The organism is Verrucosispora sp. WMMA2044, assembly GCF_027497155.1.
GTDB lineage: Bacteria > Actinomycetota > Actinomycetes > Mycobacteriales > Micromonosporaceae > Micromonospora > Micromonospora palythoicola.
On record NZ_CP114913.1, the window covers coordinates 5,051,490 to 5,109,160 of the forward strand.

A 57,671-nucleotide genomic window follows, 5' to 3' on the forward strand; every position below is an offset into this window, starting at 1 on the left:
GAGGCCCGCGAGCGGCGCCGTGCGCCCTGTGCGGGCGCGGGTGCAGGCACCGGAGACGACGTGGGTGGACGTCACCAGCCGACCCGGGTCGTCCGGCCGCCCGGCGGACCACCGCCGCTGTCCGGTCGGAACCGCGCGCCCCCCGGTCGCCACGGAGACTCGGCCAGGCTCGGTGACCACTGTCGCAACAGCGTCTCGACACCGTCGTACGCCACGCAGAGCACCGCCAGCACCCGGGCACCGATCTCGGCGGCGGCGACCGCACCCGCTCCGGACCTTCCGGTCTGCGCCGTCGCCCGGCCGTCCGACGTGGCGGCGACGACGGCAACCGCCTCGGCCGAGCCGATCGCCTCGGCCAGTGCCCGAGCGGCGGCGAGCCGGCTGCCCTCCACCCAGTCGGCGAGCGCGTCGGCATAGCCGGCGGTGGCTTCCAGCCGCCCGACCAGGCTCTCGGGCCCCTCGTCCAGGTGTCGCAGCAGCGTCGCCCGCGACTGGCCGTACGCCGTGGCGGCCGAACCGGACCAGAGCACCGCATCGGTCAGCGCGGCGCAGGCGTGGTCGTAACCGTGCACGTGCCGACGCACGGCGTGCCCGGCGGTGGCCAGCGGCCCCGGCCGCAGGTCGAGGAAGCCGCGCAGCGCGTCACCGGGCAGCACCTGCATGCGGCGCAACAACGGCCACACCCGGTGCCCCTCGGGAGCGCCGGTCGCGAGCAGCGTGTCGACCCGCTCCAGCAGATCGAGGCCAGGCTCGGCGAGCCGGTCGAGGAAATCCATCACGCCTCACCGGCGAGCCGACGGGAGATGGCGGAGTCGGTGTCGGAGTAGCGGTCGGCGGCCTCGCGCAGTGCGGCGGCCACGGTTGCCAGCTGGATGGCGGCGTTGTGCGCCTCCCGGGCCCGATCGCCGGTGGCGGCCACCCACTGCCGATGCAACGCCCGCCCGACCTCGCCCGGCCGACCGGGCGCGTCGGCACCGAACGCCACCTGTGCCGGGTCCCCGGCGGTGACCGACCGGGAGAGCGCGGTAAGCGTGGCGCTCGCCTCGTCGAGGCGGCCGGCCAGGGTGCGAAGGCTGTCCATCTCAGGCCCCCGTCAGCGGTCGGTACGCGGTGAAGGTCTCGTTGTGCAGCTTTTCCCTCGCCCATTCCGCGGCGTCGGCGGCGGCGGTGACGGCGGCTCGTACCGAGTCGGCCACGTCGCGCGGTGCCCGGGTGTGCAGGGGGCCGAGGAACCGTACGTCGGTGATCCGGCCGCCGGCGGTGACCACCACCTCGACCAGGCCGTCCGGTGAGCGGACGGTGACCTCGACCGTCGCCACGGCCTGGTCGAACTCGGCCTGGAGAGACTCGATGCGGCGGTAGCGCCGGACCGCCTCCTCAATCCACGCCTCGTCGATCTCACCCCGCGGCATCGCCGGACTCCTCCCGGTTTCATCACTGTGCGTGCCGCTACCGTCACCACGGCACACCGGACCGTACCGCACGCGAATTGCGCCTGTCGATGGCTGTGGGCAACGGTCCGGCTACAGGGCGGCCGGAGGCGCGACAACCAGGCCCGGAGCCGGCCGTTCGTCGAGGTGTCGCGCCGGAACGACGGCGGTCAGCCCTTCCAGAGGGCGAGCATCATCGCCTCGACGGCGATCCGGGGCTTGACGTTGGCCTCGATCGCGGCGCGACAGGTGAGCACCGCCTCCAGCCGCCGCAGCGCCCCCTCCGCCTGCCAGCTACGGGCACCGGCCTCGGCCAGTTCGGCGGTGTCGGAGTGGACCGGCGAGACCGGTGCCCCCAGTGCCATGGTCAACGCGTCCCGGTAGAAGGCGGCGAGGTCCACCAGGGCCCGGTCCAGCGCGTCCCGCTGGGCCCGGGTCGCCCGTGACTTCTGGCGTCGTTCCAGGTCCTTCAGTTGACCGGCGGCTCCCCGGGCGGCGCCGGCCGCACCCCGGCCGGTACCGCCGGCACCGAGTGCCGTCTCCAGCGCCGCGCGCTCCGTGGCGTCGATCTCCGCGACCGACGCCTCGGCCTCCGCCTCGGCGGCCTCGATCAGCGCGGACGCGGCGTCGAAGGCGGCGCCCACCCCGGTGAGCCGACGCGGCACCGCGAGCACCGCCTCCCGCCGGGCCCGGGCCTGCGGATCACGGGCCAGTCGCCGAGCCCGCCCCACATGGCCCTGCGTGGCGGCGGCCGTCCAGCGGGCCACGTCAGGGGCGATCCCGTCCCGGCGGACCAGCACCTCGGCCACCGCCTCGGCCGCCGGCTGCCGCAGCGGCACCACCCGGCACCGCGACCGGATGGTCACCGAGATGTCGTCCGGGTGGGTGGACGGCGTGCAGAGCAGGAACACCGTACGCGGCGGGGGTTCCTCCACCGCCTTCAGCAGTGCGTTGCCGGCCGCCTCGGTCAACCGGTCGGCGTCTTCGATGATGACGACCTGCCAGCGCCCACCGGACGGGGTGCTGGCCGCCCGGAGCACCAGCGCCCGCATCTCGTTCACCCCGATGGAGAGCCCCTCGGGCACCACCAGACGGACGTCGGCGTGGGTGCCGGCGAGGGTGGTGTGGCACCCGGGGCACTCGCCACAGCCGGTGCCGTGCACGCACTGCAGCGCGGCGGCGAAGGCCCGCGCCGCGACCGACCGGCCCGAGCCGGGTGGGCCGGTGAAGATCCAGGCGTGGGTCATCCCCCCGCCCGGATCAGCGCCGACGGCCGCCTCGGGTTCGCCGGTGGCGCGCAGCACGGCGGCGGCAGCCGCGGCGGCCCGCCGCAGCGTCTGCACCGCCTCGTCCTGCCCCACCAGGTCGGCGAAGGCCTCCGGCATCAGGTCCGCTCCGTCGTCACCAGCTCCGATGGGGATAACTCGGGCTGCACCGAGGTGTCCGGACCGTGCGCCGGGCCCGGGTGCTCGATCCCGTCGGCGTTGCCGAGCAGCTCCTCCACCCGGCGGGCGACCCGCTCGGCGATGTCCTCGGCCGAGCGGGCACCGTCGAGCACCAGGTAACGCTTCGGGTCGGCGGCGGCGAGATCGAGGAAGGCGTAGCGGACCCGGTCGTGGAAGGCGATCGACTCGGCCTCCAGGCGGTCGGCGCTCTCCGCACGCGCGGCGACCCGGGACAGCCCGGTGCGCGGATCGACGTCGAGCAGCACCACCAGATCGGGCTTGAGCCCACCGGTGGCCCAGGAGGAGAGCCAGGACACCTCGTCGACCGGCAACGTCCGGCCGGCTCCCTGGTAGGCCAGGGACGAGTCGACGTACCGGTCGCTGATCACCACCGCGCCCCGGGTCAGCGCGGGCCGGACCACGGTGGCCACATGATGCGCCCGGTCGGCGGCGTAGAGCAACGCCTCGGCACGCGGTGAGGGTGCCTCGTCGGGTGTGGTGTCCAGCACCAGCGATCTGATCCGGGTACCGACGCCGGTGGCGCCCGGCTCCCGGGTGACCACCACGTCCCGTCCCTGGCCACGGAGCAACTCGGCCAGCTTGCCGAGCTGGGTCGACTTGCCGGCGCCCTCGCCGCCCTCGAAGACCACGAAGAGTCCGGCCGAGACGAACGGCTCGGCCGGCATCAGCGGACGGCCGCGGATCGACCCCCACAGGTCGGCCAGGACCGGCACGCCCTTCTTGTCGTCCATCTGCCCGAAGGCACTGATCCCGGCGAAGATGCCGGCCGCACCGGCGGCGAGCAGCAGCAGGCGGGTGGAGGAGACGGAGATGCCGAGGTCGGCGATGGTCAGCGTGCGGGAGCCACCGACACCGGCCAGCAGGCTGCCGAGCGCGATCGCCAGGATCAGCACGAGCCGGGTACCGATCTGCACCACGGCGAAGACCCGGCCGCGTACCTCGTCGGCGACCTCACCGCCGAGCAGGGTGGTGCCGGAGAGGAAGGCCATCCCGGCGCCGGCCCCGACGAAGACCGCGCCGACGAGCGCCATGGACAGGTGGATGGCGAAGGCCAGGGTCATCACCGAGGCGCTGGCCAGCACGATGCTCATGCCGAACCAGCGACGCCGGGACATCTCCCGCACGATCATCGGCCCGAGCCCGATGCCGATCGCCAGGCCGATGAAGATCGCGCCGAACAGCAGGTAGAACGCGGCGTCACCGGCACCGAGCGAGTCGGCGAAGAACCGGGCGGTGCCGATGACGATGCCGCCGCCGGCGAAGGCGCCGAGGATGCCGAGAACCAGCCCGCGCACCAGTGGGGTCTGCCCGATGAACCGCCAGCCCTCGGTGAACTGGCGCATCATGCTCTGCTCGGTGCGGTCCCGTTCGTCGGTCTGCCCCTGACTGATCTCCTTGATACCGAAGGCCACCACGAGGGCGGTGGCGAGCCGGGAGAACGCGTTGAACCAGAGCGCGAGTTGGGCCGGCTGGGCCCAGCCCGGCATCTCGCCGCCGGTGGCGCCCCGGATGATGCCGTCGAGCGCGGAGAGCACGATCGCGGCGAAGACCGGGGTCAGGCCGTACGTGGTGATCAGGGTGAGCTGGTTGGCCGTCTCCAGCCGGGCCCGGGGGATGAGGTTCGGTACCGCGGCTTCCTTGGCCGGGATCCAGAGCAGGGTGACCGTCTCGATCAGGAAGGTGGCGATCGCCGCCCAACTGACCACTCGCGCGCCGCTGGCACCGGTCAGCGCGTAGAGCGGGATGGAGGCGAAGAGCACGAACCGCAGCAGGTCGCAGATGACCATCGTCCAGCGCCTGTCGAACCGGTCGGCGAGCACTCCGGCAACCGGGCCGAGCAACAGTGCGGGCAACAGCCGGATGGCGATCACGCCACCGAAGGCCGCGCCCTTGGCGGTGCTTCCCTCCACCTGGGCGGCGGCGAAGACACTGGTGGCGAGCAGGCCGAGCCAGTCACCGAAGGAGGCCGCGCCGAGCACGATCCAGAGCCGACGGAACGGTCGGATGCGCAGCACCGAGCGGATCGCTCCGTACCCGGTCAGGTCGGGTTGCCCGCCGGAACCTCCCGACGGACCCTGCGTCCCCGCCTTGCCTGGCTGGTCGGTGGCACCGGACTGGCCGGCCGCGTCCCGTCCGGCGGTGCCGGCGGGCTGGTCGGCTGTGCCGGCGGGCTGGTCCGCCGGCGACACGCCGGACGACTCGCCGTTCAACTCGCTTTCGATGGCCGTACCTCCACGTGCCGGCCCATCGCTGGGCACCCCCGGTGGAACACTCTAGACCCGGTAGGGACGTCCTCCCGTCCTGCACCGCCTGCTCGCCGAGCCTAGGCCGCCGTGGCCAGCCCGACCCAGGCAACCCGGACACGAGGGTATTTCGCATTAACCGTTTCACAGTTAGCGTGCACACGTGGCCACCGACAGCGAGAATCTGCGCAACCGGCTGGACCGGGCGACCGCGCACCTCGACCCGCCGTACGCGGTGGTCGACCTCGGCGCCTTCGACGCCAACGCCGCCGCCCTCGTCGGCCTGGCCGGCGACAAGCCGTTGCGGGTCGCCAGCAAGTCGGTACGCAGCCGCGAGTTGATCGCCCGCACGCTGGCCCGACCGGGCTGGCACTCGGTGATGGCGTTCACCCTGCCCGAGGCGATCTGGCTGGTCCGCAGCGGGATCAGCGCCGACGTGCTGGTGGCGTACCCCACCGTCGACCGGGGAGCGCTCGCCGAACTCGGCGCCGATCCGGTGCTGGCCGCCGCGATCACCCTGATGGTCGACGACCCGGACCAGCTGGACTTCTGCGACGCGGTGTCACCCTCCGGCCGCCGGGCCGAGCTACGGATCTGCCTGGACCTGGACGCCTCGTGGCGGCTGTTGAACGGGCGCTTGCACGTCGGTGTCCGCCGCTCACCGGTGCACAGCGCCCGGGCGGCCGGCCGGCTGGCCGCCACCGTCGCCCGTCGACCTGGTTTCCGGCTGGTCGGGCTGATGTCGTACGAGGCGCAGATCGCCGGCCTGGGCGACGCACCGCCCGGGCGGGCGGCGCTCGGCACTGCGATCCGGCTGGCCCAGCGCGGTTCGTACCGCGAGTTGCTGGTCCGCCGCAGTGCGGCGGTGGCCGCCGTACGCGAGCACGCCGACCTGGAGTTCGTCAACGGCGGTGGCACCGGCAGCGTGGCCGCGACCCGGGCTGATCCCGCGGTGACCGAGATCACCGCGGGATCGGGCCTCTACGGGCCGACGCTGTTCGACGCCTACCGTGCCTGGCGGCCCACCCCGGCGGCCTTCTTCGCCTGCGGGGTGGTCCGGCGTCCGACGCCCGACCTGGCCACCGTGCTGGGCGGTGGCTGGATCGCCTCGGGGTCGGCCGACCGCAGCCGACTGCCCCGTCCGTGGTTGCCCGCCGGGCTCAGCCTGCTCGGTTCCGAAGGCGCCGGCGAGGTGCAGACCCCGCTGACCGGCGCACCCGCCGCCCACCTGCGCATCGGCGACCGGGTCTGGTTCCGGCACGCGAAGTCGGGGGAGTTGTGTGAACGGGTGAACGAGCTGCACCTGGTGGACGGCGACCAGGTGGTGGCCACCGTGCCGACCTATCGGGGCGAGGGTCGAGCCTTCCTCTGACCGGCGCGCCGGCTGGCCGCGTCGGCGGTGGGTGAGGTCGGCGTCAGGCGGGTTGGGCCGCCGGCTGGGCGGGTTCCGCCTCGGCGACGATCTGGTCGTCGGCCGGCTTCGCCGGCTGCACCACCGGCCGGCGGCCGGCGTCACCCCGGGCGTCGACCTGCCGGTGCAGGTATTCCCGGATCAGCGCCTTCGCCTCGGTGAGCACCCGGTCGTCCCCGTCCGGCTTCCGCCGGAACGCCAGCTTGATCAGGGCGTCGGCCGCCTCCACCGCGATCTCCAGATGGAAACGCAGGTCCGGCACGTCGGCCAGCCCGAACCGCTCGGTGAGCACCCGAGCCAGCTGGTCGGCGATCACCCCGTTGTTGTCCCGCTGCTCATCGAGCAGGTGCAGGTCGACCACGTCGCCGAAGTGCAGGGTACGGAACCCGGGAACGGTGCGGTGCATCGTGATGTATTCATCGATCCCCGCGTCGACCCCGTCCCACCAGTGGGTCAGGTCGTCCGAGGCGAAGCGTTCATCGAGCCGCTGCAGGTAGGACTCCATCGTGCGCAGCGTCAGCGCCTGCACGATCGCCCGCTTGTCCGGAAAGAACTGGTAGACCGACCCGATCGCCACCTCGGCCCGCTCGGCGAGCAGGGTGGTGGTCAGTCCCTCGTACCCCACCTCGTCGACGAGTTCGGCGCAGGCGTCCAGCATCCGCTGGACCCGCGCGACACTACGACCCTGCACTGGTACTCGACGCAGCGGCCCGGTCGTGGCGGCTGAAGTGGACACGCGCCACCCCCTCTCGACGGATGAACATATCTGCACGTCACGAGTCCGTGACTACCGGTACAACGAGCGGGCCTCGATTGCGGTGTTTACCAGGGACAACGTTCCTGATATGAATTCGGTTCATATTCATCTTTAGGAGCGGGCCGATGGTCGAGAGCACCGCCACCGAGACCGCCGCCTGGTCGAACTGGGCGGGTAACCAACGCGGCGCGGCCACCGTAGTACTGCGGCCGTCCTCGGTCGACGAGGTCGCCGAGCAGGTCCGACTTGCCGCCGAAGCCGGCGAGCGGATCCGCCCGGTCGGCAGCGGCCACTCCTTCACCCCGGTCGCGGTCAGCGACGGGCAACGGATGGACCTGACCCGACTTGCCATCGACGTACGCGTGGACGTCGATCGACGCCTCGTCACCGTACCGGCCGCGACGACGCTGCGGGAGGTGAACGCCCTACTCGCCGCGCACCGACTGGCCCTGCCCAACCTCGGCGACATCGACGCGCAGACCGTCGCCGGGGCCATCTCCACCGGCACCCACGGCACCGGTGCGGCCCACGGCGGCCTGGCCACCTTCGTCGAGGCGCTGACCCTGGTCACCGGCGCCGGCGAGGTGCTGCGTTGCTCCGCCGAGGAACATCCGGAGGTTTTCGACGCCGCCCGCGTCTCGCTCGGCGCGCTCGGCGTACTCGTCGAGGTGACGCTGCGCTGTGTGGACGCCTTCGTCCTACTGGCCCACGAACGTCCGGCGACACTGGACGCCGTGCTGGCGCGGGTGCCCGACCTGGTCGCCGCGCACGACCACCTGGAGTTCTTCTGGTTCCCGTACACCGACCGGGTGCACCTCAAGACGAACGACCGGGTACCGGTCGACGACCGTCCGCTGTCCCGCTGGCGCGGTTGGCTGGACGACGACTTCCTGGCCAACACCGTCTTCGCCGGAGTCTGCCGGCTCGGCCGGGCCCTGCCGGGCCTGGCACCGGGCATCAGCGCGCTCTCCGCACGCGCGCTCGGCGAGCGCCGCTACACCGGTCGCTCCGACGCGGTCTTCTGTAGTCCCCGCCGGGTCCGCTTCCTGGAGATGGAGTACGCCCTGCCGCGCGCGGCGCTGCCCGAGGCGCTGTCGGCGGTGCGTCGCATCATCGACGGGTTGCCGTTCAAGGTGCTCTTCCCGGTCGAGGTTCGCTTCAGCGCAGGGGACGACATCTGGTTGTCGCACGCCTACGGCCGGGATTCGGTGTACCTCGCCCTGCACCAGTACGTCGGCATGCCGTACGAGCCGTACTTCCGGGCCTTCGAGGCGGTGGCCACCGGGCTCGGGGGCCGGCCGCACTGGGGCAAGCTGCACTGGCGCGACGCCGCCTCGCTCGCCACCGCCTACCCCCGCTGGCCCGACTTCCAACGCATCCGCGCCCACCTCGACCCCCACCGCACCCTCACCACCCCTTACCTGACCACCCTCCTCGGCTGAACCCACCCCGAATCTTGGTGCGCGAGCGCCCCTCCGGGGGCGTTTTCGGACCAAGATCCGGCAGAGTCACGGGCGCCAACCCGCCGCCGTCAGGGCGGCGTGGAGTTGGGTGATGACCTGGGTGGGGGCGTGGCGGATGGCCCACGCCGGGAAGCGGAGCACCCGGTCACCGCGCTGCCACAGGTCGTTCTGTCGGCGCATGTCCGCCCAGGCGGCGGCCGGGTCTAGGTGCTGGCCGCCGTCGATTTCCACCAGCACCCGCCACTCCTCGAACAACGCGTCCAGGTAGCGGCGGCGACCGGCGGAATCCCGCCGAACCACCTGCCGAGTCGGCTCGGGCAGCCCGGCGCGCCGGACGAGGGCGAGGAACTCCAGCTCCGGCAGGGAGTGTGCGCCACCCGCCGCGTCGACGGCCGTCCGGCGGATCAGGTCACGCCGCCGGGCCCGGGGCAGGCGATCGAGTACCCGCTGCACATCGTCGCCGCCGACGAGACGCTGCTGAAAGCCGGCCGCGATGATGGCACACGCCTCATGGTCACCGGCCGCCCACTGCGCCGCGTCCACGATGGACCGGGCCGGCATCGTCCGACGCGGCTGCCCGACGTCGAGGACGTCCTCGTCGGCCAGGATGGTGGTGCGGTGGACCCGGACGCTGGGCGGTAAGGAACGCGGCCGGTGCTCCGCCGGCATCAGCAGGTGCACGATTCCGTCGCCGTGTCTGCGCAGGCCCCAGGCCTGCGCGGCGCTCAGCCCGCCGAGCACCGCCGCCGGGCCGACCGACAGGACGGCGATCCACGGCAGTTGCTCTCGTGTCAGCGGCCCGTTGTGCGTCACATAGACAGCCCGGTGCACCTGCCGCCAACGACCGGAAGTCACCCGGTGCCGAATGGCCTTCGGCGACAGGTGTAGCCGGGCCTGATCGAGGCTGAGCACCTGCGCCTGGTGGAACAGCAACCAGGTCAGCTCGTCCGCGTCGTCCCTCGGAAGCCCCGACCCCCGGCCCCGGAACGCCGCCCTCGGGTCACGCCCCCCAGTGCTCCGCCGACCTGCCCTCGGATCATCCGGACCAGCTCGCCAACCCGCCCTCGGGCCCGGTCCGCCTTCGCTTCGTTTCCCCCGTCCACCAGGCGGCCGCAATTGACCCCTGCGCCCCGCGGATCCATCCACCCCGGACCCACACCCCACCCACCCCGCATCTTGTCCCGAATCTCGATTCCCCACACCCCACCCTCCCCCGCCGCCGTCCCCCACGCTGCCCCTGTGGACAGCCGAGAGATCTTGGTCCCTGCGAGCCCTCCTGGGGGCGGTTCGGGACCAAGATTGGCGAGGTCAGTCGGTGGTGCGGGCCTTTGCCGGGGTGGACTTGGTGGCGGGGGTGTTCTTGGCCGTCGTCTTGGTGGCGGTGGCCTTCTTCGCGGTCGCCTTGGTGGCGGTGGCCTTCTTGGCCGTCGCCTTCTTGGCCGGGGCCTTCTTGGCGGCGGCCTTCTTCTTCGGGGCCGGACCCTTCGCCCGCTTCTCGGCGAGCATCTCGGAGGCCTCCTCCAGGCTCAACGCCTCGGGGGTCTGGCCACGCCGCAGCGAGGCGTTGGTCTCCCCGTCGGTGACGTAGGGACCGAACCGGCCGTCCTTGATGACCAGAGGCTTCTCGGTGAGCGGGTCGTTGCCCATCTCCCGCAGCGGCGGGGCGGCGGCCCGGCGCTGGCGGGTCTTCGGTGCGGCCAGCAACGCCAGGGCCTCGTCCAGCGTGACGGTGAACATCTTGTCTTCCGAGTCCAGCGAGCGGAACTCGTCACCACGCTTGACGTACGGGCCGTAGCGGCCGTTGTTGGCGAAGACCTCCGCGCCGTCCGGGCCGACCCCGACCAGCCGGGGCAGGCTGAGCAGCTTGAGCGCCTCATCGAAGGTGAGCGAGTCGGGCGACTGGGAGCGCAGCAGCGACGACTTGCGCTCGCCGCTGGCCACGTACGGGCCGAACCGACCGGACTTGAGCAGGATCGGTTCCCCGGTGGCCGGGTCGTCGCCCAGCTTGCGCTCGCCACCCCCGCCGAGGAACAGCTCGTGCACCTTCTCCGGGGTCAGCTCGTCCGGCGCGAGCCCTTCCGGGATCGGCGCCCGGTCGCCCGGGCTGGTGCCCTCCTCGCCCTCCGCGGCGGGTGCCTGCTCCTCGCCGGGCACCCGGCGTTGCAGGTACGGCCCGTACCGGCCGACCCGCACCACCACCTCACGCCCGTCGTCGTCGGTGAACAGCGGGATCGAGTTGACGCTGCGCGCGTCGATCTCGCTGAGGTTCTCGGTCACCAGCTTCTTCAGCCCACCCGCGTGCGCGATGGCCTGGTCACCGGTGCCGTTGCTGCTGCCGAAGTAGAAGGCGGTGAGGAAGTCGACGGCGGCGTGGTCGCCACCGGCGATCTCGTCCAGCTCGTTCTCCATGCTGGCGGTGAAGTCGTAGTCGATCAGCCGCGGGTAGTGCCGTTCCATCAGCCCGATCACCGCGAAGGCCAGGAAGGACGGGATCATCGCCTGGCCGCGCTTGACGACGTACCCCCGGTCCTGGATCGTCTGCATGATCGACGCGTACGTCGAGGGGCGGCCGATGCCCAGCTCCTCCAGTGCCTTCACCAGCGACGCCTCGGTGTAGCGGGCCGGCGGCTGGGTGTGGTGGCCCTGCGCGGCCAGTTCGTCGGCGGTCAGCGGCTGGTCCTTGACCAGGTTCGGCAGCCGCCGCTCGGCGTCCTCGGCCTCGGCGTTCTCGTCGTCACTGGACTCGACGTACGCCCGCAGGAAGCCCGGGTCGGTGATGGTCTTGCCGGTGGCGCCGAAGTCGGCCTCCTCGCCGCCGGCGGTGGTCGCCCGGATCCGCACCGAGACGCTGGAGCCGACCGCGTCGGTCATCTGCGAGGCGATGGTGCGCCGCCAGATCAGCTCGTAGAGCTTGAACTCCTCGGCCGACAACTCCTTGGCCACGTCGCCCGGGGTGCGGAAGTTGTCCCCCGCCGGGCGGATCGCCTCGTGCGCCTCCTGCGCGTTCTTCACCTTGCCGGTGTAGCGGCGCGGCTCCGGCGGCACGCTGCGCTCGCCGTACAGCTCGACGATCTGCCGGCGGGCCGCGGCGATGGCGGTCTCCGACAGGTTCACCGAGTCGGTACGCATGTAGGTGATGTAGCCGTTCTCGTAGAGCCGCTGCGCGGTGCGCATCGTCTGCTGCGACGAGAACCGTAGCTTCCGGGCCGCCTCCTGCTGGAGGGTCGAGGTGATGAAGGGGGCGTACGGGCGACGCCGGTACGGCTTCTCCTCGACCCGGGTGACGGTGAACGGCCGATCCGCCAGGCGGGCGGCGAGCCCTCGGGCCCCACCCTCGTCGAGGTGGACCACGCCGGCGCCGGGCCGGACCCGGCCGGTGGTGGGCTCGAAGTCCTTGCCGGTGGCGATCCGGTCGCCGTTCAACGCGACCAACGTGGCGTTGAAGCTGCGCGGCCCCTCGCCCGGGTTGGTCACGGCGAGGGTGGCCAGGATGTCCCAGTACTCGGCGGTGCGGAAGGCCATCCGCTGCCGTTCCCGCTCGACCACGATCCGGGTGGCCACGGACTGCACCCGGCCCGCCGAGAGCTTCGGCATGACCTTCTTCCACAGCACCGGGGAGACCTCGTAGCCGTAGAGCCGGTCGAGGATGCGCCGGGCCTCCTGGGCGTCGACGAGATCCCGGTCGATCTCCCGGGGGTTGGCCACCGCCGCCTGGATCGCCGGCTTGGTGATCTCGTGGAAGACCATCCGCCGGACCGGCACCTTGGGCTTGAGCGTCTCCACCAGGTGCCAGGCGATCGCCTCGCCCTCGCGGTCCTCGTCCGTGGCCAGGAAGATCTCGTCGACCTCCTTGGCCAGCTTGGTCAGCTTGCTGATCTGCTGCCTGCGGTCGGCGGAGACGACGTAGAGGGCGTGGAAGCCGTTGTCGACGTCGACGCCGAGCCGCGCCCACGCCTCGCCCTTGTACTTCGCCGGCACGTCGGCGGCGTTACGTGGCAGGTCACGGACATGCCCGAAGCTGGCCTCCACGACGTACCCCGGGCCCAGGTAGCCCGAGATCGTCTTGGCCTTCGCCGGAGACTCGACGATGACCAGACGGGTGGTTCCAGCGTTGCTCGGCACGTCTGTTTCGACCTCATTCCCACTCAATGGCCGCGCCTGGCCGGCTTGGGGCGCACTCGTCCCACCGGTACCCGGCGGTCCGGATGTCCAACGTAACGCGCCGTCCGTGTTTCGGGTTTCGCGGGCGAGGATCCGCCCCGGACGATCTGTGGTCACGCCGGACGGCGTCACCGTACACCCTGGGTAGGGTGTCGAGCGGGCCGCTGTGACCATGGCAGCCCCTCGGTGGAGGTCAAACCCGGCCGATTCTCCCTGTGTTCCCCGACACCCGGCTGTCTCCGATCGGACAGCCGCGCCGACCGTCAGACCCGGCTCGGCCAGGCCGAGGGCGGGCTCGCGGGCGGGCGTTCACCGACAAGTTCGGCCAGCCGCCGGGTCCGGTGGCGGCCCGCGATCCGGTACGCGGGACCGCCGGGTCCGGTCGCGACCAGCTCACCGGCCAGCCCGGCGGTGGCCAGAGCGGCACCGACCGCGGCCCACCGGGCCGGGTCGTCACCGCCGAGGTGGAGCAGGAAGTCGGGCGGATCGGCCACTCCGGCGGCGGCGAGCCAGAGGCGCAGCCGCCGGCCGTCGAGCTGGAAATTCGGCGGCGGATGCTGCGTCGGGCCGTGCAGCCAGGCCGCCGCGAGCGGCACGATCGTCCGGGTGTACGCGGTCCGCACCGCGTAGCGCTGGTCCTCGGTGGGCGCCCAGTTGCTGCGGACACCCCGCTGGGCCAGCTCGGTGACGAGCACGTGCACCCGCCAGGCGGCCGCCACCACCACCGACAACCGGGCCGTGCCGCCCATCCGGTGCACCTCGCCCGGTCCGGCGAGCAGCCCGGCGAGATCGGCCACGGAGGGCTCACCGGTCTCCGCGCCGAAGAAGACCAGTTGCCGGTCGCGGCCGGTCGCGTCGGCCGGCACCAGTGACGGGTCATCCGGGGAGTCGTCGTGAGCCGGCGCATCGACGGGGGCGGGCCGGCGGCCGCTCGGCCGCCGACGGCGCGCCGGTGGTGTTCCGGCGGGCGGCGGGAAGGACACCGGCAGCGGTTGCGCCGCTGGTGTCTCGCCGGAACCGCTCAACGGCATTCGGGTACCTCGTCGAAGGCGCGCTTCAACTCCTCGGAGTCGAGCCGGCTGGTGTCCAGCGCGCTGGCGTCGTACTCCTGCTGGAGGGTTTCCACCGCGTCGCGGACACCGTCGTAGAAGGCGCTGGCCTCGCCGGTGCCCAGGCCGTCGATGGTGGTCCGGGCCCGGCCGTAGGCGTCCCGCATCGACGCGAGCGAGGCGCGGAAGCCGGCGGAGACCTCCTCGCCGTGCTCCACCTCGGGCACGCCGGCCTGCTCCACCTTGCGCCGGGCGGTCTCGCTGGCCTGCTCGGCGCCGCCGAAGAGCCGGACCAGGTTCTCCTTGGCCTGCGCCGGGGTGGTCTGCGCGGTCATCTGCTGGTCGGTGCTGTTGGTCAACTTGCTGATCTCGGCCCGCCAGGGGGTCAGCGCCGAACAGACCGAGGCGGCCCAGGCGCGCGGGCTCGGGCCGCTGGAGCCGCAGGCGGCCACCAGCATCAGCGTGGCCAGGACCACCGTGAACTTTCCGGCGGCTGCCGCCCGGCACGTACGCATGCGTTGCAGCGTACGGCTTCTCCTTCCGGTCGGCACCGGTCATCGGTACCGGGGTCCGTGGAGGCGACCGGTCCCCGGCCGGCAGACGTCGCCGACCGGGGACCGGTGTGCCCGACGCGTCAGGCCTTGATCTCCTCCGGACGCGGGTCCGCGCTGCCGGAACCGCTGTCGGCGTCGTCACCCATCGCGATGCTCTTGCGCTTGCTGAACACCACCGCCGCGACGACGATCAACGTCGCCACGAGCGCGATGGTGACCCGCAGGCCGACGTTACGGTCGTCGCCCACGCTCCACGCCACCACGGCCGGCGCGATCAGCAGCGCCACCAGGTTCATCACCTTGATCAGCGGGTTGATCGCCGGGCCGGCGGTGTCCTTGAACGGGTCACCGACGGTGTCGCCGATGACGGTCGCGGCGTGCGCCTCGGAACCCTTGCCGCCGTACGCGCCGTCCTCGACCATCTTCTTCGCGTTGTCCCAGGCACCGCCGGAGTTGGCCAGGAAGACCGCCATCAGCGTGCCGGCACCGATCGCACCGGCCAGGTACGACGCCAGCGCACCGGGCCCGAGGCCGAAGCCGACCGCGATCGGCGCCAGGATGGCCAGCAGACCCGGGGTGAGCAGCTCTCGCTGCGCGTCGCGGGTGCAGATGTCGACGACCTTGCCGTACTCCGGACGCTGGGTGCGGTCCATGATTCCGGGCAGCTCGCGGAACTGCCGGCGGACCTCCATCACCACGGCACCCGCCGAACGGGAAACCGCGTTGATGGCCAGACCGGAGAAGAGGAACACCACCGCCGCGCCGATGATCAGGCCGACCAGGTTCTGCGGGTTCGACACGTTCAACGCGTTGAGGATCTCGGCACCGACGTCGGTCACCCCCGCGTCGGCGTACGCGGTGCGCAGCGTGTCGGTGTAGGAGCCGAACAGCGCGGTCGCGGCCAGCACCGCGGTGGCGATCGCGATGCCCTTGGTGATCGCCTTGGTGGTGTTGCCGACCGCGTCCAGCTCGGTGAGCGTACGAGCGCCGTGCTCGTCGATGTCGCCGGACATCTCGGCCACACCCTGGGCGTTGTCGGAGATCGGGCCGAAGGTGTCCATCGCGACGATCACGCCGACGGTGGTGAGCAGGCCGGTACCGGCCAGCGCCACGGCGAACAGCGAAAGGGTGATGGACCCGCCGCCCAGCAGGAAGGCGCCGAAGACACCACCGGCGATGAGCAACGCCGAGTAGACCGCCGACTCCAGGCCGACGCTGATGCCGGCGAGGATGACGGTCGCCGGACCGGTCTGCGAACTCTTGCCGATGTCCTGCACCGGACGCTTGTTGGTCTCGGTGAAGTAGCCGGTCAACGCCTGGATGGCGGCGGCCAGCACGATACCGATGATCACCGCGCCGATGACCACGCCGCGCGGGCCGAAGAGCGGGTCGCCGCCGTTCACACCGAGGGTGGTCCGCCAGTCGTCACCGAGTTGCGCCGCCCACGTCGGCTGAAGGTAGGCGAAGGTGGCCACCGCGACCAGCACCGCCGAGATCAGCGCGGAGAGGTAGAAGGCCCGGTTGATCGCGGTCAGGCCGTTGCGGTCGGAGGCGCGCAGCCGGGTGATGAAGACGCCGATGATGGCGACCAGCACCCCGATCGTGGAGATGATCAGCGGCAGCACCAGGCCGTCGGTGCCGAACGCGGCCCGGCCCAGGATCAGCGCGGCGACCAGGGTGACCGCGTACGACTCGAACAGGTCGGCGGCCATGCCGGCGCAGTCGCCGACGTTGTCGCCCACGTTGTCGGCGATGGTGGCGGCGTTGCGCGGGTCGTCCTCCGGGATGCCCTGCTCGACCTTGCCGACCAGGTCGGCGCCGACGTCGGCGGCCTTGGTGAAGATGCCACCACCGACCCGCATGAACATGGCCAGCAGTGCGGCGCCGAAGCCGAAGCCCTCCAGCACCGTCGGCGCGTCACCCCGGAAGATCAGGACAACCAGCGCGGCACCGAAGAGACCGAGACCGACGGTGAGGAAGCCGACCACGCCACCGGTCCGGAAGGCGATCTTCATGGCCGACTCCCGGCCACCTTCACGCTCCCGGGCGGCGGCGGCCACCCGCAGGTTGGCCCGGGTCGCCAGCCACATGCCCGCGCCGCCGATGAAGGCGCTGAACAGGGCACCGACCACGAAGAAGAGCGAGCGACCGATCTTCACCGCGACTTCGCTGCCGTCGGTGTTGTGCACCGGTAGCAGGAACAGCAGAACCACGGCGATCACCACGAAGATCGCCAGGGTCCGGAACTGCCGGAGCAGGTAGGCCGAGGCGCCCTCCTGCACGGCCCCGGAGATCTCCTGCATGTTGGTGGTGCCCTTGCCGGCGGCCAGCACCGTCTTCGTCAACGCGGCGGCGAAGGCGAGCGCGACCAGCGCGATCACCGCGGCGATGACGACGTACGTGACATTGGCTCCGGTGAGGGAGATCCCGCCGCCCTCGGCGGCCAAGGTGTCGGACATCTGTGTCCTCCTGTGCCGAACAACGCGCCGGCCGGTGGAGACGCACCGTCCGGCGCCTGGATGCGAATTCGCAAGCGCGCGCCGATCCACCCGGCGAACCAGCGACTCCACGCCCATCTGTGCTGGCTGCCGGGTGGATCACTTGCTGACAACCCGCGTACTCTAGCCGCCCCCAGTGTTCGAGGTCACACCGAGGTGGCGGCGGGTCTGGATGATCTCCGTCGCTGTGTTATGAACCGAAATCTGATATAGGGACCGGTCCATGGTGATCCGGTCGGCGGGTCCGCGCGAGGTCAGCGGTTGACCGGCCAGACCATCCGTACCTCGGTGCCGACACCCTCGTCGACGGGGCGGACCTGAAGATCCTCGACGAATCCGGCGAGCAGGGCGAAGCCCACTCCGGTGGTCAGGTCGTCCTCGTTGAGCGACTCGTTGGCCAACTGGTCGGCGTCGAGGGCGGCAAGACCGATGCTCGCCTCGATCGGTGCCCGGTCCACCACCCGCACCGCGTACGTCCCCGAGTCGGACATCTCCACCAGCACCGGCTCGGCGAGGCCGTACTGACGGTGCAGAGCGACCGCCCGGGTGCACGCCTCGCCGATGGCCAGGCGGACCTCGTCGAGCAGATCCTCGCGAACGCCAGCGCGCCGGGCCACCGCGACGCCGACCAGGCGGGCGGTACGCACGTGCACCGGCGCGGGCGAGAAGGAGAGCCGGACGGTGGCCATCACTTACCGGCGCCGGTCGCCGCTTCGACCGTCGGGTACAACGGAAACACCTGGTCCAGCGCGGTGATCCGGAAGATCTTGAGAAGCGGCTCCTTGTCGCAGACCAGGGCGAAGGTGCCGTCCGCGGTACGCAGCCGCTTGAGCGCGCCGACCAGCACACCCAGCCCGGTGGAGTCGAGGAAGTCCACCCGACCCAGGTCGACCACCACGTGCCGGGCCCCGGCGTCGATCAGTTCCAGGAGCCGTTCGCGCAGCCGGGGGGCGGTGTAGACGTCCACCTCACCGCCGACCTCGAGCACCGTGTGCTCACCCACGGTGCGGGTCGCCAGCGACAGCTCCATCCGTCCTCCTCAGGCAGCCGTAAACTCTCTTGGCATCTAACCACTACCCCGGGGTCGGGCCGACGACTCACCGGGGCAGCCCATCCGTACCCGGCACGCCGATTTCCCAACACCCGAACACCAGTGCGAGAGTGCAGGACGTGACCTCGGCAGCCACCGTATCCGCCGGCAGCGGCCCCGAGCGACCCACCGACGCCGTTACGGCCGGCCCACCGCTCGCGCCGCCCGGGGAGTTGCTGCGCCGGTTACGCCAGCGGCACCCCGCCGATCCGGTCACCCACGTCGAGCGGGTGCCGCCCCGGCCCGGGGTACCGGCATCGTGGCCGTCCTGGGCTCCGGAGGAGCTGCGGGCGGCGTACGCCCGGCGCGGGGTGACCACGCCGTGGCGGCACCAGGCCGAGGCGGCCGGCCTGGCGTACGACCGCCGACACGTCGTGGTGGCCACCGGCACCGCGTCCGGCAAGTCCCTGGCGTACCAACTTCCGGCGCTGGCCACGCTGCTCGCCGACCCGCGTGCCACCGTGCTCTACCTGGCGCCGACCAAGGCGCTCGCCGCCGACCAGTTGCGCGCCGTCGCCGCGCTGGAGATCGAGGGCGTACGCCCGGCCTGCTACGACGGCGACACCCCGCGGGCCGAGCGGGAGTGGATCCGGCGGCACTCCCGGTTCGTGCTGACCAACCCCGACATGCTGCACCACGGCATCCTGCCCGGGCACGCCCAGTGGTCCGGCTTCCTGCGTCGGCTGGCGTACGTGGTGATCGACGAGTGCCACGTCTACCGAGGCGTGTTCGGCTCGCACGTCGCCCACGTACTGCGTCGGCTGCGCCGGCAGTGCGCCCGGTACGGACGCGCCGACGGACCGACGTTCGTGCTGGCGTCGGCGACGTCGGGCGATCCGGCCGCGGCGGCCGGCCGGCTGACCGGCCTCCCGGTGACAGCCGTCACCGAGGACACCTCGCCGCGCGCCGGGGTCACCTTCGCCCTCTGGGAGCCGCCGCTGCTCCCGCCGGACCCGTCGGCCGCCGGGTCCGGCGAGCCCGGGTCCGAGCTGGCCCAGGTTCGCCGCTCGGCGCTGCGGGAGACCGCCGACCTGCTCGCCGACACCGTCGCCGCCGGGGTACGCACGCTGGCCTTCGTCCGCTCCCGCCGGGGCGCCGAGGTGGTGGCGACCAGCGCCCGGCGCAGCCTCGACGAGGCGGTGCCGGGGCTCGGCGACCGAGTGGCCGCGTACCGGGCCGGCTACCTGCGCGAGGAGCGTCGCGAGTTGGAGCGGGCGCTGCTGCACGGCGAGCTGCTCGGTCTGGCCTCGACGAACGCCCTGGAGCTGGGGGTCGACCTGATCGGGCTGGACGCGGTCGTGATCTGCGGATATCCGGGCACCCGGGCGTCGCTGTGGCAGCAGGCGGGCCGGGCCGGACGCTCCGGCCAGGAGGCTCTCGCGGTGCTGGTGGCCCGGGACGACCCGCTGGACACCTACCTGGTGCACCATCCGGAGGCCGTCTTCGGTGCGCCGGTGGAGGCGACCGTGCTCGACCCGGCCAACGCGTACGTGCTCGGTCCGCAGCTGGCCTGCGCGGCGGCGGAGGCCCCGTTGACCGCGGCCGACCTGGAGCTTTTCGGCGACGGCGCCAAGGAGGCCGTGGCGGCGCTGGTCGAGGCGGGCGCGCTGCGCCAACGGCCGACCGGCTGGTACTGGCGGCATCGGGAACGGCCCGAGGTGGATCTGCGCGGCGACGGTGGCGCCCCGGTCTGCGTGGTGGAGGCGGCGACCGGCCGGCTGCTCGGTACGGTCGACGGCGGCTCGGCGCACTTCCTGCTGCACCCCGGCGCGGTCTACCTGCACCAGGGCGCGTCGTACGTGGTCGACTCGCTCGACCTCGACGACGGGTGCGCGCTGGTGCACCCCGAGGAGCCGGAGTGGTCCACCCACGCCCGCGACGTCACGTCGCTGTCGGTGGTTTCGGTGCGTTCGTACCTGGACGCCGGACCGGTCGGGCTTTTCCTCGGCGAGGTCGACGTCACCAGTCAGGTGGTCTCCTACCAGCGGCGGCGGATCGCCACCGGCGAGGTGATCGACACCCGCCCGTTGGACCTGCCGGCGCGTGAGCTGCGTACCGTAGCGGTCTGGTTCACCCTCTCCCCCGAGTCGCTGATCGACGCGGGGGTGGCGCCGGCCGACGTGCCGGGGGCTCTGCACGCGGCCGAACATGCCGCCATCGGACTGCTGCCGCTGGTCGCCACCTGTGACCGGTGGGACATCGGCGGGCTCTCCACGGCGGTGCATCCGGACACCGAGGCCCCGACCGTCTTCGTCTACGACGGCCATCCGGGGGGTGCGGGCTTCGCGGAGCGGGCGTACGGCATGGCCGCGTCGTGGCTAGGGGCCACCCGCGACGCGATCGCCGAGTGTGGCTGCGAGACCGGTTGCCCGTCCTGCGTGCAGTCACCCAAGTGCGGCAACGGCAACAATCCGCTGTCCAAGCCGGACGCGATCCGGGTGCTCGACGTGGTGCTCGCCAACCTGCCGCAGTGACCGGCCGGGTATGAAAACCGGGGCCACCGGGCAATGATGGTGGGAGCGCTTCCATAGAGCGTTGTGCTTGCCGTTCACCGTCAGTGCCAGCATGGAGGAGAGGCCGTGGCCGACACCATCGCCGAGACCGTCGACCTGCTCTACACCATCGATCAGGAGAAGCTCGACGTCAACCAGCAGATCGCGCTGGGGACCGCGCTCGCCACCCTGGCCCAGGCCGAACGGCTGGATCAGATCAACGAACGTCTGCGCACCATCCATCTGCTGTTGACCACCATGACGCACCGGTCGGGCGTAGACGGCGTCCGCTGACCGGCGGACCCTGCACGCAGCCGTTGTCCGACTGTGCGACACTCCGGCGCACCACAATCGAGGAGTTCTCATGCAGCTCGACAGCTTGCAGGCACAGCAGCAGTTCCACATCCGTCAGCGGGTGCGGTTCATGGTCAACCAGTACGAGGTGCACAGCGTCGCGCCGGACGGTTCCGAGGGTGGGCTGCTGGCGTTCGCCCAGCAGAAGCGGCTCGCCTTCAAGGAGCAGGTGACGATCTACACCGACGAGTCCAAGCAGCAGCCACTGCTCGGCTTCAAGGCACGCCAGCGCCTGGACCTCGGTGCCACGTACGACGTCACCGACCACGCCGGCAACCCGATCGGCCTGTTCCGGAAGGACTTCGCGCAGTCCCTGCTCCGCTCGACCTGGCACGTCGAGCAGGCCGGTCTGCCCAACGTCACCGGCCAGGAGCGCAGCATGCCGGTGGCACTGCTGCGCCGTTTCGTCGACTCGCTGTCCTGGCTGCCGTACCACTTCGACTTCGTCGCGGACGGGCAGCCCGTCTTCTCCGTGGTCAAGAAGTGGGGTCTGCGCGACCGGTACGTCGTCGAGATCCAGAACCCGCAGATCGACCGTCGCCTGGTGATCGCCATGGCCGTCGCCCTCGACGCCCTGCAGGGCCGCTGACGCCGGTCCTGACCCAGCGATCCACCTGGCCCCTGGCCGGCCCGCTCGACCACCACGCCGAGCGGGCCGGCCCGCCACTACCGCCCCAACCGCCCGCTGCCGCTACCCGGTCAGCCGCGCAGCGGGCCGGCCCGGCTGGTGGCCCTGGCCGTCCGGGTCATTCCCGGCAACGGGCTCACCATCACCTCGGTGGTGACCAGCACGTCCAGCCCGTCGATCCGGCACCACACCAGCCGGGCAGCGTTCGCGGCGACCAGCTCCGCCGCCCGGGCGCACGCCACCGGCGCGTCCTGAAGAACCCGTGCCGCACCCGCGAGGGCACCGAGATCGGCGGCCACCAGAGCCTGCTGACGCGCCACCCGGGCCGCTCCCACACCCGCACCGAACAGGCCCGCCACGACGAACAACAGCCCCACCCCGAGCAGGCAGATCGTGGCCCCACCCCGCTCACCACCAGCCGCCCGCCATCCGGGACGCAGTCGACGGGGACGCAGGTCGCGCCCCTGGGTGGCGGTGGCCGGGTGAGCTGCGACGGCGCTCACGGGTGCGGCTCCGGCGCACCCGGTTCGACCGCCGCGACGGCCGTGGCCACGACGCTGATCGCGGGCAGGTCGGTGCCGAGGGCGCGGACGGAGGCGCGGACCGTCACCCGGACGAGTTCGCCGTCCGAGACGACGACCACCTCGGCACCGGCCGGGGCCTGCCGGCGGCCGGCGGTGGCGCCCGGCTCTCCCCGGGCGGCGGCGAGCGCCGCCTCCCGGGCCGCGTCCAGGCACGCCGCCTTGGTGCTCACCGCGTTGATCGTGGTCAGCCCGGTGAGCAGGAGCAGCACCAGCGCCGGCAGGCCGGCCGCCATCTCGGCCGTGAACGATCCCCGGTCGTGGCCGGCCGGCCGGCGCCGGGTCACTTCAGTGCCCGGTCGATGACGGCCGTCAGCGCGGACTGCACACCGTCGGAGGTCAGCACCTTGAGCAGGACGCCGCCGAAGGCCACCGCGGCGAGCGTTCCGACCGCGTACTCCGCGGTGTTCATTCCGGCGTCCCCGCGAAGGCGGGCGAGGATTCTGCGCACGTGTTCGTCCTTTCTCGTTGGGTTTCACAGCACGTCGCCGAGGACGGCGACGATCACCGGCACCAGACCGGCGAGAATGAAGGCGGGCAGAAAGCACAGGCCCAGCGGCAGCACGATCAGCACGCCGGCACGGCGCGCAGCCGACTCGAGCGCGACGGCGCGATCAGCTCTCAGGTCGTCGGCGAGCCGGGTGAGCGCTCCGGCCAGGGCGGCGCCACTGCTCGCCGAGCGGATCGCGGCGGTGGCCACGCGGTGTGCTCCCGGCACCTCCGCCAGATGTGCCCACGCCTCGTGCGGCCCACCGCCGAGTTGTAGCGTCCGGCCGACCCGGGCAAGTTGTCGGCCCAGCGGCCCACCGAGCGCGTCGGCCACGGCGAGCAGCGAACGTTCCACGGGTGCCCCTGCCCGCAGCGCTGCCGCCAGCAGGTCGGCGGCGAGCGGTAGGTCGGCGGTGGCACGCAGCCGGCTACGACGTACGGTCGGTGACTCGATCCGCCGGAGCAGCCGGTCGAGCAGCACCGCCGTGGGCAGTGCCGCCACCGGTCCGGCCCAGCCCTCGATCAGCACCGCCGCCGCCAGGCCGGACAGCCCGGCGGCCAGCCGGACGAGGTCCAGTCCCCACCGATTCGTGTGCCGCGACGGGGTCGTCGAAGCCGGTGCCGAGGCTTCGTCAGGTGGCCCGTCCCGCTGGGCGGCCGCTCTCCCCCCGCAGGACCTCGTCCGCCCGCGCAACGACCGCCAGAACCGCTGACCCACCCGGCCGGGCGTCGGCTGTCCGGACAGCCGACGCAACCGGCGTCGGGGCCGGTACCGGCCGACCGCGAGCCCAGCGACAAGTACGACGCCGGCCAACCCGCCGGCGACCAGCTGCGTCCCGGACATCAGCTGCTCCCGGCGGAGGTGGCCGAGAGTCGCTCCGCCCAGAGCAGGCCGATCACCTGAAGGCCCACGGCGGCGACCGCGCAAGCACCACCGACCGGAGTGTGCAGCAGCACCTGGAGGGGATCCACCCCGATGCCATAGCCGAGGCCGATCCCACCCAGCGGCAGGGCGGCCAGCAACCAGGCGGTCGCGCGGGCACCTGACGCCTGGGCCGTGGCCGCCGCCAGCCCTCGGTCCGTCGACCGGGCGTCGGCCTCGATCCGCTCCACCAGATCGGCCAGCGGCGCCCCCGTCCGCTCGGCCAGCCGTACCGCGGCCCCGGCCAGTCGCCCGAGCCGATCCTCGGCGAGACCGGGCATGGCCGGGCCCGGTAGACGATGCGCGGACCCGACGGGCTGACCATCGTCGGTGACGGTCTCACCCGTCGGCGCGACCGGGTGGGCCGCAGCCGGCGTGACGCCGGACAACGAGTTCGTCAGCACCTGCGCGGCCACCGGCACCGGCAGACCCACTCGCAGGTCCCCGGCCAGGGCGCACAGCTGATCCAGCCGCTCCCGGCGGTCCCGGACGGCCCGGCCCAGGGTTGCCCGGCGGCGCATCGCCCGCACACCCAGTACGCCGTAGCCGGCCAGGGCCACCGCCGCCACCGGACCGGCCAGCAACTGACCGATCCCCGCGCCGAGCAGGCAGGTCAGCACCAGAACACGCCGCGGTTTCGCCACTGGCGCCGCCGGTCGCTGCGCCCTCGGTGCCCGCTGATCGGTCTGCGCGCGATGCTCGATCGGTACCCGCAGGTCGGCCGGTACCCGGTGGCCGGTCCGGTCGCCGTGGCCGGTCTGGTCGCCATGGCCGGTCTGGTCGCCGCGGTCGGTCTGGTCGTGGTGGCCGGTCTGGTCGCGGTGGTCGATGTCGCTCCTGGCAGTCTGGTCCTCGTCCAACAACCGCGTGCCGGCTCCCCGTGCCGTCGACGCGACGACGGATGCTCCGCCCGGTACGACAGCACCGGCTACGCCACCGGGCCGCCTCGGCCGCCGGCTTCCACGCGGCCCCGGCGGACGGGACGCGGTCGGTGCTGTCGGCGGCCCTGACCTGGGCCAGCCGATCGGGGACGCAGCTGGGCTGGACGGGTGAGCCGCACGCCACGAAGGCGCTGCCCCCGTTGTCGCCGGCCACCCGACACCGGTCGGTTCCGGGCTGCGCCCACCCCGGCCTCGCAGGCTCTCGCCGTCCCGGCGACCACCCGCCTCACGCAGGGCGACGATCCACGCGACCAGCGGATCGTCGGCCGCTGTCCCGCCGTCCTCGGCCCCTGACAGGGCACGTCGCCCGCGCGTCCGGTAGGTCAGGGCGACCAGGACCGGCAACACCGACATCGCCCACCACCACGCGCCATTCATGACGACACCGCCGACGCGGGCCAGGGCTCGCACAGAATCGGCGGCACCGGCACGTCGCGGTTGCGGATCAGCGTGCCGAGCGCCCGGGCCGCCAGCCCGAGCCCCCGACCACGAATCCACGCGGGAACGGCAGTGACCAGCCGCTCGGGTCCTTCCGGCAACAACAGGCAGATGGATTCCAGCACGCGGCCCTGCGGGGTACGGCGGATCTGGAACACCACCTGGAGCGCCGCCGCCACCTGGGCGTGCAGCGCCGGACGGGGCAACCCACCGAGCAGCCCGAGCGCCTCCAACCGGGCCGGTACGTCCGACGGAGTGTTGGCGTGCAGCGTCCCCGCCCCACCCTCGTGCCCGGTGTTCAGAGCGGCCAGCAGGTCGACCACCTCCGCACCCCGGCACTCGCCGACCACCAGCCGGTCCGGTCGCATCCGCAGCGCCTGCCGGACCAGCTCGCTCAGGCCGACGGCACCCGAACCCTCCACGTTGGCCGTTCGTGTCTGCAGACCCACCACGTGCGGGTGCACCGGTCGCAACTCGGCGGCGTCCTCGACCAGCACGATCCGCTCGGTCGTCGGCACCAGGCCGAGCAACGTGTTCAACAGGGTCGTCTTGCCGGAGCCGGTGCCGCCGATCACCAGATAGGCGAGCCGGGCCGCCACCACGGCGGCGAGCACCGGCGCCACCGGCCGGGCCACCGCGCCCTGGGTCACAAGTTCGTCGAGGGTGAAGGGCCGCTGCCGGAAGGTACGCAACGACAGGTAGGGCCCGTCGGTCGCCACCGGCGGTAGCACCGCGTGCAGCCGCGTACCGTCGGCCAGCCGGGCGTCGACGCACGGCGAACCGTCGTCCAGCCGACGACCGGCTCCGGCCGCGAGCCGCTGCGCGAGTCGACGAACGTCGTCGGGCGTGCCCACCGGCACCGGCACCTGGTGCAGCCCCTGCCCCCGGTCGACCCACACCCGCGCCCCGTTGACCAGTACGTCCGTCACCTCGGGGTCGGTCAGCAGCACGGCGAGCGGGCCCGCACCCACCAGGTCGTCACGGACCCGGTCGGCGATCCGCAGCAGGGCGTTGTCACCGAGCACGGCGGCATCAGGCTCGGCGCGTACCGCGGAGACGATCGCGGCCGGGGTCACCGGCGTGGTGGTCGCGGCGATCCGCTGCCGTACCCGGGCCGCGAGGTTCTCGCCGGTCATGCCGCACCCGCCGCAGGCTGCCCGGTGAGTTCGGCGACGATCCGCTGGCAGAGCTCGGCCAGCGGGCCGCGCCCACCGGCCGCCGGGGCTTCACCCCGCTCCAGCCCACGGCACAGCCCCGGCTCGGGCCGTAGCGAGCCGGCCAGCGGCAGGCCGAGTGCTCTGGCCACCTCGGTTGCGCGCAACCGGCCGGGAGCGGGACCCCGGACGATGACCGACAGGTCACGACAGTGCGGGGCGACCGCCGTGACCACCCGGGCCGCGGCAGCGGTCGCCCGCAGTTCGGCGGGTACCACCACGAACGCGCGGTCGGCGGCCTGAAGAGCGGTCACCGCGGCGTCGTCGAGTTGGCGGGGCAGGTCGACCACCACGACGTCCCGGCTCCGCCGGGCGGCGTCCAGGGTGGCGGCCACCGCCTCGGCCGGCACCGCGATCAGGTCGCCACGGTCCCAGGAGAGCACCACCAGATCGCCCCGGCTGGGCAACGCGCGTACCAGGGCCGGTGCGTCGACCCGTCCGTCGGCACCGGTCAGCGCCGGCCAGCGCAGCCCTTCCATCTGCTCCCAGCCGAGCACGAGATCCAGGCCGCCGCCGAGCGGATCGGCGTCGAGCAGGAGAGTACGCAGCCGTGCCCGGGCGGCGGTGACGGCGAGACCACCGGCGAGGATGCTGGCACCGGCTCCGCCGCGACCACCGACCAGCGCGACCATTCGGGCGTGCGCCGAGGCCCCACCCTCGGCCCCGCAGTCGGCGAACCGGTCCACCAACCACGGCTCGGCCGCCGGCAACACCGCGACATGTTCGGCCCCGAGCAGCTCGGCCACCTGCCAGCCGGACTCGACGTCGCCGGACCGACCCACTAGGACGAGTCGACTTCGTCGGGGTAGCCGCGCCCGCAGGCAGGGCTGCGCCTGGTCACTGCCGACAAGGACCAACGGGGCTGGCCGCCAGCGGGTGCGGGCGGCCGCCGCATCGGCGGCGACCTCCACCTCGACTCCGCCCGCGGCAGCGAGCCGAAGCAGGTCGTCGAGCAGGTCACCGTCCGAGGTGACGACCAGCGGCAGGCGCCGGTCCGGTGGGACGGAGGTACGGGATGGCATCGCGGCCTCCAGGCGGTCAGCGCGGGTTCACTGGCTCGAACCCTGCCGCCGCTGCCGCCCCGCACGCCGCCCCAGACGGCGGGCCTGTGGACAACGAAGCGTTCTGTGGACAACGCCCACAACGGTCGTTGATCTGTTATATGGACGGGCCGCACATCGCACCTGTCTCGACCCCCACCACCCATGGCGGGACGTGACGTGCACCACGCATAATCGACGTCCTGTGCCGTCGGCCGGACGGCATTCCTCGCCGGATCGAGGTCATGACTCAGTCGCCAGATCACGAACAACCCCGTGTCGAGCCGAGGCTGCGGGTCGGCCCCTGGCTGTTCGACCCGCGTTCCCGCGCCAGACAACTGTCGGCGCGTCCGGTTCCACGTGCACTGCCACCGGCACCGACCGCAGGCGACGGTGGCCCGGTCACCGAACCTCCGCCCGTACGCGAGCCAGCCGTCGCCCTCGAGCCCGCCCACCGCGCTCCCGGCCGGATGTCGCACCGGCTGATGCTCGCTGGCCTCGCCGCCGCCGCGCTCGGTCTCCTGCTCACCACGCTCTGGCCGGCGGCTGAACCCCCGACCGTCGCGGCACCGGACGTGCCGTCGGACTGGGTCCCACCGCAACCGGGTGGCCCCGGGTCCAACCTGGACGGTGTCGCCTCCGCCGGCGCGCTGTCGCCATCCGCACCGGCAGCCTCGTCATCCGTCGGAGGGGTCTCCTCCTCCCGGCCGCAACTCAGTCGGCGGGCGACACCGGCCCCGTCGGCCACCCGCCCCGCCTCGCCGACCGTGCCGCCCAGGCCGAGCGCCCGACCGACCCCCACGCCGAGCCGGTCGGCAGGCCCGCCACCGACCACCCGACCGCCTGAGCCGGCGCAGCTGACCCCGCTACCTGCATGGCGGGAACATGATCTGCGTTCGGTCAGCGGCGGCAGCGAGACGAGCATCGAATTCGTGAACTCCCGCCAGCGATCGGTGATCGTCTACTGGCTGGACCACCGTGGGCACCGAAGGCAGTACGCCGTGCTGCGACCGCGCGAGTCGTACCGGCAGCACACGTACGTCGGGCACCCCTGGGTGGTGACCGACCACCGGGGCCGCGCCCTGGTCTGCTTCGAACCGATGCGTACCTCAGGCCGAGCCGTGATCAGGTAGCCCTCGTGCGAGCGACTGTCGTGCGTAGCGTCCGGTGAGGCTGTCCGCTAGGTGACAGCACCCTGACGGAGCGGCGGGACGCGCCTACGCTTGGCGCACCCTTCGCCGGCCACGCTCCGGAGGGAGCCGTCCCATGCCATCCATCCTCGCCACGGCACTCCTCACAGCCGCCCTCACGGCCGCACCCACAGCCGCCGTGTCTCCAGCCCGCACCGACTACCGCGCGGTGGACCTCGGCACGCTCGGTGGTGACAGCAGCTACGCCACCGGCATGAACGACCGAGGTGACGTGGTCGGCCGGGCCCAGGGCGCGGATGGCATCTACCGCGGATTCCTCTGGCGCAGAGGCCGGATGATCAATCTGGGCGACTTCAGCCCGACCGATGTCAATGACCGAGGTCAGGTCGTCGGCGTCCGCGACGACGGCTCCGGCGCGTACGTCTGGCATCGCGGCGTCCTGCGGCCGCTGGGCGGCCCGTCCGGCCGGCCCGTGGCGATCAACGACCGCGGCCAGGTCGTCGGTCACACCGACGCGGGCCCTGTCCTGTGGACGAACCGCCGTCCCCGGCCATTGCCCCTCGGCGACGTGTCCGACATCAACGAGCGCGGCCAGGTCGCCGGCGGAGTGTCCGTACCGGACGGCTTCCACGCCGCCCGGTGGCACCGTGGCCGGGTCACCGACCTCGGCGCCGGCCCCTTCAACCGCAGCAACACGTACGCCCTCAACGACCGTGGCTGGGCGATCGGCTGGCAGTTCTCGGCCGACCAGTCCGAACGCGGCATCCTCTGGCGGCACGGACGCGCCCTGGACGTCGGCACCCTCGGCGGCAGCTTCACCCGGCTGCGGGCAATCAACAACCGTGGCGAGATCCTGGCCAGTTCCCAGGCCACCGATGGAAGCGAGCGCCCGGCGCTGTGGCGACGCGGCGTGCTGCATGACCTCAGCCTCGCCGGGATCAGTACGGAGGGCGAGGTCGTCGACCTCGATGACCGTGGCCGCATCGCCGCCTCGATCCGCCCGGTCTGGGGTGTGAGCCGCGCGGTCGTCTACCACCCGCGCTGACGAAACCAGTCCGGGCTACTGCGGTGACGCCTGGGCGGCCCGGCCTCACCGCCGGGGCGGTGTGGAAGAAGTCGACCGCTGGACCGAACCCGTCTTCAGCCTGCGATGGGCGATCAGGACATAGGCCGCAGTAGGACCAAGCACAGCGGCCGCGCCGCCCCCGCACGCCAACAACGTGCCGGCAACCGTCGGCTTGTCGGTCAGGACCGCGATGCCGGCCACGTAGAGCATCGCCAGCACTGCGGCGACGGCGAACGCGACAAGTAGCTTCACGGACAGCCGTCCGCTTCTCGAGGCGATCTCACCGATCCAGCCCGCCGGCACGAACAGCAGCGGCACCAGGGCGACGCCCAGACACGCCAACGAAGCGCACAGTACCGGCCCGGCGAGCGGGCCACCCAGATCTCCAGTGGTGCTCGACGCGTACACGAGCAGTCCGGCGTAGATGACGGGCGTCTGTGCCACGAAGACCACCCAGGCGACAAGCGCGCCGGCTCCGTGGCGAGCAATGGTTCTGTTCATCGTGCCTCCCCAGCGACAGCTTCGGGAGGGTATGCCACTCGACAGACACGGCTTCACCTGGGCCGGCAACGGGAAGGGAAAGGGACGACCCCCGTCGGGGGGAGACGGGGGTCGTCGGAGGTTCGGCTCCGGGGGGGTCGAGCCGAACCCGCTCAGCGGTCACGGGGGGTGCAACCGCCGAGAGTCTGCCGGTTGTACGAGATATGAATGCCTGTGCTGTAACCAAGTCTGCCTGAGCGGACCTGTGTACGTCGAGTGGTGTAGCCTCCACTCCCTGCGAAATCCTGTTCGCTGGGTGTGACCACGGTCACTGTTCGCAGGCGGGTGGGGGTCGGCCCGCAGGTCTTAGCGCTCTTCAGCCCCCGGGCACCCGCCGACGATAGACCATCGGGCTAGACTTTCGCGCCGTGGGCCGAAGTGCCGCTTTCTTCGATCTGGACAAGACCGTCATCGCCAAGTCGAGTGCCTTGGCGTTCGGCAGGCCGTTCTACCGGGACGGCCTGATCACTCGGCGTGACGTGGTCAAGTCGGCGTACGCGCAGCTGATGTTCCGGCTGGGCGGCACCGACGAGCAGACCATGGCCCGGACCCGTGACTATCTCGCCACCCTGTGTAAGGGGTGGCCGGTGGAGCAGGTCCGTCAGATCGTCGCGGAGACGTTGCACGAACTCATCAACCCTTACGTGTACGCGGAGGCCGCCGCGCTGATCGAGGAGCATCAGGCCGCCGGCCGGGACGTGGTGCTGGTTTCCGCCTCGGGCGAGGAGATGGTGCGCCCCATCGGTGCGCTGCTCGGGGTGACCGACGTGATCGCCACCCGGATGGGCGTGGTCGACGGGCGGTACAGCGGCGAGGTCGAGTTCTACGCCGCCGGTCCCAGCAAGGTCGAGGCGGTCAGCGAACTCGCCACCGCCCGGGACTACGACCTGGCCGACTCGTACGCCTACTCCGACTCGTACAGCGATCGCCCGTTGCTGGAGTGCGTGGGGCATCCGTCGGTGGTCAACCCGGACCGGCAGCTGCGCCGGCTGGCCGTCGAGAACGCCTGGCCGGTGCTCGAGTTCCGGCACCCGGTGCCGCTGGGGCGGCGACTACGCGAGCGGCCCGCCGTGCCGGTCGCCGCGGCGGCGCTCGGCGTCGGTGTCGGGGTGGCCATCGGCATCGCCTGGTACGGCCGGCATCGCCGCACCCGCGCCTCCGCCTCGCCGGCCTGACCGCGCCCCGAGCTGCACCACCGCGGGCACAGCCACCGGGCACCACCATCGGATGGATCTTCGGTACCCGCTCAGGCGGCGGCCAGGATCTCGTCGCCGATCGCGGTGAGCTGGTCGGCGCCCACCTCGACGGCCGACATGTAGTGGCGAAGCCAGGATCGCAGTCCGTCCGGGGTGCCGGTGGCGAAGGCGCCGGCCGCGCCCACGTACTCCGGCTCGCGTTCCCGGTGCCCGACATCGACGGCGAGCAGTCCACGTGGGTCGAATCCGGTGGAGAGCAGCACGAGACGGGCCGCGCCCCGGGCCACCACGCCCGACGGGCCGGCGAACGGGCGCAGGTTGAGCAGTTCACCGTGTACGACGGCGGCCAGCACCAGCGGAGTGACCCGGGTACCGCCGGCCACCAGGGTGGCCAGGGCGTCGAGCCGGGCGGCGACCACCGGATCGTCGACCGGGCGGCCCAGCGCGGTCTCGGCGACCACCTCGCGGGCGGCGAGCACGTGCAGCTTCGCCAGCACCTGCCGGGGGGCCTTCGGCCAGAGTTCACTGAGCCCGGGCAGGGCGCCGGCCACCCGCAGCGCGCCCTGGAGCACCGGTTCGGTGACGGTGCCGGCGCGTACCGTCTCCCGCTCGTGGTGGTGACCCTCCAGCCCGGCGCTGGCCACCGCGGAGCGCAGGCTCACCTCGGCGGCGACCTGGCCGCCGTGGCGCCGCAGCGCCCGGTGGCCCAGCGCCCGGTCGAACCGGTCGCGGGCACGCTCCACGGCGGCGGCGATGTCGGCGAGGTCGAGCAGCGGCGCGAGCGGATCGGCGGTCACCCCGACACGGTAGCGACGATGCCGACGGCCCCGGGCGGGAGTCACCGGCAACGCGAGCCCCGCCACCCACCCGGCCTGGCGGAGACCACCCGCCCGACCGGGGCCGCGCCGGGGGGCCGCGCCGGGAGGGGCGCAGTCGCGACATGCGGCATGTCGGGCTTTCACGCCGACGGGAAGGCCCGACATGCCGCAACCCGTGACCGATCGAACGCCCACGCCACGTGCCCCGGCGGAGAAGGGCAGACCTGCCCTGCACCTCGGCGCGTGGGAGGGGCCGTTGAGCGACGGGCGCGTCGGGGATCGGTCGCCTCGCTCGGCCGCCGCGACTAACCTGCCCGGGAGAGACCCAGGTCACCCGAGCAACGAGGAGTCACCGCATGAGCGAGCGTCAGCGAGCGAATCATCAACGCGGCGCGCTGGTGCCTCATGGCGGCACGGAGCGAAGCGGAGTGCCGGCATGAGCGAGGCATTGGCCAATCTGCTGAACGAGACGCGCCAGTTCCCGCCGCCGGCCGAACTCGCCGCCGACGCCAACGTCACCGCGGACGCGTACGCCGAGGCGGCGGCCGACCGGCTCGCCTTCTGGGAGCGTCAGGCGTCCCGGCTGGCGTGGACCAGGCAGTGGGACGAGGTGCTGGACTGGTCCCGGCCGCCCTTCGCGAAGTGGTTCGTCGGCGGGCAGTTGAACGTGGCCTACAACTGTCTGGACCGGCACGTGGAGGCTGGCCGGGGTGACAAGGTGGCGATCCACTGGGAGGGCGAGCCCGGCGACAGCCGCACCCTCACCTACGCCGACCTGCACCGGATGACCTGCCAGGCGGCGAACGCACTCACCGATCTCGGGGTGACCGCCGGTGACCGGGTGGCGATCTACCTGCCGATGGTCCCGGAGGCCGCGGTCGCGATGCTGGCCTGTGCCCGGATCGGCGCCACGCACAGTGTCGTCTTCGGCGGCTTCTCCGCCGACGCGCTGACCAACCGGATCCAGGACGCCTCGGCGAAGGTCGTCATCACCGCCGACGGCGGGTACCGGCGCGGCAAGCCGTCCGCGCTCAAGCCGACCGTCGACGAGGCGGTGGCGAACTGCCCGTCGGTCGAGCACGTCCTGGTGGTCCGGCGCACCGGCGAGGAGGTCGGCTGGTCCGAGCGGGACCACTGGTGGCACGAGACGGTGGAGCAGGCGTCGGCCGAGCACACCGCGCAGCCGTTCGACGCCGAGCACCCGTTGTTCATCCTCTACACCAGCGGCACCACCGCCCGGCCGAAGGGCATCCTGCACACCACCGGCGGTTATCTGACCCAGGCGGCGTACACCTCGTACGCGGTCTTCGACCTCAAGCCGGACTCCGACGTCTACTGGTGCACGGCGGACATCGGCTGGGTGACCGGTCACTCCTACATCGTCTACGGCCCGCTCGCCAACGGGGTGACCCAGGTGATGTACGAGGGCACCCCGGACACCCCACACAAGGGCCGCTTCTGGGAGATCGTCGACCGGTACCGGGTGACGATCCTCTACACGGCGCCGACGTTGATCCGCACCATGATGAAGTGGGGCGAGGAGATCCCGGCCGAGTACAACCTCTCCTCGCTGCGGCTGCTCGGTAGTGTCGGCGAGCCGATCAATCCCGAGGCCTGGATGTGGTACAGGCAGCACGTGGGACGGGGTGAGCTGCCCATCGTGGACACCTGGTGGCAGACCGAGACCGGCAGCATGATGATCTCACCGCTGCCGGGGGTGACCGCCACCAAGCCGGGCTCGGCGATGACGCCGCTGCCGGGCATCGTCGCGGACGTGGTGGACGACCAGGGCCAGTCGGTGCCCAACGGCGGCGGCGGTTACCTCGTGCTGCGCGAGCCGTGGCCGTCGATGCTGCGCACCATCTGGGGAGACGACAACCGGTTCATCGAGACGTACTGGTCGCGGTTCGGCGCGGGTGCCGGTGGCGACGGCCCGTGGATCTACTTCGCCGGTGACGGCGCGAAGAAGGACGACGACGGGCACGTCTGGCTGCTCGGCCGGGTCGACGACGTGATGCTGGTGTCGGGGCACAACATCTCCACCACCGAGGTGGAGTCGGCGCTGGTGTCGCACCCGTCGGTGGCGGAGGCGGCGGTGGTCGGCGCCACCGACCCGACCACCGGCCAGGCGATCGTCGCGTTCGCCATCCCGAGGGGCAGCACCGAGATCTCCGGCGAGGCCGGTGAGCAGCTCATCGCCGACCTGCGCAACCACGTGGCGAAGACGCTCGGCCCGATCGCCAAGCCCCGGCAGATCATGCTGGTGCCGGAGTTGCCGAAGACCCGGTCCGGCAAGATCATGCGTCGGCTGCTGCGGGACGTGGCGGAGAACCGCTCGCTGGGCGACGTGACCACGTTGCAGGACTCGTCCGTGATGGACCTGATCTCCTCGGGGATGAGCGGCGGTAAGTCCGACGAGGACTGACGGCAGACGTAGGACCCGACGGGGTGACCGTCCGCGAGGACGGTCACCCCGTCTTCGCATCAGACGCCCACCACTGCACCCTGTCGCCTGGCGTGCCCGGGGCCCTGACCTGGCTGCCTCAAGGCGGCGACCGGCGGGGCCCGGCGGGGCCCGGACACTGCGCACACTTCGTCCGGGCCCCGCTTGGGGTACGCGCCCACTCATGTTGCCGGAGGGGCAGCGTAGGCAGCAGCAGGGCCACGTGGCGGGAATCGAGCGGGCGGGGGCTGCGACTCCTGACCGATACTCTGCAATGCGCCCTTCAGTCGACAACGTCGAGCGTCATCGGTTCGCCGGCGCCACCGCTTTCGTCGAGGCAAGAGAACGTGATCATGTCATCTAGTTCCGACACGAGCGCTGGTGGCACCAGGAAAAACCCGTCGAAGACATCCCGAACTACCGGAAGGTCGGATGGGTGGTCCACCTTGACCGAGACTTGAGTCCGGCAAGGACTGGCAACAACGACGACGCCGAACACCCGGGCGGCTGCTGTCGTACCCAGGCCATGGCATGCGGAGGTTGTCGCGATCTCCGTGCCGTCGTCGGCGACCTCGCTGATCCGCCAACAACGAGATGAGCCGACTTTGGTTTCCTGCTCGGTTCCGCCGGCAGCGGTCTGGAGGGACACCTCACGACCGCCGGGAAGGTCAACCGATGCCACCACGGCCGACCACCTTTCTTGACCACCATCCTGATTCTGGCCGCTCATCTGGGAATCCTTGGAACAGCCCGATACGGCAGCTAGTACCGCAGCAAGGCCGAAGGCGACACGCCCCACGGCGCTCATCATCCCGCACGTCCTCTCGTCCGTCTCAGATCATCAATGGGAAGCGTCCACCGCAAGCCGGCTTGTCGCAGGCGAGTGCGAGATAGATCTGGCCGAGCGAGGCACCATCCTGCGCACCGTCCGAGCAGAGAAATCCGTCGCACATGCCCTTCTCTTCCCAGCGGTGGCGGGGAGCAGCGTGGCTCCGTTCAATCCAGCTACCAATTGCCGAGGCAGGAATCGAGGGCTCAGCCGAGGCGCACGTCTGCCGTTCTTCGCAAGGGCCTATTCCATACAAGGTGTCCACGATGCGATTCTGCCGTGCGATAACGGCTGCCCGTGCCATCGCCGCCTTGTCGTGCAGATGCCCACCTATGATGGCCAGCATGGCAGCAACATCCATGGATTCCGGATCACCACCCTCTTGGAGTTGTGCCAGAGCCAGCTCGTCCACCCGCCGCTGCTCCTCGCCACCGATCGCGTTCGCAACAAGCACGTCAACGAGCTCGTATCGGTCACTCGGCTTGCTCGACGTGTTACTTTCGACCGTCACCGAAACATCGGCGATATCGGCAACCCGGGCGAGGCGGGCAGATGCCAGAGGGTGAGCGGTCGACGGCAGCGAAGCGTCCTTCAGCATCGGCGTCCACAACTGTTCGACACTGTCGCCGAGCCTGTTCGCAAACGCGGCGTCACCAGCCACGAGGTCCGCGAGAGCGAGCGCAGCGTGAGTTGCTGCCAGCGTCTCGTAGGGGTCGACAGCCGATCCCAGGACCCAGCCCGCTCTTGTGTACGGTCGGTCCATCTGCGAGATGACAGTCCGACATCCCAGTTCACGAGCGTAGAAGGTGCCTTGGGTATCAGCGTCCACCCGGTTGGGCAGAGTTACGGTCCCCGTTGAGGTGACCAGCTTGGCGCAGGTCTCCGGACGCAGCGAGGTGCGCGGCTGTCCCAAGCTGGATCGCACAGAATCAAGCTGGTACCGCGCACCCAGCCAGGAAATGTCGATTGATGAGGGTTCTATAGCGTTAAGAATGCTGAGAACGGCAGCGGACACTCGCAGCTCGTCCTCTTTCGAATCGTTTCCGCTGCGACCGGCACCGACCACTTCCAGCAAAGGTATAGCGGTAGAGACAGCCTCCTCAGGAGTAAGCGTCGTCGACAGCCCAGACAACTTGGCACCCGCTTGGCGTAGGGTCGCGTCGGGTACGGGCAGACCGACGTCTCTCATCGCGCGCACGGCTGCTGCCGTACTGCCCCACGTTCCACCAGCGCCCGGGTCGGGAGCATAAAGATCCCCGTCCCGCATTGTCTCCAGCTTGGCCGCCGTCAACTGAGGGTCCAGACGAATGTTCAGGTACTTGGCGATACCGGCGGCGTAACTGATTTGGGCGACCTGCTGAAGCGGCGAGGAACCAAGTCCATTCCTGGCAGCCACTTGCACCCAGGTCCCGATTCTGACTGGATCAACGCCCGGTGGGGGGCGGCCGTCACGCCACCTCAACTGCCAATACGTTTCATATAGGGAGAACGGTGAACGCGCCTCGCTCCACGCATCGTCGACGAAATAGTGGTTGCTTCCAGGCCCTATGACGAAGGAATCGGATAGGAGATCCGCCACATCCTCCTTCGTCTTGATCGGTGCTACCACGGTCGTAGCACGGTCGACAGCGCCTACGACTGCGGGGGGCGAAGCGGGGTCGACAGCGGTTGGTGGGCCGACGGCGTTACCTGAGCAGGCAGTGATGGACGCAACAAGTATCGCCGAAACCATCAAAGAGCATCGCTTAGCGACTTTTTTGTGGCCGTCTCGCATCAGTTATCTCGCCCTGGCTTTCTTGGCAATGCAACGGGTCTCGGCCCCGATGAGGCCGAGACCCGCAGCTGTTACTCTACTCATCCGTCGATTAAGGCAGGGCGACGCTGCTGTAGGCATCCGTCGTGTAGAAGTTGCTGCCGAAGCCGTAGGAACCGTGCACCTCGTACTTAACCTTGCTAACCCGGCCCGAGCTCACCTTAAGGTACACGTGCTGGACACTGTGGTTGACTCTCCACGTGTTCTTCACGGTGTTCGAGTACGAGATCCGACCGCTGCCGTGGTTGACGGTCCCAGAAGGAGAGCCACCGAAGCTCCAACTCAACGCGAAGTAGTCAATGTCCCAGACATCCCGGTGCTTGATGCTGGTGGCGTTGTAGGGCGACGTACCGCCCCACTGTGAATAAGACGTGGTGTTGTAGTAGTCGGCCTTCGTGAAGCAGCAACCCGTAATGGTGTAGACGTCAACGAGAGCCTTGCCATAGGACTTGAGAAGCCCCGACTTACCGCCCGGCGGCGTGATGGTGCGACTCGCCGACTTGTAGATGTTGAACTTGCACGGGGGGAAATTGATACTGCAATGGCTTGCAGAGTTGTTTCCGACATAAGCCGATAGGGTTGAATAGGCACCACCCGTTCGACTGGCCGCCGAGGCTCCCTCAGGATCTGGCTGGTACTCCGGGTCATAATCGACAGCGGGCTCGTCCGAGAGCTCTGCCTGGCCGGGTCCGGAGTCTGGCTGAGGCGTGTCCCCGTTTTCGGGTGCGACGGCCGCCGGCCCCTTGTCCTTGATCTTGGGGTCGGGAATCGTAACGGTGACAACTCCAGGCTGGTCGACGATCGTGACAATTCCCGGATCCGATGACTCCGCCGCAGCCGGCGCCTGCGGCGCAACAGCCCCAACGAGCGCCATCGTTCCAAGGATTCCTATCATGCCAGATAATCTGGCCTTCTTTTTGGTCACGACTTTTTACCCCGTTCACTCGGTACAACGAATAAGACAACCTTCGAGTGCCGCCACATCGGGTCGATTATCCCGACCACCATTAAGGCAGATCAATAAGGTACGCACAATGTAACAGTACCGAGTTCCGCGCGATGCCCCACTTTTGAGCACGTTAAGCGACCGGCAGACATGGTCGACGGTTCGGCACCCTGCGTTAGCGACATTGACCGATTTACCCCCTCTTTCACCTCGGGGATCACCGTCAGTGACCGGTAACGATTGCGAAACGGGCTCGGGCATGGGTCGCGTCCATGGAGGTGGTGTGCCGACATGCCCGTGATGAGGACGTCGCATCGACCGGAGACGGGCATCGCGGAGTCCTTCGAAACGACTGGATCCAACAGGAGAGGCTGCTGACGCACCGCTGGCAGGCCGAGCAGGTCCGCGAAGCGGACATGCAGCGGCAGGGTCCACGGTCGGTGTCGAAGCCGACGGCGATGCAAGGCGTTAGGCCTGGGCTGGGCGTCCGACAAGGACGCGCCGGTCGGACCGCCAATCCCTATACGGCCCGCGGCTCGCAACCGCTGATTGAAGCGGCTCACCCTCGACGGACGGCCACAAGGAAGGCCAACGTCCTGGCCGGCCGGCTCAGTCGGGGCGGCAGCGGCCCCTGCTACACCCTGGTCACCGACGACGGCCGGGAGTACGCGATGCACGGCACCGACAAGGGCACCTTCGCCACCGGCGCCTGGGTGCGGGTGACCACCGCCCCGGCGGCGGACGGGGTGGACTGCGGTCCGGGAATCCCGGTCAGCATCCTCAAGATGAGCCCGGTCGGTTGACCGTCCGCGCCCCTCGGCGGGGTCGGCCGGGCACCCCGCGCCGACGGCACCAACCGGGCCACCGGCGTCGGGGTCCTAGGCTGTCGTCATGACCGAGCAGCGTGACGAGGCCGTCGACGAGTCCTGCGTACTCACCGAGGGGCCGTGGACGCACCGGTTCGTGGGTGCCAACGGCAGCCGCTTCCACGTCGTGGAGGCGGGTACCGGGCCGATGGTGCTCTTCCTGCACGGCTTTCCCGAACACTGGTGGGCCTGGCACCGGATGCTGCCGGCGGTCGCCGACGCCGGTTTCCGCGCCGTCGCGATGGACCTGCGGGGCTACGGCGCCAGCGACAAACCACCCCGGGGGTACGACGGCTACACCCTCGCGGCTGACGTGGCCGGGCTGATCCGGGCGCTCGGCGAGCGCTCGGCCACCCTGGTCGGCACCGGTGCCGGCGGCATGATCGCCTGGACTGCGGCGTCGTTCCACCCCAACCTGGTGCGTCGCCTGATGGTGCTCGGCGCCCCGCATCCGCTGCGGCTGCGGGCGGCCATCTTCGCCGACCCGCGCGGTCAGTTCGCCGCGTCGACCCCGGCGCTGAGATTCCAGCTGCCCCGGTACGAACACCTCCTCACCCGTGACAACGGCCGCGCGGTGGAGGAGATCCTGCGCCGCTGGGGCGGCCACCGCTGGGTCACCGGCGCGGACTTCGCCGACTACGCGCGGCGCTACCGGGAGGCCATGCGGATCCCGCAGGCCGCCTTCTGCGCGCTGGAGGGCTACCGGTGGGCGTTCCGGTCGGTGCTGCGGCTGCACGGCTACCGGTTCGTGAAGCTGATGCAGCGACCGCTCGCCGCGCCCACCCTGCAACTGCACGGGGCGCGGGACGTGGCGGCGTTGCCGCGTACCGCCCAGGGCTCCGGGCGCTACGTCAGCGCACCGTACGAGTGGCGGCTGCTCGACGAGGTCGGGCACTTTCCCCACCTGGAGATGCCGGAACTGGTGCTCGGCGAGGTCCTCCGCTGGGCGAAGTCCTGAGCTTCAGACCCGCTGCTCGCGTACGTCGGTGACCTCGCCGACCGGGGCCCATCCCTGGTATACGCCGAAGTCGAAGGCCTCCAGCCGCATCGCCTGCGCGACCGGCCAACGGCCACCGGTGTACTCGACCCGCAGCCACCCGTCGTGCTCGGCCAGCACGATGAACGGCTGTCCCTTCCAGGTGCAGGTGGTACGGACGTACACCAGTTCCTCGATTTCGCCGGCCGGCACGACCCGGACGTGCCGGCCGGGGCGTACCTCGGTGAAACCCTCGGTCGCCTCCGGCTGGTAAAGCCGGACCTCGCTGCCGTCCGGGCTGGCCGGGAACTCCCGCCCGCGCCAGCGCGCCACGTAGCCGTCGCGCATCACCGCTCACCGACCTCCCGCCAGGAGAGCGTGTCGGCGTCGAGCACGGCGACCGGTCGCTCGCCGCCCGAGGCGTCGATGCGGACCAGTTGCGCGCCGTGCGGCAGCCGGACACTGTCCACCTTGAACTCGGCCAGCACGTCGCTGCCTTCACCGGGGGCGAAGCCGTTGCCCCGGAACGGGGGCCGTTCGATGACCCAACCCTCCATCGCCCGCATGGCCGCCTCGTTCTGCCCGCCGTACGGGATGCGGTACAGGCTCGGCCGGTACGCCGGCCACCGGAGCACGTAGATCTGTTCCGCGTCCGGCGCGAAGGGCGACTCGGGGTGGTTGAGGCCGAGCGCCTGGTAGAGGGCGGCCGGGGTGGTGAGGTGCGCCAGCTCGCTCGCCCGGTGGACGAACCCGGAGACCCGGTCGTAGCCCCGTTCCAGGTAGTAGCCGAGTTGACTGGGTGCGATCGCCTTCTGCATCACGATCGGCCGGGTCAGGTCACCCGCCGGTGCCGCCTGCCGTGGACTGCTCGCCGGTGCCGGGGCCTCGACGTTCGGCTCGGGCTCACCCTCGGCGTCGTCGCCGAGGCCGAGTTCGGCGGCCCAGTTGGCCAGCCCGACGATCTGCTCACCGGGCAGCTTCGCACCCACCGGGGTGCCCGGGTTGACGGCGAACGACCAGGAGAGGTCGGGCCACTTCCGAATGAGCTGGACGAAGCGGACCTGGACCGTCTCGGCCGCCGGATCGGTGTGGTCGGCGAGGCGCTGCGGAGAGGTGTAGGCCACCACGAAGGTCTGCCCGTCCAACTGCACGGCCGGCCAGACGAAGCCCGGATCGCCGGGACGGCTACCGGGGGCGGAGTCGGCCGCCACCGGCATGAGAACCCGGGCCAACAGCAACGTGGACAGGAAGGTGTCCGTGCTGCCGGCCTCCGCGGCACCGTGCAGGTCCTCCTCCACCTCGTTGGCGGGTTGGAAGGGCGGATCGGCGGGCGGCGCGGTGGGCGCAGCGGACGTGGACGTCGGAGCCGGGGACTCGGACGCTGCGGGTGCTCGCGTGGCCGTCGCGGACACCGGCGTGAACAGCGACGGGCTCTCCGTGACCGGGCCGGCTGGGCGGGTGGCGACCGGCGCCGCCGTTCCGACGCCGGCATCCGTCTGGTCCTGGCGCGGCGGTGCAGGAGCGGCCGTCGGAGCGGCGGCCGTCGACCCGGGCATCGCCGATCGTCCGGGAACGGTCGACTCGGGCGTCACCGTCCGGACCGGGACGGTCGGCTCGGGCGGCGCTGCCGGCACCGCCACCGTCGGCTCGGCTGCCGCCACCGTCGGCTCCGGGCGGGGGGTCGGAAAGCGTACCGTCGGCTCGGGATCGACAGCCGTCGGCTCGGGATCGGCGACCGGCGGCTCTGGTCTGCTCGCGACCTTCGCGTCCGCCGGTGCCGGACGAGCCGACGTCGCGCCCGCCCCGGTCGCGGACCGGTCCCCGTCGCCGCTTGGTCCGCCGGGCTGACCTGGGTGGCCGTTGGTCAGGGTGAGGTCCCGGGCCTCGATGATGGTGCCCTCTATGACGATCGGGGTGAAGCCACGGCGCGGCGCGGGGGGAGCGGAGACCGGCTCGGCCGCCGAGGTCGGTTGTTCCTCCTCCGGCTGACGACGGGGCAGCGCCTCGGTCGGGTCACCGCCACCGGCGGTCGGATCACCGCCACCCGGAGCCGCCCAACCGACGGGGGTGCTCACCCGCAGCGGCCGAACCGGCCCGTCGGGCGGTGGCAGCGGCTGGGTCGTCTCCTCGTGCGGGACGGCACGGGTCCGGGCGGTGGCCTGGTCGTCCTCGCTGAACACGAAAGCGCGGGTCGGCCCGTCGGAAGGCTGCTCACCGGCCGGGCCCCGGCGGGGGAACGGCTGACCGCCCCGGAACCGCGACGGTGGTGCCGCCCGGTCGGCGAGGCGGTCGCCGCGATGCGGTGAGCGACCGTTCGCCGGCTCGAAGAAGGATCGCTGACCCGTCGGCTCGGGGCCGGAGCCGGCCGGGCCGCCGTTGGCGGGCGCGCCGGACCGGTCCGGCGCGGTGGGCCACCCGGGCCCGCCCGACGTCGGTTCCTCCTTCCGGCCCGGTACCGGCCGCCGTGGCGGCACGCCGCCCACGGTGCCGGCGCCGTCGGGCCGGGCAGCACCCAGACCACCCGGCCGCTGGGCGTCGGCACGTCCCATCCCACCGCTGTCGGGTGGTGCCGGGCGGGCAGCGAGGCCGGGTGACCGGTCGGCGGAGTCCGTGCGGGGGCGGGCGACCGTGCTCGACGCCGTCGGCGGCACCTCGGGAAGGTGGAAGGCCGCCGGCACCACCGGTGGTGCCGGGGAGAGCTGTGTCGGTCGGACCGGACCCGGCGATCGCGGTGGGGAGGGTGGGTTGGGCGTCGCCGGGGCGGATGACGCCGCGGCGGCGTCGCGGGCCCGGTTCAGCGCCTCCACGCGTTCCAACCGGGCGCGGGCACCCACCGTACGGCCGGGCAGCCGGACATCGCCTCGGGACAGCTGGGAGACGTACCAGGCGGGCAGGTAGCCCTCGATGGGCAGGCCCGGGTTCACCGCCAGCCACCACTCGTGGTTCGGCCAGCTCGCGGCGAGTTCCGCGTACCCGGTGCGTCGACTGGGCCCGGCGTGCTCACCGAGGCAGGCCCGCATCGCCTCGGCGGAGGTGAACGCCAGCACGTGCGTCCGGCCGCCGGTTGTCCACGTGCCCCAGCCCACCGGTGTCCGCCCAGCGGCCGCCTGTGCGGAGACCGGCAGCAGCAGCTCGACACCGGACAAGATCCGGAAGTAAAGCTGCTGGTCATTGCCGTGCAGCGCGTCTCGCATCGCCGCCTCGGCCCCGGTGGCCGGCTCCCAGTCGGTCACGGCCACCCCTCCTCCCGGGCACAGCCATAGGTGTCGGATACAACCTACAAGGTGATTGCAAGATCACAATGTCAGGCCGTCGGCGGCCCGCCCGGTTCACCAGCAACCGATAACATCCCGTCTCGGTGTCGACACGATACGGAGGCGGTCGATGTACCGGACGCGCGGTGTGCGCCAGCGAGGTGGTCGGCGCCCACCTGGCGTCCTTCGGGCGGTTCTGGCCGCAGTCCTGCTGGCCGGCCCCATGACGGCCGTCGCGGTGGATCCGGCCCACGCCGCGCCCGCCTGCGCTTCGCCACCGGCTCCGGCCGGGCCGATCTCCGCAGCCCCCTGGGCGCAGCAACGGTACGCCCCGGGGCGGCTCGCCCGACTGGCCACCGGCGCTGGGGTGACCGTGGCGGTGGTCGACTCGGGCGTGGACCGGACCCATCCGCAACTCGCCGGGCGGGTGCTCCCCGGCACCGACCTGCTCGATGCCGGCGGCGACGGCGGACTCGACTGTGTCGGGCACGGGACCGGCGTGGCGAGCATCATCGCCGCGGCGCCCCGCGACGGGACGGCCTTCCAGGGGCTGGCACCCAGGGCCCGGATACTACCGATCCGGGTCAGTGAACAGCAGGTCGTCGACGGACGTGGGACGGGACGCACCGCGACGCCCGTGGATCTCGGCCGGGCCATCCGCTGGGCGGTCGACCAGGGCGCCGCCGTGGCCAACCTCTCCGTGGTGCTCTACGCCGACCATCCCGTGGTCCGCGCCGCGGTCGCGTACGCGCTCAGCCGGGACGTGGTCGTGGTGGCCGCCGCCGGCAACGGGCCCACTGATGGCCAACGACACCCGTACCCGGCCACCTACGACGGGGTGCTCGGGGTCGGCGCGGTCGGCGCGGACGGGCGGCGGGCCGACTTCTCGCCGACCGGCACGCACGTGGATCTCGTCGCTCCCGGCCTCGACGTGCTGGTCGCCGCTCCCGGGGACGGTCACCGCAGTGCCGCCGGCACCAGCTACGCGGCACCCTTCGTCGCCGCCACCGCCGCCCTGCTGCGTCAGTACCGCCCCGACCTCGGGGCCCAGGAGGTGGCCCGGCGGATCGTCGCCACCGCTGATCCGGCTCCCGGCGACGGGTACGGGGCGGGGGTGCTCAATCCGTACCGGGCGGTGACCGAGACCGGGGCGGTGCCGAGGCACGCGCGGCCGGTCACCGGGCTTGCCGACGACCGACCCGATCCGGCGCTGCTGGCACAGCAGGACCGTCGACGTGACGCACGGAACCGGGCACTGCTGCTCGCCGGCGCGGGCGTGCCACTGGTGGTCACCGTCGTGCTGGCCGCGGTGGTGGTGCCCCGAGGGGTACGCCGACGGTGGCGTCCAGCCGACCACGGCCACGACGCGGGGTGACGCCGGCCGGCGTCACCCCGTGGTCTGTGCGTGGCGGTTCACTGGAAGAGGTTGGTGTTCCGCTTCTCGGTGTCGAGGTAGTCGGCCGCGGATTCGTCGACCGCGAGCTTGATGTCCCGCAACATCGCCTGGAGGTCCTGCGAGGCGTTTCGCCACCGCGCCTGCCGCTGCTCGTAGGCCTGCTGTGCCGCACCGGACCAACTGGCCACCAGCGGTGCCGCGTCGCGCTCCAACTGGCCGAGCTGCCCGTCGAGCGTGTTCAGCGCTCGCTGAATGTCCGCGCTGGCCTGTTGCAGCGCGGCGAAGTTGACGACCAGCACACCGTGCTCCATCGGATTCTTCTCCCTGCGTCGTGGGCTAGAGCGGCAGTTGGATGCCGCCACGGTTGGTGGCCGCCACCCGGGCAGCCGCCTCGGTGTCCGAGACGTCGTACCGGGTGCCGGCGGTGCGGATCGCCCCCGCCGTCTCCCGCAGCGCCTGGTGAAGCCCGGCCTGATCCTCCGCCCACTTCCGTTTGACCTGCTCGAACGATCGGCCACCAGCCCCGCGCCAGGCCTGCTGGAGGATCTCCAGCTGGACCAGCAGTCCACTGAGCATCGACTGCAACGACTGGTCTGTCTGCTCGAACTTCGCCGCGGTCTGCTGCATCACCGCGGCCTCTGCCTGGGTCTGGGACACCTTGGACGTCACCTCGTCTCCTCGGTCGTGGCTGGCCCTGCGGCGGGAAACGCACCACCCACGACGCCGGAGGGGGAGCACGACGCGGGATGGGCCAACGAGAACTCGTCGCTGAGAGTAGCTACACGGTCGCGGTTCTGCTACCCCACCTCGCTCCCCTGTGGATAACGCGCTCGATCGCCGGTAACTACCATGGGCGTCGTCGATGTCGCGATCGGTGACGGTCGAAGGGAGGGCACGGTGGCGGCGACCCTCACCCCGACCCGCCCTGACACGGCCGGCCGTCAACCCTCCGACGACCCGTCGTCCGGCTCCGCCCGCCGGATCCGCCCCACCGGGCCACGGCGACGGTCCGGGCTTCGGTGGCACTCGACCCCTCTGAGGTCCGGGCAGATCGTCACCACCCAGGTGGTGGCGGCGGCAATCGTCGTGGTCGCGGGCCGGGGTCACCTGGCGACGGCCGCCACGACACTCGCGGCAGCCGTGCTGCTCACCGTGACCTGGGGCCGGGTCCGCCGACGATGGCTGCACGAGTGGCTGGTCATCGGCGTCGGCTTCCTGGCCCGGCGGCGCGCGACCAGACCCGACGACGGCCCGACCGAGCTGCTCGATCTGGTGAACCCCGACACCGTCATCGGTTCCGTCGAGCTGGGCGACGGTTCCGCCGCCGTGCTGGACGACCCGGACGGCCTGGTGGCGCTGTTGGAGATCGGCGATCCGGCCGACCTGCTCGGTGACCGCGAGCAGCCGCTACCGTCGCCCGCGTCGCTGCTCCCGGCGGAGACCGATCCGGGGCCGCCGGTACGCGTACAACTTCTCCTGACCGGTACGCCGGCACCGGCGGTCGGTGCCGGCGGCGGTGCGGCGGCCGTCTCGTACCGTCAGCTCACCGACGGACAGCTGGCCGGGCGGGAACGGGCGGTGCTGGCGGTGCGGGTGTCGCGGGCGGGCGGCTGGCCGGAGGAGGCGCTGCGGCACGCCCTGGCAGGCACCGTGCGACGGATCGTCCGGCGGCTGCGACCGTTGACCGTGCGCCCGATGGGCGAGCAACCGATCCGGCGGGTGCTCGCCGAGTTCGCCCACCACGACGGACGTCCGGTCCGGGAGTCCTGGCAGGCGGTCCGCTGCGGCGACCTACTGCAGACCACCTTCTGGTTGAGCGGCTGGCCGGGCGGGCAGCCGGCCGCACTCGTGCCCCGGCTGTGGACGCTGCCGGCGACGGCGATCACGGTCTCGCTGCACGCCGGGACGGATCGGCCGACCGCGAGCGGGCTGCTCGTTCGGCTGGCCGCGGCAACACCCGCCGAGTTGTCCGACGCGGCCCGACAGTTGCGGCGGACGGCGGTCGCCGAGGGCGTGCCGGTGGAACGGCTCGACGGCCGGCAGTTAGACGGGCTCGCCGGAACGCTGCCGTTGGCCCGGCCCGGGACACCACTGCTGACCGGTGCCGGGAACCCGAAGCGGGTGGCGCCGTACGGTGCCGCGAACCTGGTGCGGGAGGTGCCGTTCGGCGCCGCCGGGTTGATGCTCGGCGTCAACCGGCACGGCGACGCCGTCACCGTCCGGCTGTTCCGGCCGGAGAGCACCCGGCTGATGCTCGTCGGTGGGGTGCCCGCCGCCCAACTGGTCGCCGTGCGCGCGATGGCACTCGGTGCCCGGGTGATCGTCCAGACGGCCCGGCCGCACGCCTGGGCGCGGTTCGTCCGGGGCACCGGTGCGCCGGGCAGGCCTGTTCCGCTGGTACCACCGGGCCGCCCGGTCACGAACGAGCCCGGGACGCCGCTCGCCCCGGTGCTCGTGGTGCTGGACGCACCACCGCCGACCGGTCCCCGACCGGGCACCGCCTGGCACACCACGCTACTGGTCCGCGACGTGCTGACCCCGGCCGACGCGGACGCGCTGGGCCGGGCCGACCTGGCGGTTTTCCAGCCGCTCAGCCGGGCGGAAGCCACCGTTGCCGGCAACGCACTGGGGCTCGGCGACGCGGCGGAGTCGCTGACCCGCATCCGGCACGACATGCTCGCGGTGGTCAACCGACGCGCCCTGCGATGGGCCCTGCTCGCCCGCACCCCGATCGAGGCGCAGCTCATCGACGTCCGAGCCATCGACCAAGCAGGATGATCTCGCGGGTTCCGCCCGTGCGCCCGCCGTGGCACCATGCCCGCCATGGGTTTTCTGAAAGGTCTACTGATCCGGGTCGGCGCCACGGCGGTGGCCTTCTGGCTGGCCACACTGCTCATTCCCGGCATCTCGCTCGACACGGAGTCGATCTCCGAGACGATCCTGACCCTGATCCTCGTCGCGGTCATCTTCGGGGTCGTCAACGGGGTGCTCCAGCCGATCATCAAGACCGTCGGCTGCGGTTTCTACCTGCTCACCCTCGGTCTGATCGCACTCGTGGTGAACGGTCTGCTGTTCCTGCTCACCGGCTGGATCGCGGATCAGGCGGGGTTGCCCTTCGACGTCGACGGCTTCTGGCCGGCCGCGGTGCTGGGCGCGCTCTTCGTCGGGATCGTCACCTGGATCCTCGGCGCCATCCTCGACCGCGACTGACCGCGACACGGCACCGACCCTGCCGGTGGTCGCCGCCCGACGGTGGCCACCCCGGCAGGGCGGTCGCGCCGGCCATATCGCGGGAATTGGCTGCGGAAACGGCCACGCCGAGGCACTAGCTTCGACAGGGTGTTCACTCTCGCCCGCGTCGACGGCTACACGATCAGCACCGATCCGACCCGGCTCGATCTGGATCTCGTGCACGGCTGGCTCAGCCGGGACGCGTACTGGGCGCTCGGGCGGGACCGGGAGACGGTGACGCGGGCGTTCGCCGGCTCCCTCGGCTTCGGCGTGTACCGGCCGGCGGACGGCCGGCAGGTCGCCGTCGCCCGGGTCATCACCGACCGGGCCACCTTCGGCTACCTCTGCGACGTCTACGTCGACCGGGCCGAACGGGGTCGCGGGCTGGGCACCTGGCTGGCGGGCGCGGTCCGTGACCACCTGGCCGAGCTCGGCGTACGCCGGATCCTGCTGGCCACCAACGACGCGCACGGGGTGTACGCGAAGGTCGGCTTCGACCCCGTACGCGCCGACCGCTGGATGGAACTCGACCGGCGCGACCAGGCCGTGAGTCCGCTCACCAGCAAGGATCGACAACCCGGTACGCCCCTTACGGTGGAGCCGTGACGTCGCTCCGCCTCGGCTACCTCTACGGACTCGGTGCGTACCTGCTGTGGGGGTTCTTTCCGCTCTACTTCAAACTGCTGCGCCCGGCCGGTCCGCTGGAGATCCTGGCCCACCGGGTGGTGTGGTCCGTCGCCTTCGTCGCGCTGCTGCTCGTCGCGCTGCGCAACGTCGGCTTCCTCCGGTCCCTGCTGCGCCGGCCCCGGACCCTCGCGGGGATCGGTGCCGCCGCCACGCTGATCGCGGTCAACTGGTTCACCTACATCTACGGCGTGAACTCCGACCGGGTGGTGGAGACCGCGCTCGGCTACTTCATCAACCCGCTGGTGGTGGTCCTGCTCGGGGTGCTGGTGCTGCGCGAGCGGCTGCGCCCGGCACAGTGGTCGGCGCTCGGCGTCGGCGCCCTGGCCGTGGCCGTGCTCACCGTCGACTACGGTCGGCTGCCGTACCTCGCGCTCATCCTGGCGTTCTCCTTCGGTGGATACAGCCTGGTGAAGAAGCGCCTCGGCCTGCCCGCGGCGGAGGGTCTGTTCGTCGAGTCGGCCGTGTTGTCCCTGCCCGCACTGGGCTACCTCGGCTGGCTCGCCGCCACCGGTGACGCCGCGTTCGGCCACGTCTCGGCCGGCCACACGGCCCTGCTGGTGCTCGCCGGTGCGTTGACCGCGATCCCGCTGCTGCTCTTCGCCGGTGCCGCCAACCGGCTGCCGCTGACCGCCCTCGGGATGCTCCAGTACGTGGCGCCGATCCTCCAGCTCGGCTGCGGCGTACTGATCTTCCACGAGCCGATGCCGCCGGCCCGGTTGGCCGGCTTCGCCCTGGTCTGGCTCGCGCTGATCGTCTTCACCGCCGACGCGGTACGCCAGGCCCGACACACCCGCCGGCTGCGCCTGGACGGCACCGTGCCCGCCACGGCGGCGGTCGCCACCAGCCGCTGAGGTCGCCCACCGCCGAGGTTCCGGCTCAGCGGACCTCGTAGGCGAGCACCGGAGTGCCGTCGGCACGGATCAGTTCCAGCCGGACCAGTTCGGCGTTGGTGAACCGGGTCGCCCCGGTTATCCGCAGGTCGTCGCCGGGAGCGGCCAGCCAGGAGCCGATCTGCTCCTGCGAGCCGTCCCCGGCGTGCGCCACCAGCCGGAAGGCGTTCGCCTTGCCGTACCCGGCCCGCTCGTCGTAGCCGCAGTGCATGGTCACCTCGGTGCCCCAGTCGGTGCCGGTCAACCCGATCTCGGCATGCACCGGCACCGTTCCGGCGACCGGCTGCATCTGCACCATCCGCACCTGGGTTCCCGGCCCGGTCGGCACCTGCCCGGCCAGCATGGTGGCCGCCCCGAAGCCGACCACCAGGGCGAACGCGGCGGCGGCCAGACCGATGACCGCGTACCGCAGCCGACCGGCCTGCCGCTCACGGCGTCGGCGCTCCCGGGCGACGTTGAGCAGTTCGGGCACCCGGGGGTTCTCCGGCGGTGGGAGGAACTGTTCCAGGCTGGCCGGATCCAACCGGCCGAGCAGACCGGGCAGCACGGCGATCTCGGAGACCGACTGCTGGCAGGCCGGGCAGTCGGCGAGATGCCGTTCGTAGGCCACCCGGTCGGCTGGGGAGAGCGCGCCCAGCACGTACGCCCCGTCGTCGTACGCGAACTCGCAACGGTTCATCCGGTCACCCCCATCTCGGCCAGGACCAGCCGCAGGGAGCGCAACGCGTAGTGGGTGCGGGACTTCACCGTGCCCGGCGGAACTCCCAGCCGCGACGCCGCCTCGGAGACCGACCGCCCCTGGTAGAAGCACTCCACCAGGACATCGCGGTGTGAGGGACTGAGTCGGTTGAGGGCCTCCGCGACCGTCCACGCCTCGACGGCTCGCTCGGTTTCGTCGACGACCTCCGGCGGCTCGGGAAGTTCGTCGGTGTAGATCTCGCCGACCCGGGTGGACCGCCGCCGCCAGGCGTCGATCGCCAGGTTGCGGGCGGTGGTGAAGAGCCAGGCGCGCACCGAACCCCGCCGGGGGTCGAGCGACTCCGGATGCCGCCAGGCCCGCAGCAGTGTCTCCTGCACCAGGTCCTCGGCGCGCTGCCGGTCGCCGTTGACCAGCCGCAGCGCGTGCGCGTACAGCGCCTCGGCATGCTCGTCGTGCAGGGCGCGCAGCAGGTGGGCGTCGTGGTCGCTGATGGTCTTCTCCTCGCTCTCGGCGCGAGCGGGCGCGGTGTTACGACCAGAGATACGTGCTGTCACGCCGAACGGTTCATTCCCAGCTCAACCTGGGATTCCCGGGGATGGAGTTCATCGCTGGTTCACATCGACGCCGACCCACGCTCACCGCGCCGCCCTAGCGTCCGGCGGGTACGCGTCGGTGACCTGCACCGACGTGCACCGACCCTCAGGAGGATCCTCCCCATGAGCGACCGTCCCCGGCTGCTCCCGCTGCTGGGCACCCCTCGCCACGGCAGCCGCGACGCCATGACCTGCCTGTACCGCTGCGGCAACGCCTGTGACCATCCGGTACCCAACACCTCCGACAACGCGTACTTCGGTGACGTGGTGAACGCCGAGGTCAGCCGCCGCGGTGTGGTCCGCGCCGGGGCGGTCGGCGCCCTGGTGCTCGGTTTCAGCGGCGCCGCGGCCGGCGCGCTGGCCGGTGCGGCCCCCGCCGCCGCGGCCCCGGTCCCCCCGGTGCCGCCGGCCGGTCAGCCGGTGGCGGCCGGCCGTCGTCCGGGCAGCGGTGCCCTGAGCTTCAAGCCGATCCCGCCGAACACCCTCGACACGTTCGTCGTACCGAACGGGTACGACCACGCCGTCGTCATCCGCTGGGGTGACCCGGTGGTGCCCGGTGCGCCGGAGTTCAACCTGCGCCGGCAGACCGCCGCCGCGCAGGCCAAGCAGTTCGGCTACAACAACGACTTCGTCGGCGTGCTCCCGCTGGACAAGCGCGGCAAGCGGGCACTGCTCGTGGTCAACCACGAGTACACCAACGAGGACCTGATGTTCCCCGGCTTCACCAGCCAGGACGCGCTCAGCGTCGAGCAGGTGAAGGTGGCGATGGCCGCACACGGCATGTCCGTGGTGGAGATCGAGCGGGTCGCCGGCACCGGCCAGTGGCAGGTCGTCGACTCCGGCCGTCGGCCGTACAACCGCCGCGTCGACGCGCTGAGCAGCAAGTTCGAGCTGACCGGCCCGGCCGCCGGCTCGTCGTTCGTGAAGACGGCCGCCGACCCGAAGGGTCGTACGGTCATCGGCACGCTCAACAACTGCGCCGGTGGCGTCACCCCCTGGGGGACGGTGCTCTCCGGTGAGGAGAACTTCAACCAGTACTTCGTCGGCGGCGACGCGGCGCCGGAGTCCGAGAAGGCCCGGCTGGCGCGCTACGGAATCAGCACCAGCGCCCGTTACCCGAGTGGCAGCCGCAAGTGGGACCGGGCCGCCGAGCGCTTCGACCTCGCCAAGCACCCCAACGAGGCGAACCGGCACGGCTGGGTCGTGGAGATCGATCCGTTCGACCCGGAGAGCCGCCCGCGCAAGCACACGGCGCTCGGCCGGTTCAAGCACGAGGGCGCGAACGTCATCGTCGCGCGCAACGGGCACGTGGTCGCGTACATGGGCGACGACGAGCGCTTCGACTACCTGTACAAGTTCGTCTCGGACAGGAAGTTCATGAAGGGTGACTCCTGGGTCGCCCGCAAGCACAACCTGACGCTGCTTGAGTCGGGCACCCTCTACGTCGCCAAGCTCGACCAGACCAGCGCCGGTGAGATCGACGGCTCCGGCACCCTGCCCAGCGACGGTGCCTTCAACGGCCGGGGCCGCTGGATCAAGCTGGTCAGCGGCAACCGCTCCTACGTGGACGGGATGACCGCCGCCGAGGTGCTGACCTTCACCCGGTTCGCCGGGGACAAGGTCGGTGCGACCAAGATGGACCGTCCGGAGGACGTCGAGCCGAGCCTGCTCACCGGCAAGGTGTATGTGGCGTTGACGAACAACTCCAACCGTGGGGTCGGTAGCAACCCGGCGCCGGACGAGGCCAATCCGCGTACCGCCAATCGGCACGGGCAGATCCTGGAGCTGGTCGAGGACCGGGGGGACAACACCAACGACACGTTCACGTGGTCGCTGCCGATCGTCTGCGGCGACCCGGCGGACCCGTCGACCTACTTCGCCGGGTACGACAAGACCAAGGTCTCGCCGATCTCCTGCCCGGACAACGTGGCGTTCGACGGCGCCGGCAACCTCTGGATCTCCACCGACGGCAACGCGTTGGGCAGCAACGACGGCCTCTTCGCCACCGCGACCGAAGGCCCGGAGCGCGGCCACCTCAAGCAGTTCCTGACCGTGCCGGTCGGTGCGGAGACCTGCGGGCCGTTCATCACCGAGGACAACCGCTCGGTCTTCGTGGCCGTACAGCACCCGGGTGAGATCACCGGTGCCACGGTCGACAACCCGGCCTCCACCTGGCCCGACGGCGACTACGCCAAGCCGGGCGTGGTGGTGACCTGGCGGCTGGACGGCGGACCGGTCGGTAGCTGACCCCGCCCCGGCACCGCGCCGGCCGCCGATCCGACGGCCCTCTCCCCACCAGGGAGGGGGCCGTCTCGGTGGGCGGCGACGGTCAGTTGTCGGCGGCCAGGCCGTCGGCGATGGCGCGGGCGGCGGTGAGCAGTTTCGTCCGGACCACCCGGGCGGAGGTCATCATCTCGCTGGCCGGCAGCGCGCAGGCCAGCACCGTCCGCCGTTCCATGTCCTTGTCCGGGCTCACCAGGACGGCGGCGCAGGCCACGCCCTGCCGGAACTGGCCCAGTTCCAACTGCATCCCGCGTCGGTCCCCCGCCGACAGGTCGGCCTCGAAGGCCTCAGGGGTGGTGAGGGTGGCGCTGGTGAACGGGCGCATGCCGTACTCGCGCAGGTAGCGGTGGCGCTGCTCGGCGGTGAGCGTGGCGAGCAGGGCCTTGCCGAGTGCGGTGGCGTGGGCGCCCTCGTCGAACCCGGGAACGAGATCCTCCAGGTACGGCGAGCGGTGGCCCTCCGCCACCGCGGTGATCGCCACCTGGCCACCCACGAACCGGCCCAGAAAATGACTCCAGCCGGTGTCCAGGGCGGCCCGACGCAGGCTCTCCCCGATCGCCGGTGAGCCGCGGAACGCGGAGACCAGCTCGCGGTAGCGGTCGGCCACCTCCAGCCCAACGATGTACGTGCCGTCCTCCCGACGGATCACGTAGCCCTCGTAGGCGAGGGTGCGAACCAGGTGGTACGTGGTGGCCACGGTCAGCTCGCAGCGGCGGGCGATCTGTTTGACCGTCAACCCCCGTGGGGCACGACCGACCGACTCGAGCACTCGAAGCGCGCGGGAGACACTTCGGATCAGGTCCGAAGGTTCCGCCAGGGGGTCACGCACAACCACCTCCGCCACCGGGGACTTACACCATATGAAAAAGCGGCCCTCCGCGAAACGCCTGATCGGGTGGATGATCCAAGGTTCTCGAATACTCGATGTGAAGTTCGCCTCACTTTCCGTTGTCGCAGTGCGGCTGGCGTAGGTTGGCCGCACCATGACCCACATCGCCCCTGCGCACACTTCGGCAACCGCCACACGACCCATCCGCGCCAGTGCCGTCGCAGTCACCGTCACGATCGTCTGCGTGCTGCCGGTCTTCCTGGTCGGCGGCCTCGCCGTGCAGATGCGGGAGGAGTTGGGCTTCTCTCCCGCCGGCCTGGGCCTTGTCGTGGCGGTCTACTTCGGCGTCGGTGCCCTCGCCTCGGTGCCCTCGGGCGCGCTCGTGGAACGGTGGGGCGCGGCCGTGGTGGCCCGCGCCGGCATCGGGGTGTCCGCCGGTGCCCTGCTGGCCGTGGCAGTGGTGGCCAGGTCGTATCCGGTACTCGTCGGTCTGCTCGCCGTCGCCGGCACCGCGAACGCGCTCGGTCAACTGTCCAGCAACGCACTGCTCGCCCGGCACGTCCCGCCCCGCCGGCAGGGCCTGTCGTTCGGCGTCAAGCAGGCGGCCATCCCGGTCTCCACACTGCTCGCCGGCGTGGCGGTACCCACCCTCGCGCTGACCGTCGGTTGGCGTTGGGCCTTCGTGGCGGCGGCCGGCGCGGCACTTGCCGCGCTGCCGGCCGTGTCCGCACAGGACGCCCAGCCCGCACGGCGGCGCACCGGACGGACCGGCGGCGCAAGGCCAGGGCTGATCCTGGTCGGGGTGGCCGCGACCCTGGCCGCGGGGGCGGCGAACGCCCTGGGCACCTTCGTGGTCGACGCCTCGGTTGACCGGGGTCTCAATCCGGGAATGGCCGGGCTCACCCTGACCCTCGGCAGCGCCGTCTGCGTCGCGGCCCGGATCGGGATCGGCTGGCTGGCTGACCGCCGCACCGGCGGACACGTCGCGGTGATCGCCGGTCTGCTGGTGACCGGCGCGCTGGGGCTGGGCCTGCTCGCCGCGGCCGGCCCCGGCCCGCTGGTGGTTGGCGTGGTGCTCGGCTTCGGTCTCGGCTGGTCCTGGCCCGGGCTGATGAACTTCGCGGTGGTCCAGCTGCATCCGCAGGCACCGGCCGCCGCCACCTCCATCACCCAGACCGGGGTGTACGCCGGCGGCTGTGTCGGCCCGCTCGCCCTGGGCCCGCTGGCCGCCTCGGCCGGCTACCCCGCGATGTGGCTGGCCGCCGCCGCCGCGATGCTGGCCGCCGCCGCCCTCATGCTCACCGCCACCCCACTCCTCTCCACCCCCCGTTGACCCCACCCCGCCCGTCACGGTGATCAAGAGGTGTGCGTCTGGATCTGCCCGCCCGGACGGACGGCGACCAGAATTTCTTGATCAACCCGGTGGCGGTTGGGGCCGGTAGGGGCGGGGTCAGCTGGTGCGGTCGGCGATGTGGTCGCAGAGGGATTCGAGGGCGTGGCGAGCCGGGCCGGGTGGCAGGGGTGCCAGTTGGGCGCGGGCGTCCTCGGCGTAGCTGCGGACGGTCTCGCGGGCGCGCTTGAGCGCCGGGCTCTCGCGGAGCAGGCCGAGCGCCTCGGCGTGCAGGGAGTCGTCGGTCAGCGGCCCGGTGGCCAGGATCTCCCGCAGCCGCACGGAGGCGGCGTCCGCGTCGTCGCCGGCGAGGGCGTAGAGCACCGGCAGGGTGGGCACGCCCTCGCGCAGGTCGGTGCCGGGAGTCTTGCCCGACTCCGTCGACTCGCTGGCGATGTCGAGCAGGTCGTCGGAGAGCTGGAAGGCCACCCCGATGGTCTCGCCGTACCCGGCCAGCGCCGCCACCTGCTCGGGGGCGGCCCCGCTGAACTGGGCTCCGAAATGCACGCTCGTGGCGATCAGGGAGCCGGTCTTCTCGGCGATCACCCGCAGGTAGTGGGCCACCGGATCGTCACCGGCCCGGGGGCCGATGGTCTCGGCGATCTGCCCGTGCACCAGCCGGGCGAACGTACGCGCCTGCAGGCGTACCGCCTCGGGACCCAGCTCGGCCGCCACGTCCGCGGCCCGGGCGAAGAGGTAGTCGCCGACCAGAATGGCGACGGAGTTGGTCCACCGGGAGTTGGCGCTGGGTGCGCCACGGCGCACCGACGCCTCGTCCATCACGTCGTCGTGATAGAGCGTGGCCAGGTGGGTCAGCTCCACCACCACGGCCGCCGAGACGACCTCGGCCCGGGTCGGGTCGCCGAACTGGGCACCCAGGGCCACCAGCAGCGGCCGGAACCGCTTACCGCCGGCCTCCACCAGGTGCCGGGCCGCCTCGGTGACGAACGGGTCGGCGCTGGCGATGCTCGCCAGCAACTCCGCCTCGACCGCCGCCAGCACACCGAGGACGGACTCCTCACTGCGCGAATCAGCGAGGTGAAGGCCGAGCGCGCCGAACTGAGCCGCGCCGGAACGGCTCCGGCGACCACCGGAGCCGGTGACACCTGAACCCTCGCCACCCCTAATCACCACGCCTCCAACCATGCCACACACGTTCTACCTGCACCGGACCGGGGATACGCGACGAGGGCCGGCCCACAGCGCGTGGTCCGGCCCTCGATCGGCAGGTCAGCCGTTACCGGACGAAGTCGGCGGCCGAGGAGGCGAGGTCGAGCAGCGGATCCGGCGCGACGCCGAGCACCAGCGTGGCGAGCACCCCGATCACCAGGGCGGCCGAGGTGAGCCCACCGGGCACGGCCACCGTCGGCGTCGCGTCACCCGGCTCGGAGAGCCACATCAGCACCACGACCCGCAGGTACGGGAAGGCCAGCACCATGCTGGTCAGCACACCCGCGATGACCAGCCACACCTGCCCACCGTCCAACGCCGGACCGAAGACCGCGAACTTGCTGGTGAAGCCGCTGGTCATCGGGATACCCGCGAAGGCCAGCAGGACGAAGGTGAACACGGCGGCGTAGACCGGCGAACGCCGCCCGAGCCCGGCCCAGCGGGACAGGTGGGTCGCCTCACCGTCGGCGTCGCGCACCAGGGTCACCACCGCGAACGCGGCCAGTACCGTGAAGCCGTACGCGACCAGGTAGAACATCGTGCCGGAAAGCCCTCCGCTGCCCGGTGCGAGCACACCGACGAGCAGGTAGCCGGCGTTGGCGATGGACGAGTACGCCAGCAACCGCTTGATGTCGGTCTGCGTCACCGCGAACAGCGCGCCGACCAGCATGGTGAGCACCGCCACCGCACCCAGCACCGGAGTGAAGTCCCACCGGGCCCCCTCGAATGCGACGTGGAACACCCGCAGCAGGGCACCGAACGCGGCGACCTTGGTGCAGGCCGCCATGAAGCCGGTCAGCGGCGTCGGAGCACCCTGGTAGACGTCCGGCGTCCAGACGTGGAACGGTGCGGCCGCCGCCTTGAACAGCAGACCGATGGCGACGAGCGCCATACCGGCGAAGAGCAGCACCGGGCTGGCCGTCGAGTTCGCCACGGCCGCGTTCACGGTGGCGAAGTCCACCCCGGCAACCCGGTCGCCCAGGCCGGCGGTGAAGCCGTAGATCAGCGCCAGGCCGAACAGGAAGAAGGCCGAGGCGTACGCACCGAGCAGGAAGTACTTCATCGCCGCCTCCTGGCTCAGCAGCCGCCGGCGACGGGCCAGCGCGCAGAGCAGGTAGAGCGGCAAGGAGAAGACTTCCAGCGCGATGAACATGGTCAGCAGGTCGTTCGCCGACACGAAGATCAGCATGCCGCCGATCGCGAAGGTGGTGAGCGGGTACACCTCGCCCGCGCCACCGGCGTTCTCCGCCTGCCGGCGGTCCTCCGGCGAGTCGGCGGTCACCGCGGCCTGCGCGACGAACGCGCCGCCCCGCTCGACCACCCGCTCGCCGAGCAGCAGCAGCGCCACCGCCGACAGCGCGAGGATCGCGCCCTGGAGGAACA

At 71.7% G+C, this 57,671-nt stretch carries 52 protein-coding genes (1 of these 52 only partly in view); 18 read left to right on the top strand and 34 right to left on the bottom strand.

Going from position 1 to position 57,671, the window contains the following annotated elements; all coding sequences use genetic code 11:
- Positions 1–71: 71 nt before the first annotated feature.
- The 5 genes from O3597_RS22950 to tmk all read right to left on the bottom strand — a co-directional run bounded on the left by O3597_RS22950 (position 72) and on the right by tmk (position 4,911).
- Positions 72–776 (bottom strand): hypothetical protein, encoded by a 705-nt coding sequence (locus O3597_RS22950; RefSeq protein WP_281602369.1) that lies wholly within the window; start codon positions 774–776, stop codon positions 72–74.
- Positions 776–1,081 carry a hypothetical protein gene (locus O3597_RS22955; RefSeq protein WP_164446453.1) on the bottom strand — a complete coding sequence of 102 codons (306 nt, stop codon included), beginning with the start codon at positions 1,079–1,081 and terminating at the stop codon, positions 776–778. The genes O3597_RS22950 and O3597_RS22955 overlap by 1 nt, the downstream gene beginning before the upstream one ends.
- Position 1,082: 1 nt before the next feature.
- Positions 1,083–1,412, bottom strand: a complete 330-nt coding sequence (locus O3597_RS22960; protein ID WP_093404078.1) for a YbaB/EbfC family nucleoid-associated protein — start codon at positions 1,410–1,412, stop codon at positions 1,083–1,085.
- Between the two features lie 188 nt (positions 1,413–1,600).
- Positions 1,601–2,815: a DNA polymerase III subunit delta' gene (locus O3597_RS22965; RefSeq protein ID WP_281602370.1), complete on the bottom strand. Its 1,215-nt coding sequence runs from the start codon at positions 2,813–2,815 to the stop codon at positions 1,601–1,603.
- Complete coding sequence (gene tmk, locus O3597_RS22970) at positions 2,815–4,911, bottom strand: dTMP kinase (RefSeq protein ID WP_164446777.1); 2,097 nt, start codon at positions 4,909–4,911, stop codon at positions 2,815–2,817. Before tmk ends, O3597_RS22965 begins: the two co-directional genes overlap by 1 nt.
- Before the next feature lie 391 nt (positions 4,912–5,302).
- Here tmk and O3597_RS22975 point away from each other — a divergent pair, with 391 nt between their 5' ends.
- Positions 5,303–6,511, top strand: coding sequence for an amino acid deaminase/aldolase (locus tag O3597_RS22975; protein WP_281602371.1), 1,209 nt, complete (start codon positions 5,303–5,305; stop codon positions 6,509–6,511).
- Positions 6,512–6,554: 43 nt separating this feature from the next.
- Here the strand turns inward: O3597_RS22975 and O3597_RS22980 are convergent, their stop codons facing one another.
- On the bottom strand, positions 6,555–7,208 hold the full coding sequence (locus O3597_RS22980; RefSeq protein ID WP_164446778.1) for a TetR family transcriptional regulator: 654 nt from the start codon (positions 7,206–7,208) through the stop codon (positions 6,555–6,557).
- A 224-nt stretch (positions 7,209–7,432) separates the two neighbouring features.
- Between O3597_RS22980 and O3597_RS22985 the strand changes: the two genes are divergently transcribed.
- Positions 7,433–8,749, top strand: coding sequence for a D-arabinono-1,4-lactone oxidase (locus O3597_RS22985; protein WP_164446455.1), 1,317 nt, complete (start codon positions 7,433–7,435; stop codon positions 8,747–8,749).
- Between the two features lie 66 nt (positions 8,750–8,815).
- Here the strand turns inward: O3597_RS22985 and O3597_RS22990 are convergent, their stop codons facing one another.
- The 7 genes from O3597_RS22990 to O3597_RS23020 form a co-directional block, all read right to left on the bottom strand.
- Complete coding sequence (locus tag O3597_RS22990; protein WP_281602372.1) at positions 8,816–9,703, bottom strand: DUF559 domain-containing protein; 888 nt, start codon at positions 9,701–9,703, stop codon at positions 8,816–8,818.
- A 375-nt stretch (positions 9,704–10,078) separates the two neighbouring features.
- Complete coding sequence (gene topA, locus O3597_RS22995; RefSeq protein WP_164446456.1) at positions 10,079–12,892, bottom strand: type I DNA topoisomerase; 2,814 nt, start codon at positions 12,890–12,892, stop codon at positions 10,079–10,081.
- A 302-nt stretch (positions 12,893–13,194) separates the two neighbouring features.
- Complete coding sequence (locus O3597_RS23000) at positions 13,195–13,962, bottom strand: hypothetical protein (RefSeq protein ID WP_281602373.1); 768 nt, start codon at positions 13,960–13,962, stop codon at positions 13,195–13,197.
- Entirely contained in the window at positions 13,953–14,495 is a 543-nt protein-coding gene (locus O3597_RS23005) for a hypothetical protein (RefSeq protein WP_164446458.1), read from the bottom strand. The genes O3597_RS23000 and O3597_RS23005 overlap by 10 nt, the downstream gene beginning before the upstream one ends.
- A 119-nt stretch (positions 14,496–14,614) precedes the next feature.
- Positions 14,615–16,993, bottom strand: coding sequence for a sodium-translocating pyrophosphatase (locus O3597_RS23010; protein ID WP_164446459.1), 2,379 nt, complete (start codon positions 16,991–16,993; stop codon positions 14,615–14,617).
- A 293-nt stretch (positions 16,994–17,286) separates the two neighbouring features.
- Positions 17,287–17,721 carry an ATP-binding protein gene (locus O3597_RS23015; RefSeq protein ID WP_164446460.1) on the bottom strand — a complete coding sequence of 145 codons (435 nt, stop codon included), beginning with the start codon at positions 17,719–17,721 and terminating at the stop codon, positions 17,287–17,289.
- Positions 17,721–18,062: an STAS domain-containing protein gene (locus tag O3597_RS23020; protein WP_204002474.1), complete on the bottom strand. Its 342-nt coding sequence runs from the start codon at positions 18,060–18,062 to the stop codon at positions 17,721–17,723. Before O3597_RS23020 ends, O3597_RS23015 begins: the two co-directional genes overlap by 1 nt.
- A gap of 140 nt (positions 18,063–18,202) precedes the next feature.
- Between O3597_RS23020 and O3597_RS23025 the strand changes: the two genes are divergently transcribed.
- The 3 genes from O3597_RS23025 to O3597_RS23035 all read left to right on the top strand — a co-directional run bounded on the left by O3597_RS23025 (position 18,203) and on the right by O3597_RS23035 (position 21,557).
- A complete protein-coding gene (locus tag O3597_RS23025; protein WP_281602374.1) occupies positions 18,203–20,596 on the top strand; it encodes a DEAD/DEAH box helicase in 2,394 nt (797 codons plus the stop codon).
- Positions 20,597–20,701: 105 nt separating this feature from the next.
- Positions 20,702–20,908: a hypothetical protein gene (locus O3597_RS23030; protein ID WP_164446462.1), complete on the top strand. Its 207-nt coding sequence runs from the start codon at positions 20,702–20,704 to the stop codon at positions 20,906–20,908.
- Positions 20,909–20,978: 70 nt separating this feature from the next.
- On the top strand, positions 20,979–21,557 hold the full coding sequence (locus O3597_RS23035; RefSeq protein WP_164446463.1) for a hypothetical protein: 579 nt from the start codon (positions 20,979–20,981) through the stop codon (positions 21,555–21,557).
- A gap of 110 nt (positions 21,558–21,667) precedes the next feature.
- On the opposite strand, the gene O3597_RS23040 is transcribed toward O3597_RS23035, so the two are convergent.
- The 7 genes from O3597_RS23040 to ssd all read right to left on the bottom strand — a co-directional run bounded on the left by O3597_RS23040 (position 21,668) and on the right by ssd (position 27,203).
- Positions 21,668–22,051 (bottom strand): Rv3654c family TadE-like protein, encoded by a 384-nt coding sequence (locus O3597_RS23040; protein WP_281604618.1) that lies wholly within the window; start codon positions 22,049–22,051, stop codon positions 21,668–21,670.
- Positions 22,052–22,095: 44 nt separating this feature from the next.
- Positions 22,096–22,464 carry a TadE family type IV pilus minor pilin gene (locus tag O3597_RS23045; protein ID WP_281602375.1) on the bottom strand — a complete coding sequence of 123 codons (369 nt, stop codon included), beginning with the start codon at positions 22,462–22,464 and terminating at the stop codon, positions 22,096–22,098.
- Entirely contained in the window at positions 22,461–22,589 is a 129-nt protein-coding gene (locus tag O3597_RS23050) for a DUF4244 domain-containing protein (RefSeq protein ID WP_205808979.1), read from the bottom strand. Before O3597_RS23050 ends, O3597_RS23045 begins: the two co-directional genes overlap by 4 nt.
- A gap of 63 nt (positions 22,590–22,652) precedes the next feature.
- Positions 22,653–23,243, bottom strand: a complete 591-nt coding sequence (locus O3597_RS23055; RefSeq protein ID WP_281604619.1) for a type II secretion system F family protein — start codon at positions 23,241–23,243, stop codon at positions 22,653–22,655.
- A gap of 266 nt (positions 23,244–23,509) precedes the next feature.
- The gene (locus tag O3597_RS28610; protein WP_348650309.1) at positions 23,510–24,451 is read right to left on the bottom strand and encodes a hypothetical protein; all 942 of its coding nucleotides are present in this window, start codon (positions 24,449–24,451) and stop codon (positions 23,510–23,512) included.
- A gap of 452 nt (positions 24,452–24,903) precedes the next feature.
- The gene (locus O3597_RS23065) at positions 24,904–26,103 is read right to left on the bottom strand and encodes a TadA family conjugal transfer-associated ATPase (RefSeq protein WP_281602376.1); all 1,200 of its coding nucleotides are present in this window, start codon (positions 26,101–26,103) and stop codon (positions 24,904–24,906) included.
- Positions 26,100–27,203: a septum site-determining protein Ssd gene (gene ssd / locus O3597_RS23070; protein ID WP_281602377.1), complete on the bottom strand. Its 1,104-nt coding sequence runs from the start codon at positions 27,201–27,203 to the stop codon at positions 26,100–26,102. The genes O3597_RS23065 and ssd overlap by 4 nt, the downstream gene beginning before the upstream one ends.
- A 263-nt stretch (positions 27,204–27,466) precedes the next feature.
- Here ssd and O3597_RS23075 point away from each other — a divergent pair, with 263 nt between their 5' ends.
- Together O3597_RS23075 and O3597_RS23080 are read left to right on the top strand one after the other, a co-directional pair.
- Positions 27,467–28,354, top strand: coding sequence for a hypothetical protein (locus O3597_RS23075; protein ID WP_235944543.1), 888 nt, complete (start codon positions 27,467–27,469; stop codon positions 28,352–28,354).
- A 133-nt stretch (positions 28,355–28,487) separates the two neighbouring features.
- On the top strand, positions 28,488–29,417 hold the full coding sequence (locus tag O3597_RS23080) for a hypothetical protein (protein WP_281602378.1): 930 nt from the start codon (positions 28,488–28,490) through the stop codon (positions 29,415–29,417).
- A 45-nt stretch (positions 29,418–29,462) separates the two neighbouring features.
- Here the strand turns inward: O3597_RS23080 and O3597_RS23085 are convergent, their stop codons facing one another.
- Positions 29,463–29,939: a hypothetical protein gene (locus tag O3597_RS23085; RefSeq protein WP_164446468.1), complete on the bottom strand. Its 477-nt coding sequence runs from the start codon at positions 29,937–29,939 to the stop codon at positions 29,463–29,465.
- A 407-nt stretch (positions 29,940–30,346) separates the two neighbouring features.
- On the opposite strand from O3597_RS23085, the gene O3597_RS23090 reads away from it, so the two are divergent.
- The gene (locus O3597_RS23090; protein WP_164446469.1) at positions 30,347–31,153 is read left to right on the top strand and encodes an HAD-IB family hydrolase; all 807 of its coding nucleotides are present in this window, start codon (positions 30,347–30,349) and stop codon (positions 31,151–31,153) included.
- 71 nt (positions 31,154–31,224) lie between these two features.
- On the opposite strand, the gene O3597_RS23095 is transcribed toward O3597_RS23090, so the two are convergent.
- On the bottom strand, positions 31,225–31,971 hold the full coding sequence (locus O3597_RS23095; RefSeq protein WP_164446470.1) for an oxidoreductase: 747 nt from the start codon (positions 31,969–31,971) through the stop codon (positions 31,225–31,227).
- Between the two features lie 457 nt (positions 31,972–32,428).
- Here O3597_RS23095 and acs point away from each other — a divergent pair, with 457 nt between their 5' ends.
- A complete protein-coding gene (acs, locus tag O3597_RS23100; protein WP_281602379.1) occupies positions 32,429–34,417 on the top strand; it encodes an acetate--CoA ligase in 1,989 nt (662 codons plus the stop codon).
- A 301-nt stretch (positions 34,418–34,718) separates the two neighbouring features.
- On the opposite strand, the gene O3597_RS23105 is transcribed toward acs, so the two are convergent.
- The 3 genes from O3597_RS23105 to O3597_RS23115 form a co-directional block, all read right to left on the bottom strand.
- Positions 34,719–35,165, bottom strand: coding sequence for a hypothetical protein (locus O3597_RS23105; protein WP_164446472.1), 447 nt, complete (start codon positions 35,163–35,165; stop codon positions 34,719–34,721).
- 103 nt (positions 35,166–35,268) lie between these two features.
- Positions 35,269–36,873: a hypothetical protein gene (locus O3597_RS23110; protein WP_281602380.1), complete on the bottom strand. Its 1,605-nt coding sequence runs from the start codon at positions 36,871–36,873 to the stop codon at positions 35,269–35,271.
- A gap of 256 nt (positions 36,874–37,129) precedes the next feature.
- Complete coding sequence (locus tag O3597_RS23115) at positions 37,130–38,002, bottom strand: hypothetical protein (RefSeq protein WP_164446475.1); 873 nt, start codon at positions 38,000–38,002, stop codon at positions 37,130–37,132.
- Between the two features lie 692 nt (positions 38,003–38,694).
- On the opposite strand from O3597_RS23115, the gene O3597_RS23120 reads away from it, so the two are divergent.
- Both O3597_RS23120 and O3597_RS23125 read left to right on the top strand, forming a co-directional pair.
- Positions 38,695–38,826, top strand: a complete 132-nt coding sequence (locus O3597_RS23120; protein ID WP_268967984.1) for a hypothetical protein — start codon at positions 38,695–38,697, stop codon at positions 38,824–38,826.
- A gap of 88 nt (positions 38,827–38,914) precedes the next feature.
- On the top strand, positions 38,915–39,847 hold the full coding sequence (locus tag O3597_RS23125; RefSeq protein ID WP_281602381.1) for an alpha/beta hydrolase: 933 nt from the start codon (positions 38,915–38,917) through the stop codon (positions 39,845–39,847).
- Positions 39,848–39,850: 3 nt separating this feature from the next.
- Here O3597_RS23125 and O3597_RS23130 read toward each other — a convergent pair whose 3' ends face one another.
- Both O3597_RS23130 and O3597_RS23135 read right to left on the bottom strand, forming a co-directional pair.
- Positions 39,851–40,216: a hypothetical protein gene (locus tag O3597_RS23130; RefSeq protein WP_164446477.1), complete on the bottom strand. Its 366-nt coding sequence runs from the start codon at positions 40,214–40,216 to the stop codon at positions 39,851–39,853.
- Positions 40,213–43,098: an SseB family protein gene (locus tag O3597_RS23135; protein WP_281602382.1), complete on the bottom strand. Its 2,886-nt coding sequence runs from the start codon at positions 43,096–43,098 to the stop codon at positions 40,213–40,215. Before O3597_RS23135 ends, O3597_RS23130 begins: the two co-directional genes overlap by 4 nt.
- Before the next feature lie 244 nt (positions 43,099–43,342).
- Between O3597_RS23135 and mycP the strand changes: the two genes are divergently transcribed.
- Entirely contained in the window at positions 43,343–44,494 is a 1,152-nt protein-coding gene (gene mycP / locus O3597_RS23140) for a type VII secretion-associated serine protease mycosin (RefSeq protein WP_281602383.1), read from the top strand.
- Positions 44,495–44,532: 38 nt separating this feature from the next.
- Here the strand turns inward: mycP and O3597_RS23145 are convergent, their stop codons facing one another.
- Both O3597_RS23145 and O3597_RS23150 read right to left on the bottom strand, forming a co-directional pair.
- On the bottom strand, positions 44,533–44,826 hold the full coding sequence (locus O3597_RS23145; protein ID WP_164446478.1) for a WXG100 family type VII secretion target: 294 nt from the start codon (positions 44,824–44,826) through the stop codon (positions 44,533–44,535).
- 25 nt (positions 44,827–44,851) lie between these two features.
- Positions 44,852–45,172: a WXG100 family type VII secretion target gene (locus tag O3597_RS23150; RefSeq protein WP_164446783.1), complete on the bottom strand. Its 321-nt coding sequence runs from the start codon at positions 45,170–45,172 to the stop codon at positions 44,852–44,854.
- A 240-nt stretch (positions 45,173–45,412) separates the two neighbouring features.
- On the opposite strand from O3597_RS23150, the gene eccE reads away from it, so the two are divergent.
- From eccE to rarD, 4 genes are all read left to right on the top strand, one after another.
- Positions 45,413–47,293 carry a type VII secretion protein EccE gene (eccE, locus tag O3597_RS23155; RefSeq protein ID WP_281602384.1) on the top strand — a complete coding sequence of 627 codons (1,881 nt, stop codon included), beginning with the start codon at positions 45,413–45,415 and terminating at the stop codon, positions 47,291–47,293.
- 45 nt (positions 47,294–47,338) lie between these two features.
- On the top strand, positions 47,339–47,725 hold the full coding sequence (locus O3597_RS23160) for a phage holin family protein (RefSeq protein WP_164446481.1): 387 nt from the start codon (positions 47,339–47,341) through the stop codon (positions 47,723–47,725).
- Positions 47,726–47,854: 129 nt separating this feature from the next.
- A complete protein-coding gene (locus O3597_RS23165) occupies positions 47,855–48,352 on the top strand; it encodes a GNAT family N-acetyltransferase (RefSeq protein WP_281602385.1) in 498 nt (165 codons plus the stop codon).
- The gene (gene rarD, locus O3597_RS23170; protein WP_164446483.1) at positions 48,349–49,284 is read left to right on the top strand and encodes an EamA family transporter RarD; all 936 of its coding nucleotides are present in this window, start codon (positions 48,349–48,351) and stop codon (positions 49,282–49,284) included. The genes O3597_RS23165 and rarD overlap by 4 nt, the downstream gene beginning before the upstream one ends.
- A 25-nt stretch (positions 49,285–49,309) precedes the next feature.
- Here rarD and O3597_RS23175 read toward each other — a convergent pair whose 3' ends face one another.
- Entirely contained in the window at positions 49,310–50,002 is a 693-nt protein-coding gene (locus O3597_RS23175) for a zf-HC2 domain-containing protein (protein ID WP_164446484.1), read from the bottom strand.
- Positions 49,999–50,514, bottom strand: coding sequence for a sigma-70 family RNA polymerase sigma factor (locus O3597_RS23180; RefSeq protein ID WP_164446784.1), 516 nt, complete (start codon positions 50,512–50,514; stop codon positions 49,999–50,001). The genes O3597_RS23175 and O3597_RS23180 overlap by 4 nt, the downstream gene beginning before the upstream one ends.
- A 225-nt stretch (positions 50,515–50,739) precedes the next feature.
- On the opposite strand from O3597_RS23180, the gene O3597_RS23185 reads away from it, so the two are divergent.
- Positions 50,740–52,863, top strand: a complete 2,124-nt coding sequence (locus O3597_RS23185; protein ID WP_281602386.1) for a PhoX family phosphatase — start codon at positions 50,740–50,742, stop codon at positions 52,861–52,863.
- A gap of 82 nt (positions 52,864–52,945) precedes the next feature.
- Here O3597_RS23185 and O3597_RS23190 read toward each other — a convergent pair whose 3' ends face one another.
- Positions 52,946–53,728 (bottom strand): IclR family transcriptional regulator C-terminal domain-containing protein, encoded by a 783-nt coding sequence (locus tag O3597_RS23190; RefSeq protein WP_164446485.1) that lies wholly within the window; start codon positions 53,726–53,728, stop codon positions 52,946–52,948.
- Positions 53,729–53,882: 154 nt separating this feature from the next.
- On the opposite strand from O3597_RS23190, the gene O3597_RS23195 reads away from it, so the two are divergent.
- Complete coding sequence (locus tag O3597_RS23195; protein ID WP_281602387.1) at positions 53,883–55,061, top strand: MFS transporter; 1,179 nt, start codon at positions 53,883–53,885, stop codon at positions 55,059–55,061.
- Between the two features lie 117 nt (positions 55,062–55,178).
- On the opposite strand, the gene O3597_RS23200 is transcribed toward O3597_RS23195, so the two are convergent.
- A complete protein-coding gene (locus tag O3597_RS23200) occupies positions 55,179–56,264 on the bottom strand; it encodes a polyprenyl synthetase family protein (protein WP_164446487.1) in 1,086 nt (361 codons plus the stop codon).
- Positions 56,265–56,355: 91 nt separating this feature from the next.
- Positions 56,356–57,671, bottom strand: the 3' portion of a protein-coding gene (gene nuoN, locus O3597_RS23205) for an NADH-quinone oxidoreductase subunit NuoN (RefSeq protein ID WP_164446488.1). 235 nt of this gene lie beyond the right edge of the window; the window shows 1,316 of its 1,551 coding nt (coding positions 236–1,551); its start codon lies off the right edge, out of view — the gene reads right to left on this strand; it ends in the stop codon at positions 56,356–56,358.

Excerpts from the sequence above, each read along its gene's own strand:
- O3597_RS23015 (WP_164446460.1), bottom strand. The coding sequence starts at position 17,721 with ATGGCCACCGTCCGGCTCTCCTTCTCGCCCGCGCCGGTGCACGTGCGT.
- ssd (WP_281602377.1), bottom strand. The coding sequence starts at position 27,203 with ATGCCATCCCGTACCTCCGTCCCACCGGACCGGCGCCTGCCGCTGGTC.
- O3597_RS23160 (WP_164446481.1), top strand. The coding sequence starts at position 47,339 with ATGGGTTTTCTGAAAGGTCTACTGATCCGGGTCGGCGCCACGGCGGTG.
- O3597_RS23000 (WP_281602373.1), bottom strand. The coding sequence starts at position 13,962 with ATGCCGTTGAGCGGTTCCGGCGAGACACCAGCGGCGCAACCGCTGCCG.
- mycP (WP_281602383.1), top strand. The coding sequence starts at position 43,343 with ATGACGGCCGTCGCGGTGGATCCGGCCCACGCCGCGCCCGCCTGCGCT.
- O3597_RS23185 (WP_281602386.1), top strand. The coding sequence starts at position 50,740 with ATGAGCGACCGTCCCCGGCTGCTCCCGCTGCTGGGCACCCCTCGCCAC.
- O3597_RS23065 (WP_281602376.1), bottom strand. The coding sequence starts at position 26,103 with ATGACCGGCGAGAACCTCGCGGCCCGGGTACGGCAGCGGATCGCCGCG.
- O3597_RS22960 (WP_093404078.1), bottom strand. The coding sequence starts at position 1,412 with ATGCCGCGGGGTGAGATCGACGAGGCGTGGATTGAGGAGGCGGTCCGG.
- O3597_RS23020 (WP_204002474.1), bottom strand. The coding sequence starts at position 18,062 with ATGGAGCTGTCGCTGGCGACCCGCACCGTGGGTGAGCACACGGTGCTC.
- O3597_RS22980 (WP_164446778.1), bottom strand. The coding sequence starts at position 7,208 with ATGCTGGACGCCTGCGCCGAACTCGTCGACGAGGTGGGGTACGAGGGA.
- O3597_RS23050 (WP_205808979.1), bottom strand. The coding sequence starts at position 22,589 with ATGAACACCGCGGAGTACGCGGTCGGAACGCTCGCCGCGGTGGCCTTC.
- O3597_RS22950 (WP_281602369.1), bottom strand. The coding sequence starts at position 776 with ATGGATTTCCTCGACCGGCTCGCCGAGCCTGGCCTCGATCTGCTGGAG.
- O3597_RS23120 (WP_268967984.1), top strand. The coding sequence starts at position 38,695 with ATGCACGGCACCGACAAGGGCACCTTCGCCACCGGCGCCTGGGTGCGG.
- O3597_RS23035 (WP_164446463.1), top strand. The coding sequence starts at position 20,979 with ATGCAGCTCGACAGCTTGCAGGCACAGCAGCAGTTCCACATCCGTCAG.
- O3597_RS23005 (WP_164446458.1), bottom strand. The coding sequence starts at position 14,495 with ATGCGTACGTGCCGGGCGGCAGCCGCCGGAAAGTTCACGGTGGTCCTG.
- O3597_RS22965 (WP_281602370.1), bottom strand. The coding sequence starts at position 2,815 with ATGCCGGAGGCCTTCGCCGACCTGGTGGGGCAGGACGAGGCGGTGCAG.
- O3597_RS23105 (WP_164446472.1), bottom strand. The coding sequence starts at position 35,165 with ATGAGCGGCCAGAATCAGGATGGTGGTCAAGAAAGGTGGTCGGCCGTG.
- O3597_RS23125 (WP_281602381.1), top strand. The coding sequence starts at position 38,915 with ATGACCGAGCAGCGTGACGAGGCCGTCGACGAGTCCTGCGTACTCACC.
- O3597_RS23175 (WP_164446484.1), bottom strand. The coding sequence starts at position 50,002 with ATGAACCGTTGCGAGTTCGCGTACGACGACGGGGCGTACGTGCTGGGC.
- acs (WP_281602379.1), top strand. The coding sequence starts at position 32,429 with ATGAGCGAGGCATTGGCCAATCTGCTGAACGAGACGCGCCAGTTCCCG.
- O3597_RS23145 (WP_164446478.1), bottom strand. The coding sequence starts at position 44,826 with ATGGAGCACGGTGTGCTGGTCGTCAACTTCGCCGCGCTGCAACAGGCC.
- O3597_RS23080 (WP_281602378.1), top strand. The coding sequence starts at position 28,488 with ATGCCATCCATCCTCGCCACGGCACTCCTCACAGCCGCCCTCACGGCC.
- O3597_RS23200 (WP_164446487.1), bottom strand. The coding sequence starts at position 56,264 with ATGGTTGGAGGCGTGGTGATTAGGGGTGGCGAGGGTTCAGGTGTCACC.
- O3597_RS22985 (WP_164446455.1), top strand. The coding sequence starts at position 7,433 with ATGGTCGAGAGCACCGCCACCGAGACCGCCGCCTGGTCGAACTGGGCG.
- O3597_RS23085 (WP_164446468.1), bottom strand. The coding sequence starts at position 29,939 with ATGAACAGAACCATTGCTCGCCACGGAGCCGGCGCGCTTGTCGCCTGG.
- O3597_RS23010 (WP_164446459.1), bottom strand. The coding sequence starts at position 16,993 with ATGTCCGACACCTTGGCCGCCGAGGGCGGCGGGATCTCCCTCACCGGA.
- O3597_RS22955 (WP_164446453.1), bottom strand. The coding sequence starts at position 1,081 with ATGGACAGCCTTCGCACCCTGGCCGGCCGCCTCGACGAGGCGAGCGCC.
- O3597_RS23075 (WP_235944543.1), top strand. The coding sequence starts at position 27,467 with ATGACTCAGTCGCCAGATCACGAACAACCCCGTGTCGAGCCGAGGCTG.
- O3597_RS23195 (WP_281602387.1), top strand. The coding sequence starts at position 53,883 with ATGACCCACATCGCCCCTGCGCACACTTCGGCAACCGCCACACGACCC.